50 protein-coding genes are annotated in these 55,420 nt (G+C 72.6%); 24 read left to right on the forward strand and 26 right to left on the reverse strand.

Annotated features, from left to right (window positions below; translation table 11 throughout):
- Positions 1-461, reverse strand: a 461-nt coding sequence (locus QJS33_RS17300) for a hypothetical protein (protein ID WP_306369029.1), incomplete at its 3' end; no start/stop codon positions are given.
- Positions 462-2,398: 1,937 nt separating this feature from the next.
- Here QJS33_RS17300 and QJS33_RS17305 point away from each other — a divergent pair.
- Positions 2,399-2,722 (forward strand): MerR family transcriptional regulator, encoded by a 324-nt coding sequence (locus tag QJS33_RS17305; protein WP_306369030.1) that lies wholly within the window; start codon positions 2,399-2,401, stop codon positions 2,720-2,722.
- 75 nt (positions 2,723-2,797) lie between these two features.
- Here QJS33_RS17305 and QJS33_RS17310 read toward each other — a convergent pair whose 3' ends face one another.
- Entirely contained in the window at positions 2,798-4,024 is a 1,227-nt protein-coding gene (locus QJS33_RS17310) for an acyltransferase family protein (RefSeq protein WP_306369031.1), read from the reverse strand.
- Between the two features lie 120 nt (positions 4,025-4,144).
- Here QJS33_RS17310 and QJS33_RS17315 point away from each other — a divergent pair, with 120 nt between their 5' ends.
- Both QJS33_RS17315 and QJS33_RS17320 read left to right on the forward strand, forming a co-directional pair.
- Positions 4,145-5,392: a sensor histidine kinase gene (locus QJS33_RS17315; protein WP_306369032.1), complete on the forward strand. Its 1,248-nt coding sequence runs from the start codon at positions 4,145-4,147 to the stop codon at positions 5,390-5,392.
- Positions 5,389-6,033 carry a response regulator transcription factor gene (locus QJS33_RS17320; RefSeq protein WP_306369033.1) on the forward strand — a complete coding sequence of 215 codons (645 nt, stop codon included), beginning with the start codon at positions 5,389-5,391 and terminating at the stop codon, positions 6,031-6,033. Before QJS33_RS17315 ends, QJS33_RS17320 begins: the two co-directional genes overlap by 4 nt.
- A 21-nt stretch (positions 6,034-6,054) precedes the next feature.
- Here the strand turns inward: QJS33_RS17320 and QJS33_RS17325 are convergent, their stop codons facing one another.
- The 3 genes from QJS33_RS17325 to QJS33_RS17335 all read right to left on the reverse strand — a co-directional run bounded on the left by QJS33_RS17325 (position 6,055) and on the right by QJS33_RS17335 (position 7,426).
- Positions 6,055-6,228: a helix-turn-helix domain-containing protein gene (locus tag QJS33_RS17325; RefSeq protein WP_306369034.1), complete on the reverse strand. Its 174-nt coding sequence runs from the start codon at positions 6,226-6,228 to the stop codon at positions 6,055-6,057.
- Positions 6,229-6,546: 318 nt separating this feature from the next.
- Positions 6,547-6,786, reverse strand: a complete 240-nt coding sequence (locus QJS33_RS17330; RefSeq protein WP_306369035.1) for a hypothetical protein — start codon at positions 6,784-6,786, stop codon at positions 6,547-6,549.
- Between the two features lie 331 nt (positions 6,787-7,117).
- Positions 7,118-7,426: a metalloregulator ArsR/SmtB family transcription factor gene (locus tag QJS33_RS17335; protein WP_306369036.1), complete on the reverse strand. Its 309-nt coding sequence runs from the start codon at positions 7,424-7,426 to the stop codon at positions 7,118-7,120.
- A 143-nt stretch (positions 7,427-7,569) separates the two neighbouring features.
- On the opposite strand from QJS33_RS17335, the gene QJS33_RS17340 reads away from it, so the two are divergent.
- The 3 genes from QJS33_RS17340 to QJS33_RS17350 all read left to right on the forward strand — a co-directional run bounded on the left by QJS33_RS17340 (position 7,570) and on the right by QJS33_RS17350 (position 9,831).
- Entirely contained in the window at positions 7,570-8,112 is a 543-nt protein-coding gene (locus QJS33_RS17340) for a GNAT family N-acetyltransferase (protein WP_306369037.1), read from the forward strand.
- Between the two features lie 44 nt (positions 8,113-8,156).
- Complete coding sequence (locus QJS33_RS17345; RefSeq protein WP_306369038.1) at positions 8,157-8,747, forward strand: YdcF family protein; 591 nt, start codon at positions 8,157-8,159, stop codon at positions 8,745-8,747.
- Positions 8,748-9,042: 295 nt separating this feature from the next.
- Entirely contained in the window at positions 9,043-9,831 is a 789-nt protein-coding gene (locus QJS33_RS17350) for a VOC family protein (RefSeq protein ID WP_306369039.1), read from the forward strand.
- A 625-nt stretch (positions 9,832-10,456) separates the two neighbouring features.
- On the opposite strand, the gene QJS33_RS17355 is transcribed toward QJS33_RS17350, so the two are convergent.
- Together QJS33_RS17355 and helR are read right to left on the reverse strand one after the other, a co-directional pair.
- On the reverse strand, positions 10,457-11,884 hold the full coding sequence (locus tag QJS33_RS17355) for an FAD-binding oxidoreductase (protein ID WP_306369040.1): 1,428 nt from the start codon (positions 11,882-11,884) through the stop codon (positions 10,457-10,459).
- Between the two features lie 399 nt (positions 11,885-12,283).
- Complete coding sequence (gene helR, locus QJS33_RS17360) at positions 12,284-14,455, reverse strand: RNA polymerase recycling motor ATPase HelR (protein WP_306369074.1); 2,172 nt, start codon at positions 14,453-14,455, stop codon at positions 12,284-12,286.
- Between the two features lie 242 nt (positions 14,456-14,697).
- On the opposite strand from helR, the gene QJS33_RS17365 reads away from it, so the two are divergent.
- Positions 14,698-15,498 carry a GNAT family N-acetyltransferase gene (locus QJS33_RS17365; protein WP_306369041.1) on the forward strand — a complete coding sequence of 267 codons (801 nt, stop codon included), beginning with the start codon at positions 14,698-14,700 and terminating at the stop codon, positions 15,496-15,498.
- Between the two features lie 181 nt (positions 15,499-15,679).
- On the opposite strand, the gene QJS33_RS17370 is transcribed toward QJS33_RS17365, so the two are convergent.
- Positions 15,680-16,345: a class I SAM-dependent methyltransferase gene (locus tag QJS33_RS17370; protein WP_306369042.1), complete on the reverse strand. Its 666-nt coding sequence runs from the start codon at positions 16,343-16,345 to the stop codon at positions 15,680-15,682.
- A 114-nt stretch (positions 16,346-16,459) separates the two neighbouring features.
- On the opposite strand from QJS33_RS17370, the gene QJS33_RS17375 reads away from it, so the two are divergent.
- Positions 16,460-17,104: a metalloregulator ArsR/SmtB family transcription factor gene (locus QJS33_RS17375; RefSeq protein WP_306369043.1), complete on the forward strand. Its 645-nt coding sequence runs from the start codon at positions 16,460-16,462 to the stop codon at positions 17,102-17,104.
- Between the two features lie 91 nt (positions 17,105-17,195).
- Here QJS33_RS17375 and QJS33_RS17380 read toward each other — a convergent pair whose 3' ends face one another.
- The gene (locus QJS33_RS17380; protein ID WP_306369044.1) at positions 17,196-17,885 is read right to left on the reverse strand and encodes a CPBP family intramembrane glutamic endopeptidase; all 690 of its coding nucleotides are present in this window, start codon (positions 17,883-17,885) and stop codon (positions 17,196-17,198) included.
- Positions 17,886-18,008: 123 nt separating this feature from the next.
- On the opposite strand from QJS33_RS17380, the gene QJS33_RS17385 reads away from it, so the two are divergent.
- The gene (locus QJS33_RS17385; protein ID WP_306369045.1) at positions 18,009-18,581 is read left to right on the forward strand and encodes a hypothetical protein; all 573 of its coding nucleotides are present in this window, start codon (positions 18,009-18,011) and stop codon (positions 18,579-18,581) included.
- Between the two features lie 84 nt (positions 18,582-18,665).
- Here QJS33_RS17385 and QJS33_RS17390 read toward each other — a convergent pair whose 3' ends face one another.
- The 12 genes from QJS33_RS17390 to QJS33_RS17445 form a co-directional block, all read right to left on the reverse strand.
- Positions 18,666-19,742, reverse strand: coding sequence for a lytic polysaccharide monooxygenase (locus QJS33_RS17390; RefSeq protein ID WP_306369046.1), 1,077 nt, complete (start codon positions 19,740-19,742; stop codon positions 18,666-18,668).
- Positions 19,743-19,926: 184 nt separating this feature from the next.
- On the reverse strand, positions 19,927-21,321 hold the full coding sequence (locus tag QJS33_RS17395) for an endo-1,4-beta-xylanase (RefSeq protein ID WP_306369047.1): 1,395 nt from the start codon (positions 21,319-21,321) through the stop codon (positions 19,927-19,929).
- 220 nt (positions 21,322-21,541) lie between these two features.
- Positions 21,542-24,202 carry a glycoside hydrolase family 48 protein gene (locus QJS33_RS17400; RefSeq protein ID WP_306369048.1) on the reverse strand — a complete coding sequence of 887 codons (2,661 nt, stop codon included), beginning with the start codon at positions 24,200-24,202 and terminating at the stop codon, positions 21,542-21,544.
- A gap of 277 nt (positions 24,203-24,479) precedes the next feature.
- Entirely contained in the window at positions 24,480-26,255 is a 1,776-nt protein-coding gene (locus QJS33_RS17405; RefSeq protein ID WP_306369049.1) for a glycoside hydrolase family 6 protein, read from the reverse strand.
- Between the two features lie 634 nt (positions 26,256-26,889).
- A complete protein-coding gene (locus QJS33_RS17410; RefSeq protein WP_306369050.1) occupies positions 26,890-27,549 on the reverse strand; it encodes a bifunctional DNA primase/polymerase in 660 nt (219 codons plus the stop codon).
- A 92-nt stretch (positions 27,550-27,641) separates the two neighbouring features.
- Positions 27,642-28,640, reverse strand: coding sequence for a porphobilinogen synthase (gene hemB / locus QJS33_RS17415; protein ID WP_306369051.1), 999 nt, complete (start codon positions 28,638-28,640; stop codon positions 27,642-27,644).
- Positions 28,641-28,681: 41 nt separating this feature from the next.
- Entirely contained in the window at positions 28,682-30,370 is a 1,689-nt protein-coding gene (locus QJS33_RS17420; protein ID WP_306369052.1) for a uroporphyrinogen-III synthase, read from the reverse strand.
- A gap of 104 nt (positions 30,371-30,474) precedes the next feature.
- Entirely contained in the window at positions 30,475-31,452 is a 978-nt protein-coding gene (gene hemC / locus QJS33_RS17425) for a hydroxymethylbilane synthase (RefSeq protein ID WP_306369053.1), read from the reverse strand.
- Entirely contained in the window at positions 31,449-32,921 is a 1,473-nt protein-coding gene (locus tag QJS33_RS17430; protein ID WP_306369054.1) for a glutamyl-tRNA reductase, read from the reverse strand. The genes hemC and QJS33_RS17430 overlap by 4 nt, the downstream gene beginning before the upstream one ends.
- A 163-nt stretch (positions 32,922-33,084) precedes the next feature.
- Positions 33,085-33,780, reverse strand: coding sequence for a redox-sensing transcriptional repressor Rex (locus tag QJS33_RS17435; protein WP_306369055.1), 696 nt, complete (start codon positions 33,778-33,780; stop codon positions 33,085-33,087).
- Between the two features lie 418 nt (positions 33,781-34,198).
- A complete protein-coding gene (locus QJS33_RS17440) occupies positions 34,199-34,465 on the reverse strand; it encodes a glutaredoxin family protein (protein ID WP_306369056.1) in 267 nt (88 codons plus the stop codon).
- Positions 34,466-34,499: 34 nt separating this feature from the next.
- Complete coding sequence (locus QJS33_RS17445; RefSeq protein WP_306369075.1) at positions 34,500-34,757, reverse strand: MoaD/ThiS family protein; 258 nt, start codon at positions 34,755-34,757, stop codon at positions 34,500-34,502.
- A 109-nt stretch (positions 34,758-34,866) separates the two neighbouring features.
- Here QJS33_RS17445 and QJS33_RS17450 point away from each other — a divergent pair, with 109 nt between their 5' ends.
- The 7 genes from QJS33_RS17450 (at position 34,867) to QJS33_RS17480 (ending at position 42,512) form a co-directional block, all read left to right on the forward strand.
- Positions 34,867-35,646 carry a response regulator transcription factor gene (locus QJS33_RS17450; protein WP_306369057.1) on the forward strand — a complete coding sequence of 260 codons (780 nt, stop codon included), beginning with the start codon at positions 34,867-34,869 and terminating at the stop codon, positions 35,644-35,646.
- A 362-nt stretch (positions 35,647-36,008) separates the two neighbouring features.
- Positions 36,009-37,079 carry a hypothetical protein gene (locus QJS33_RS17455; RefSeq protein WP_306369058.1) on the forward strand — a complete coding sequence of 357 codons (1,071 nt, stop codon included), beginning with the start codon at positions 36,009-36,011 and terminating at the stop codon, positions 37,077-37,079.
- A 145-nt stretch (positions 37,080-37,224) separates the two neighbouring features.
- Complete coding sequence (gene mshD / locus QJS33_RS17460) at positions 37,225-38,211, forward strand: mycothiol synthase (protein WP_306369059.1); 987 nt, start codon at positions 37,225-37,227, stop codon at positions 38,209-38,211.
- Positions 38,212-38,528: 317 nt separating this feature from the next.
- Positions 38,529-39,491, forward strand: a complete 963-nt coding sequence (gene pstC / locus QJS33_RS17465; RefSeq protein WP_306369060.1) for a phosphate ABC transporter permease subunit PstC — start codon at positions 38,529-38,531, stop codon at positions 39,489-39,491.
- Positions 39,491-40,576, forward strand: coding sequence for a phosphate ABC transporter permease PstA (gene pstA, locus QJS33_RS17470; protein WP_306369061.1), 1,086 nt, complete (start codon positions 39,491-39,493; stop codon positions 40,574-40,576). The genes pstC and pstA overlap by 1 nt, the downstream gene beginning before the upstream one ends.
- Positions 40,577-40,608: 32 nt before the next feature.
- Positions 40,609-41,388, forward strand: coding sequence for a phosphate ABC transporter ATP-binding protein PstB (gene pstB / locus QJS33_RS17475; protein ID WP_306369062.1), 780 nt, complete (start codon positions 40,609-40,611; stop codon positions 41,386-41,388).
- Positions 41,389-41,549: 161 nt separating this feature from the next.
- On the forward strand, positions 41,550-42,512 hold the full coding sequence (locus tag QJS33_RS17480) for a nucleoside hydrolase (RefSeq protein WP_306369063.1): 963 nt from the start codon (positions 41,550-41,552) through the stop codon (positions 42,510-42,512).
- On the opposite strand, the gene QJS33_RS17485 is transcribed toward QJS33_RS17480, so the two are convergent.
- Positions 42,499-42,960 carry a PaaI family thioesterase gene (locus QJS33_RS17485; RefSeq protein ID WP_306369064.1) on the reverse strand — a complete coding sequence of 154 codons (462 nt, stop codon included), beginning with the start codon at positions 42,958-42,960 and terminating at the stop codon, positions 42,499-42,501. The genes QJS33_RS17480 and QJS33_RS17485 overlap by 14 nt on opposite strands.
- A 124-nt stretch (positions 42,961-43,084) precedes the next feature.
- On the reverse strand, positions 43,085-43,702 hold the full coding sequence (locus QJS33_RS17490) for a DUF47 domain-containing protein (RefSeq protein WP_306369065.1): 618 nt from the start codon (positions 43,700-43,702) through the stop codon (positions 43,085-43,087).
- 433 nt (positions 43,703-44,135) lie between these two features.
- Between QJS33_RS17490 and QJS33_RS17495 the strand changes: the two genes are divergently transcribed.
- From QJS33_RS17495 to purM, 3 genes are all read left to right on the forward strand, one after another.
- Positions 44,136-44,597: a sterol carrier family protein gene (locus tag QJS33_RS17495; protein ID WP_306369066.1), complete on the forward strand. Its 462-nt coding sequence runs from the start codon at positions 44,136-44,138 to the stop codon at positions 44,595-44,597.
- A 2-nt stretch (positions 44,598-44,599) separates the two neighbouring features.
- Entirely contained in the window at positions 44,600-46,096 is a 1,497-nt protein-coding gene (purF, locus tag QJS33_RS17500) for an amidophosphoribosyltransferase (protein ID WP_306369067.1), read from the forward strand.
- A gap of 122 nt (positions 46,097-46,218) precedes the next feature.
- Positions 46,219-47,280 carry a phosphoribosylformylglycinamidine cyclo-ligase gene (gene purM, locus QJS33_RS17505; protein ID WP_306369068.1) on the forward strand — a complete coding sequence of 354 codons (1,062 nt, stop codon included), beginning with the start codon at positions 46,219-46,221 and terminating at the stop codon, positions 47,278-47,280.
- 147 nt (positions 47,281-47,427) lie between these two features.
- Here the strand turns inward: purM and QJS33_RS17510 are convergent, their stop codons facing one another.
- Positions 47,428-47,649 carry a DUF3073 domain-containing protein gene (locus QJS33_RS17510; protein ID WP_306369069.1) on the reverse strand — a complete coding sequence of 74 codons (222 nt, stop codon included), beginning with the start codon at positions 47,647-47,649 and terminating at the stop codon, positions 47,428-47,430.
- Positions 47,650-47,950: 301 nt separating this feature from the next.
- On the opposite strand from QJS33_RS17510, the gene QJS33_RS17515 reads away from it, so the two are divergent.
- Together QJS33_RS17515 and bldC are read left to right on the forward strand one after the other, a co-directional pair.
- A complete protein-coding gene (locus tag QJS33_RS17515) occupies positions 47,951-48,784 on the forward strand; it encodes a hypothetical protein (protein ID WP_306369076.1) in 834 nt (277 codons plus the stop codon).
- Between the two features lie 700 nt (positions 48,785-49,484).
- Positions 49,485-49,688, forward strand: coding sequence for a developmental transcriptional regulator BldC (bldC, locus tag QJS33_RS17520; RefSeq protein ID WP_013155387.1), 204 nt, complete (start codon positions 49,485-49,487; stop codon positions 49,686-49,688).
- Between the two features lie 430 nt (positions 49,689-50,118).
- Here bldC and QJS33_RS17525 read toward each other — a convergent pair whose 3' ends face one another.
- Entirely contained in the window at positions 50,119-51,417 is a 1,299-nt protein-coding gene (locus QJS33_RS17525) for a hypothetical protein (RefSeq protein WP_306369070.1), read from the reverse strand.
- 384 nt (positions 51,418-51,801) lie between these two features.
- Positions 51,802-53,100, reverse strand: coding sequence for a cell wall protein (locus QJS33_RS17530; protein WP_306369071.1), 1,299 nt, complete (start codon positions 53,098-53,100; stop codon positions 51,802-51,804).
- A 419-nt stretch (positions 53,101-53,519) separates the two neighbouring features.
- On the opposite strand from QJS33_RS17530, the gene QJS33_RS17535 reads away from it, so the two are divergent.
- The 3 genes from QJS33_RS17535 to QJS33_RS17545 form a co-directional block, all read left to right on the forward strand.
- Positions 53,520-54,413 (forward strand): N-acetylmuramoyl-L-alanine amidase, encoded by an 894-nt coding sequence (locus tag QJS33_RS17535; protein ID WP_306369072.1) that lies wholly within the window; start codon positions 53,520-53,522, stop codon positions 54,411-54,413.
- Positions 54,414-54,493: 80 nt separating this feature from the next.
- Positions 54,494-55,096, forward strand: coding sequence for a DivIVA domain-containing protein (locus tag QJS33_RS17540; protein WP_306369073.1), 603 nt, complete (start codon positions 54,494-54,496; stop codon positions 55,094-55,096).
- 28 nt (positions 55,097-55,124) lie between these two features.
- A partial coding sequence (locus QJS33_RS17545; RefSeq protein WP_306369077.1) for a DivIVA domain-containing protein occupies positions 55,125-55,420 on the forward strand: 296 nt, incomplete at its 3' end.

The raw sequence follows: 55,420 nt of genomic DNA on the forward strand, positions 1-55,420 counted from the left end.
GGAGGTCCGTAACCGCCCTGGCCGTGGGGCGGCCCGTAGCCGCCGTGCCCGGGCGGAGGTCCGTAACCGCCCTGGGCGGGCGGGGGTCCGGGGTGGCCGTGGCCGGTCTGCGGGCCGGGGGCACCCGGTCCGGGTGCCCGGCCGCCCTGGTGCCGGAGCATGTTGAGGAGGTGGTCGTGCAGGCTGGCGGCGATCTCGCGTCCCTCACCCCAGTCGGTGAGGCCGAACTTCAGTTTGGGCGAGACGCGCATGTGCGTGCCCTGGGGGTGGGGGAAAAGGTCGACGTACACGTTCTGCCCGTAGGTGAGCATGGTGAAGCCGGTGGAGAACGTGTAGCGGTAGCCGCCGGGCAGCGGGTTCCCCTGGTTCGAGGCCCCCCTGGTGCGCCGCACGGCATGGGGGAGCATGCTCCACACCTGGTTCATGTGGAACGGAAGCTGGTAGTCGTGACTGCCGGCCACGTTTCTCCGTCCTCGCTCGGGAAGTCGTCCGTACGGCGGGATCCGAGGGCGGGGTTCACGGCACTCTCCCGGTCCGCCGCATCCTATCCGCCCGGTGTTCCCTCTGACCGCCCCGGGGGAGCAGGGGCGGCGACGGCCGAAGGGCTCGTGTCCGGTGTGATCCGTGTCCGGGGACGGCGGTTCGCCGCGTCGCGGGAGTACCGCGAAAGCGCGGCGGTGGCCGCGGAGGCCGCACCCGGGACGGCTCCCGCGCGTGGGAGGGGCCGGGCCCGTCGGCCCCGGCCCCTCCGGCCCGGATTCCGCGTCCGGGCCACAGCCGCGGGTCATGCCCCCTGGAGTGGTGTGACTTTCGAGCGGGTGCGTCCTTGCCGATGATCGCGTCCTGTCGGCACGGTGACCGGAGCGCCGCCGGCGCGTATTCGTGGGAACGGGGCCGGAAGAGTCGCGCCGCCCGGCGGGGCGCCATCCGGGACCTGAGGGGAACACGTTGTCACCGTGTCCGTGGCCGGGGTTTCAAGCGAGCGTGGAGCGCCTTCCGGTTTGCAGGTGGGCCATTCCTCCCGCTCCGGGCGGTGCGGGTGTGCGCGCGTCGGATGGACCCGCCCCCGGAAAGCGCACCCCCACCGCTCGGGGTGTGCGCCCAACGATGCCGTCCGGTGGTCTGCCGGGCACCGACTGCGCGGGGGCGGATCCACGCTCCGCGGCCGTCCCTTCCCAAGCGGTCGAGCTCTTGGAAACCTACGATTACCGAGGAGCGGCCACAGACCGCCCTTCCCAACGGGTGACCCTCCTGGAAACCTCCACGTCCGTCTCACCCCCTGGGGCCGGGGCCGAGTGCCGCCCTGCCCACACCCCCGGGGCCGGGGCGGGAGGTCGGGACTGCGGCCTTCACCCCCTGCGGCGGGGGCCGTCGCGACGCCCTCCGGCCGGGGAGGGGGTGGGGCGGGACGCGGGGGGCTCGCCGCGGGAACGGGTGCGCAGGTGTTCTTCGAGTTGCTCCGGGGTGGGCTCGATCCCGGTGGGTGCGCCCCCAGGTGGCGCGGAGGCGTTCGAGGGCCGGGCCCGGGGGTTGCCGGCGCTCGCCGCGGGCGGCCTCGTGTTCGCCGTCGTGGCCGCGGTCCAGGGGGCGGGAGCGGTCGAGTCGGGTGCCGCCGCGGAGCGGGGTGAGGGGGCCATCGGGTGCCCCGTCGGGTTTCCATGGCGGGGTCGAGGAGTCGGAGGGCCTCGGGGACGTCTCGACCGCTCCCCGAGGGTCGGGGAACTTGGTCCGACAGGAACCGAAAACTTGTAGTGGCAACAGTAGACATGAGCATTCGGCGCTGCTACATTTCCTGTCGTAGCCACTGAGATACACGGCTGGACCACCGGATACGCCGGTGGAGAGCAGGACACGGCCCGACCGGCGTGCTTGGTAGTACGGCGCCGGGGGCCGGTAGGACCGCAGTAACCGCAGTACCGGCGTCCCGCCCGTAGAGGGGACGCCGAGCAGGACGGTTCGACGGTGTGCAAGTGCTTCACGACACCGCCGGACCGGCAGTACAGAAATCAGGAAGTACCGCAGGACCGGCCTCCTGCTCCCACAGAGGAGGCCACAGCAGGAAGAAGGACGCGGTAGGGCTCGACCGGCGCGCTCGGCAGTACGGCGCCGGGAGCCGGTAGGACCGCAGTCGAAAGTAGTGCACGAAGTGAGAAACGAGAGGAGTAGATGCCATCAGGATCGCCCGAGCGAGGGGAAGTTCCGCTCGGGTACCGCAGGGCCTTCGTTCGAAAGTAGGTGGTCCACGGTCACACAACCGCGATCCCCGCGATCCCGTACCGGCTTGACCTCGGGAAGCGGAAGACCGGCAGCGGCCGGTAGATGGTATTGAACTCTCGGGCCCCGGCGCCGTACGGCGCTGGGGCCCTCGACGTGCGTTCAGGAGAAGGAAGACACGCACTTGCCCCGTCCCGACACCGGTGAACGGTTCGATGATGACGACTATCCCGCCTACACCGTGGGCAGCGCCGCCGAGATGATCGGCACCACGCCCGCGTTCCTGCGCGCCCTGGGCCAGGCCAAGCTGATCGAGCCGCTGCGCTCGGAGGGCGGCCACCGCCGCTACTCCCGCTACCAGCTCAAGATCGCCGCCCGGGCACGCGAACTCGTGGACCAGGGCACGCCCATAGAGTCCGCGTGCCGGATCATCATCCTGGAGGACCAGTTGGAGGAGGCCCTGCGCATCAACGAGGAGCTGCGCGGCGCCAACCCGCCCCAGACCTGAGGTCCGGCGCGGGTTTCCGGCCCCGGGTCCTCACGGCAGGCCCCGCCCGACCTCCGGGCGGGGTCTTCCCGTTCCTCAGGGCACCTGCCGCCGCTCCGGTCCGGGGCGCTCGGGGAGGCCGCGGGGCGCGGCGGGGCTGTCGGCGGCCGGGCGTCGCGGGCCGTTGAGCCACCGTCCCAGGGCGGTGTGGCGGACGAGCAGCCGGTAGCCGCCGAGCAGCAGGGCGGTCGTCACCGTCCAGGTCAGCAGGAGCTTGACCGTGATCGGCCAGGCCAGGTCGGCCAGGGGGATCTCGATGGCGACCAGCAGCGGGAGGTGCATGAGGTACATCCAGTACGACGCGTCCGCGAGGTACCGGATCACCGGGTGCTCGCGGGAGAACACCCTGAGCATGAGCCCGGTGAGGCCGTAGGTCCACAGCAGTCCGGTGAGCGCGACGATCCCGGCCCCGGCCGCGAGCGGAAGGCCCGCCGCGACCGGCAACAGCATGAACACCGTGCCGAGGACCGCCAGGGACAGCAGCAGCGGCCAGCGCGGCGCCAGACGGCCGAGCGAGCCCGGTGCGGCGTGCAGGAACCAGCCGGTCAGGAAGGCGCCGAGGTATCCGAGCAGCGGCGCGGCCTCCGGCAGGATCGTCGCGGGCGCGATGATCGCCTGGGCCGGGTCGGAGCCCTGGACCAGCAGCGCGGCGGAGTACGGCAGCGCCGCCAGGAGCACACCTCCCGGAGCGGCCAGCACGGCACCGATACGGGCGGACCACCGCTCCGCGCGGTCCGGTCCCAGGACCCGCAGCAGCACGGCCCGTGCGGCGAGGACGATCAGGATGATCTCGAACAGGACCAGCAGGAACCACAGCTGTCCCGGCGTGAACATGAGCAGCACCAGCGGCACGTCGCCGGGCGGAGGCTCAGGGGCGTCGGTCCCGCGCAGGCTCGCGGCCACTCCGGCGAGGACGCCGAGGGGGATGACCGCGACCGGCCAGAAGACCGGCAGCGGAAGGAGGATGCGGACCACGCGGTCCCGGAGGTACGCCCGTGTCCCCCGGCGCACCAGCACCATCCTGCCGAGGTAGCCGGCCAACATCATGAACAGCGTCATGCGGAAGAGGTGGATCACGTACACGCCCACGAACGCGGCGGGCGAGGTGCGGGTGTCGCTGATCGGCCAGGGCGTCTCCGGCGCGAAGGGCAGGAGGGAGTGCAGCACGATGCCGAGCAGCAGCGCGAAGGCGCGCAGCGCGTCGAGGCCGTGGATGCGGACTCGCGCCGAGCCGGTCCCGGCGCCTGTGGTGTGAGGGGTCATGGACATGACGCTAGGAGCCGGAATCGCCGTGCGGCTCGACTGATCGGCGTTCGCGGCGTCCACCGATCGGTGGATGCCGGAACGCTTCCGGGCGAGGCCGGGAGCGGGAAGAATACCGCCATGAGCACCACGTCACGCGCCGCCGGCGTGGAGAACCCGATGGACCACGACGGCGGCACCGGGGCCGGGGCACCGGACCCGGCCCTGGCGTCGCTGGTGCGATTCGTGCCCCTGGCGCTACCGGTGGTGTCGGCGCTGTTCGGTGCCGCGGCCACCGGTCCGGTGGTCGGGCCGACGGCGTTCGCCTGGTCGCTGGCCCCCACCGCGGCGCTGTTCGCGGCCCGTCTCGCCGAACTCCGTTACGGGGACCGGATCGTCACCGGCGGGAATGCCGCGGTCGCGGCGGTGGCTGCGAACCTCGCCGTCGTTCTGGTGGCGTCCCTGCTCAACCCGTTCGTCTGCATCGCCGCGTTCGCCGGGTACCTGGACGCGGACCGGTATCTGCGCGGACGCCAGGTCATGGTCGCCGGGGTGGCCACCGGGCTCGTCACCGCGGTGGGCCAGGGCGGCGGCATTCCGGGGTCGTCCCACGTGCCGTGGCTGTACCCGGCGCTGGCCGCGGTCAACGTGGGCATCGGCATGGTCATGCTGCACTTCGCCCGGGAGCGGGAGCAGCAGGTGGCCGCGCGGGAACGCGTCGCGCTGGAACTCGCCGCGGTGCACGAGGAGAACCTGGCGCTGCACCACCGGCTCCTCGAACAGGCGCGGGAGACAGGGGTCGGGGAGGAGCGGGCGCGGCTGTCCCGCGAGATCCACGACACCGTCGCACAGGGGCTCATCGGGGTGATCAGCCAATTGGAGGCGATCGGCGCGGTGGACCCGCCGGTCCGGGAGCGGGTCGAACGGGCGGAGACCGCGGCCAGGGACTGCCTGGTGGAGGCGCGGCGGGCGGTGCGTGCGCTGGCACCGCGGCAACTCTCCGGGCACACGCTGACCGAGGCGCTGCACGACCTCACGAGGAACTGGGCCCGAACACACCAGATCGTCGCGGAGCTGGACGTGGACGGGGCGCCGGATTCGGCTCGCCACGGGGACGTGCTGCTGCGGGTGGCCCAGGAGTCGCTGGCGAACGCGGCCCGGCACAGCGGGGCCTCGACGGTGCGGCTGGTGCTGGGGGCACGGGAGGGTCGGGTGGAGCTGGCGGTGGCCGACGACGGGGCGGGGTTCGATCCGGCCGCGGCCGCCGCGCGCGGGGAGGGCCGGGGACTCGCGGGTATGGGGGACCGGGTCACCGCGGTCGGCGGGGCGTTCGAGGTCGAGAGCCGGGTGGGGCAGGGGTGCCGGGTGGTCGCGGCGGTGCCGGTGTGAGCGGCGCGGACGGCACGAGCGGTACGGATGCCGTGCGGGTCGTGGTGGTGGACGATCATCCGATCGTCCGCGACGGGCTCAGCGGCATCCTCGGCACCGAGGAGGGCATCGAGGTCGTCGGCGAGGCCGCGAACGGGCGGGAGGCCGTTGCGGTGGTGCGGGCGAACGACCCCGACGTGGTGCTCATGGACCTGCGGATGCCGGGCGGGGACGGGATCGACGCGATCGGCGCGCTGCGCACGGCCCATCCGACGCGGCCCCGGATCCTGGTGCTGACGACGTACGACACCGACCGGGACGTGCGGCGGGCGATGACGGCGGGGGCCGACGGGTTCCTGCTCAAGGACGCGCGCCGCGCCGAGTTGGTGCGCGCCGTGCACGACGTCGCGGCGGGGCGGCCGGTGCTCACCCCGGCGGCGCTCGCGGCGTTGGCGGGGCGCAGGTACGAGGCGGAGCCGACGGACCGGGAGGTGCATGTGCTGCGGCTGGTGTCGGAGGGGCTCACGAACGGTGCCGTCGCCCGGCACCTGGGGATCGGCGAGGCGACGGTGAAGACCCATCTGCTGCACGTCTACAAGAAGCTCGGGGTCGGCGACCGGGCCGCCGCCGTGCGGGTGGGCTGGGAGCGCGGGCTGATCTGAGCCGGGCCGGTTCTCCGGGGCTCACCGGTACAGCGACCCGGTGGTGCGACCGAAGGCCGACTGGAAGGCGGTGCTGAACGCGCTCGGGGAGGAGAATCCGCACGCGGCCGCGGCCTGGGTGACGGTCCTGCCCTCGGGCGGCAGCAGGCCGGTCCGGTGCAGGCGCAGCCGGGTCCGCCAGACGGTGCAGCCCATGCCGACGGTGTCGTGGAACGGCCGCGACAGGGTGCGCTCGCTCGCCCCGGCCCCGCGCCCGAGGTCGGCCGGGGTGGGCGAGGAGGTCGGGGCCGCCTCCAGCGCCGCCTGGACACCGTGCGGTACGGCAGCATCGTCGCGGGCTCGGGGGCCGACCGGACCTGGTCGGGGAGCACGCCCGGCATCCGCCGCCCGGCGGGTGAGACCGCGGGACCGGCCTGCGAGCAGGCGATCAGCGGTTCGCGGAACAACGGGTGCACCAGGACCGGCGACGGTGGCCGCCCCGGTGCCGTTCCCGATCCTGGAACGCGGGTACGACTACGCCGCTGCGGCGGGGATCGTGCTCGCCGGGTCGTCGGCGTCGTCGGTCGTGCAGCCGCTGTTCGGTGTCCTGGGCGACCGGTGGGCGATGCGCTGGTCGATCCCGGTCGGCGTTCTGCTGTTGCCGGCGGGGTCGGGGCTCGCGGCGATCGCCGTGCCGCTGTTCGTGTTCCGCTTCGGCGGGGCGTTCGGCACCGCCGTGGGCGGGCACCCGGCCCGCCGCCGGGCGCGCACCACGGTTCCGCGGTGGTCCTACGTGCTGGCGGTGCCGGTGGGGCTGCTGTTCACGCCGGGTCCGGCGGTGTTCGTGTTCGTCGCGCCGGCCTCCCCGGTGCTGTACGTGCCGTTCTCTCTGCACGTCACCCTGGGACAGGACTTCCTGCCCCGGCACATGGGCGCCGCCAACGGCGTCGCCCTGGGCCCGGCGGTCTCGGTCGGGGACCTGGCCGCTGTCGGGGCACGCCGTGGTGGAGCGGTAGGTGACGATCGCGGCGTCGAGGTCGGGGAGCACGGCGCACCGTCGGCGGAAATCGCACGACGACCAGCGACCGGCCGCCGGCACGGGACACTAACCGTCGAGCATGCGCCGCATGCTGTTCAGCGCGGCCGGCGCCACTCGGTGGTAGACCCAGGTGCCCCGTCGCTCGGCCGTCAGCAGTCCGGCGTCACGCAGTTTCTTCAGGTGGTGAGAGACGGTGGACTGGGAGACGCCGACGTCGGAGATGTCGCAGACGCAGGCCTCGCCGCTGGGGTGTGCGGCGATGCGGGAGAACAGCCGCAGCCGCACCGGGTCCGACAGCGCCTTGAACATGACCGCCCCTTGGAGCGCATCGGCCTCGGAGAAGGGGGCCGACGCCCGCGGGCTGCTCACCGCCATGGCGCAGTCCGCAGGCGAGCGCTACGGAGGCCGACCGGCCACGGCCTTCGAAGTCATCCTCTGCTGAGCCCGGCCGCCCCAAAAGGGACACGGGGTGCAAATAATGTTGCAGCCACCCAAAGCACTCCGATAGAAAGCTCCCCATGCTTACAGGCACAAAGGTCGGGCTACGGGCTCGGCACGAGGACGACGATCCGGTCCTTCAGGCCGAACTCTACGACGACGTGGTCATCCACTCGCGCGTCCAGGGCACGCCCTGGCGCCCCATCATGCCCGGCTCCAAGAGCTCGCTGGTCGTGGCGGACGACAGCGCGCAGGACCGTGCCACCTTCTCCGTCGTGGACCTGGCCGACGGCACCCTGCTGGGCACCGCGACGTTCTGGGGCATCGACGACCACAGCCGTTCCGCACACCTCGGCATGGGCCTGCTCCCCTCCGCCCGCGGCAAGGGCTACGGCACCGACGTGGTCGCGGTGCTCTGCCACTACGGCTTCGTCGTCCGCGGCCTGCACCGCCTCCAGGTCGAAACGCTCGCGGACAACTTCCCGATGATCCGCGCCGCCGAGAAGAACGGCTTCGTCCGCGAGGGCGTGCTGCGCTCCTCGTCCTGGGTGCTGGGCGAGTTCATGGACGAGGTGCTGTTCGGCCTCCTCGCGGAGGAATGGAAGGCGGCCTCGCAGAGCTGAGGCCGCGGGCGGGCCGGGCGGGCGGCGTCGGTAGGTTTCCGTGCATGAACCGCACACGCCTTCTGCTCGGCGCCGCCGCCGTCACCGGCGCCGTTCTCCTCTGGAGCGAGTGGACCCTCTGGCGGGCCTCCCGGGAGGACTACCCCGCACCCCTCCCACCGCTGGTCGATGACGCCGAGGAAGCGATCGTCGTGCTCGGCTACCCCAGCCGGCGCGGCGATCGCCCCGGCCTGGTCCAGCGCTACCGCACGCGCATCGCCGTGCGCTCGCGCGACCCCCGCGCCGGGCGCAGCGTTCTGATCTTCACCGGAACGAGCCCCCGCCGTCCCCGTGCCGAGCGCTCCGAGGCGGCGGTCATGGCCGACTATGCCGTCGAGCGCCTCGGCGTGGACCCCGACGACATCCTCCTGGAGGAGAAGGCCACCACCACCTGGGAGAACATCGCCCTCACCCTCCCCATGCTCGCCCCCTTCCCCGTCGTCAAGATCGCCTCCAACACCCTCCACGCCCGCAAGGGCCGCCGCTACCTCCGCAAGCAGGCCCCCGAGGTCGCCGCCCGGCTCCGCCCCGCACGGGACCACCGCCCCGGCGAGCTCCTGTGGCTGAAACCGCTTCTCGCCGCTTACCGGCGTTGAGCCCCGGTTCGCCGTCGGATGCGGCCACCGCCCGGGCGTTCGGTCGTCGGTGTGGCGGCGGATGATCGCGATGCGGGGAAGACCGGGTGGACGGCACGACCGGCCTGCCGGCGCTGGAGGGGTCCGCGGGCCCCGGGGCCGCCCCCGGTACCCGCCCTGGCCGGAGGCGTCCGGTGGCACGGGAGAGGACAGGACCCCCGATTGTGCGAACTTTGCCGCCGGCCTCCCCCACCTTGCCGCCGCTCCGGGTGAGACTCGCAGATGGCACCGCATCCGACCGTTGGAGGGCACCGCCATGATCACCACCGACTACCGCCCCGGCTCCCCCTGCTGGATCGAGCTCAGCGCCTCGGACCTGGACAGGTCCCTGGCCTTCTACCGCGGCCTGTTCGGCTGGGAGGCCGAGTCCGCGGGCCCCGACACCGGCGGCTACATGCTCCTGAAGTCCAAGGGGCGGGCCGTGGGCGGCGCCGGGCCGCTCATGGAGGAGGGCCAGCCGCCCTCCTGGACGCTCTACTTCCAGGCGCCGGACGCCGACGAGTACGTCCGGGGCGTCGCGGAGCTGGGCGGCACGGTCGTGGTCCCGCCCATGGACGTCATGGACATGGGCGTGATGGCGCACTGCACCGACCCGCAGGGGGTGCCGTTCGCCCTCTGGCAGCCGCTCTCCTTCCCCGGCATGGAGACCGTGGACGAGCCCGGGACCCTCGTGTGGGCCGAGCTGTGGACCCCCGACGCCGAGGGGGCCCGGAAGTTCTACGGCGCGCTCTTCCCCTGGGAGTTCAGCCCCTTCGAGCTGCCCGGCGGGGGCGCCTACCTGACCGCCAGGCCCAAGGGCCTGGCGGAGGACCGCGCGCACAGCGGTATCGCGCAGGTCGATCCCGGCACCGCGGAGTCCATGGGCGGCGGGGACTGGCACCCCGTGTTCGAGGTCGAGGACGTGGACGCCACCACCGCGCTGGTGCCCGAGACCGGCGGCCGGGTGACCATGCCGCCCGACGACGCCCCCGGGGTCGGCCGGCTGTCCGCCTGTGCCGACCCGGACGGGAACTCGTTCGTGCTGCTGCGCCCCTCCCCCGCCTAGGTGCACTGACCTGAGAGGTCAGGAACACGGGAAGCGGGAGGGCCTCTCGGCCTGTGCCAGGCGGGGCGGGTGTCACCGGCCTCCGTGGTCAGTACACCCGGGGCGTGTTCGACGGATCGTTCCGCCCGCCCGGCACCCACCGCCACCCTCGACGGACGCCTTCGGCGCGGTGCCTCCGCGAAGCCACCAGGCTGCCTCTCGGGTCACCTGGAGTGGTGTAACTTTCGCGCGGGTGCGTTCTTGCAGGTCATCGCGATAGTTGGCCGGCACCGGGCGGCCACCGGGTAGCGGCGGCCCGCTGACCGGGATGGCAGAGCCGCCGAGGGCGGCGGGACACCGGCCCGGCGGGCGCAGGTGGCACTCATCCGTGAGCACGGGGCCGGAAAAGTCACACCACTCGGCGGACACCACCGCCTCTCGTGTCTTTCGGCGCAAGCGCCGAGCCGCACGGAAGCGTCCGCCGAACACGCCCTAAGGGGATCTGCCGGGTCGGCGAGACTCGCCGCCGCAGCCGCCGGGTGGGCACCGCGCTCGCCGGAACCGCTGGGTTCGGCGGCCGGGTCGTCGCCCCCCGGGCAGCCCGCGCGGCCCTGTCGGGTGCGACCGGTGCGCCGCCCCGGGGCGGTCAGCCCCGGCGGGGCCGCGGAGCCGCGGGCATCGCCCGGGCGGGACGGATGTTGTGGTTGCGGTGGAAGACGTTGTCCGGGTCGTACCGGGTCTTGACCGCGCTGAGCCGGGCGTAGTTGTCCTCGCCGAAGCCGCGGACCACACGCTCCTCGCCCTCGTCACCGGTGAAGTTGAGGTACACGTCCCCCGTGGCCCACGGGCGCATGTCCGCGCGGATGTCCTTCACCCATCGGACGGCGCGCGCGTCGTCCTCGGGGTCCTCCCACATCGCGAGCGGGTGGACGGCCCACGGCGCGAAGCGCCAGGGCAGCGGGTAGTCGGTCTGCACCCGCCCGACGGCACCGCCGAGCGGCAGGATGGCATGGGCCGTCGGGGACGGGACGATCATGCCGTCGGCCCGCTCGCAGAACACGTCGATCGCCGTGTCGGGCAGCGACTCCAGGTGCTCCACCGTCCAGTAGTTGCGGTAGCCGGGCGGGTCGTCGAGCGCCTTCTGCACCTCGGCGTAGGGCATGTCGGTGACCATCTCCACCTCCGACCCCAGGCGGAGCAGCGGGGCGGCCAGGTCGCGCAGCATCGCCTCGCCGCCCACACAGGTGATGACCACCCCGCACACCATCCTGCCGACCAGTTCCTCGGGGATGAACGGCTCCGGTTGGGCGACGAGGTAGATCAGCCCGCCGCCGATCTCGTCGGGGGCCTGCGCCATGAAGTCCCGCCAGGCCCGCACGACCTCGGGTCCGGCCTCGGGCAGGAACAGCAGCAGTCCCAGGGAGAACTCCGGCATCGGGTGCAGCCGCAGCTCCAGGCGGGTGACGACGCCGAAGTTCCCGCCGCCGCCGTGCAGGGCCCAGAACAGCTCGGGGTTCTCGTCGGCGGACGCGCGCACGAGGTCCCCCTCGGCGGTGACCAGGTCGGCGCTCAACAGGTTGTCGCAGGCCAGGCCGAACCTGCGCTCGATCCACCCCGATCCGCCGCCGAGCACGAACCCGCCGACCCCGGTGGTCGACACCCGGCCCCCGGTCGTGGCCAGGCCGTGCCGCACGGTCGCCTCGTCCATCTGTCCCATCACCGTGCCGCCGCCGACGCCGACCTGCATCCTGTCGGTGTCCACCGCCACCGTGTGCATCCGGCGCAGGTCGAGGACCAGACCGCCGTGGGTGAGGCTCATCCCCGCGACGCTGTGCCCGCCGCCGCGCACGGCGATCTCCAGCTCCTCCTCGCGGGCGCACTCGATGCCGCGGCGCACGTCGTCGGTGGTCAGGCACTGGGCGATGACGCCGGGCCGAAGGTCGATCATGGAGTTGAAGAGCGCGCGCGCCTCCTCGTACCCGTCGTCGGTGTCGGAGAACACCCGCCCCGCGAACCCCGACCTCAGGCGTTCCAGAGCGGTGTCGGACACGGGTCGCACGTTGAGCCGGGCCATGATCGCCTCCCTGGGCGGGAAGGGGCCCTCCCGTACCGGACCGGGTGACGGCGCCGCTGTGGCAAGGACACCGCGGGTGGCCCCTTCTCGCAGCGTAGGACGGTGGAGCGGCACCGATCAGCCCGTTTTGGCGGTTCGTTGCCGGAAACTGTTCCGAACCTGTGCGCCCGGACCGGTTTCCCCTGCTGCGCACCGGTCGGCCGCGTCCGTACGCCAACACCGCCTTTGCCCGCCCGCGGGGCCGCCGTGGGGTGCGACGGGACCGCACGCCGCCGGGCCATGGCCCGGCGTGGCGATTGCGTCACACGGTGTCCGGAACCGGACGCCCGGCGGCCGGGTCCGGATCGACGCCGTCTCGCGCGCAGGCCCGCGGAGGAGTCCGGCGGGCCGCTCCCCGGGTCAGGTGCTCGTGAGGATCACCAGCCGTCGGGTCGTGCGGGTCATCGCCACGTAGCGGTCGACCGCGCCCTCGATCCCCTCCCCGAACCCGTCGGGGTCCACCAGCACCACCAGGTCGAACTCCAGCCCCTTGACCAGTTCCGGGGTCAGCGACCGCACCCGCGGCCGCTCCGGGAACGACTCCCGGAACCGCGCGTCGCCGATCACGCAGGCGACCCCCTCCGGGTTCTCCCGCTCCCACGCCTCCAGCAGCGCGTCCAGTTCCGCCGGGGCCCCGTACTCCACCGGGACGCCCGAGCCGCGGATGGACGTGGGAACGTTCGCGTCCGGCAGCGCCGCCCGGATGACCGGCTCCGCCTCCGCCATGACCTCCTCCGGTGTCCGGTAGTTGATGCTCAGCGAGGCCAGGTTCACCCGGTCCAGGCCGACGCGTTCCAGGCGTTCCCGCCACGACTCCGTGAAGCCGTGCCGGGCCTGGGCCCGGTCGCCCACGATGGTGAAGCTGCGCGAGGGGCAGCGCAGCAGCAGCATCCGCCACTGGGCGTCCGTCAGCTCCTGGGCCTCGTCCACCACGATGTGCGCGAACGGTCCGGCCAGGGCGTCCCGGTCCGCGGCCGGCAACCCGGACTCGTCCACCAGGCTGTTCTGCATGTCCCCCAGCAGCAGCATCGTCACCGCGCCCTCGCCGTCGTCGTCCGCGGCGACCAGGTCGTCGATGACGGTGGACATGCGCTCGCGCTGGGCGGCCTCCGCCGCCCGCCGGCCGCGCTGGATCCGGGACGACTCGGGGTCGCCCAGGCGCAGCCGGGCGGCGTCCAGGAACGGCAGGTCGGACACCGTCCAGGCCTGGGCGTCCGCGCGCTGAAGCGTTCGCACCTCGTCCGCCTCCAGCCACGGCGCGCACATGCGCAGGTAGGCGGGCACCGACCACAGGTCGCCGACGATGTCGGTGTACTCCAGCAGCGGCCACGCCCGGTACAGGGCCGTCATCAGCTCCCGGTCCCGCTGGAGCACGCGGCGCAGCATCTCCGGGGAGACGCCCTCCTCGTCCCGGTCGTGCTTGTCCAGCAGGATCGCCACCAGGGCGTCGAAGATCGGCTCGCGCCCCTCGTTGTGCGGGGTGCCGGGCTCGACGGCGTCGAAGGCCTCCGCCCAGTCCTGCGCGGTCAGGCGGACCTGCGCCCAGGGGGTCCTGATGTCCAGCCCCTGATCGGGCGGCCGCTCGTAGAACCGGACGGCGGGCTCGATCGCGTCCACGAGCCGCGCCGACTCCTTGAGCCGCGCCACCGCCGGGTCCTTCTCCTCGGCCACCGCGTCGCCCCCGGGGACGAGGTCGCGGACGGTGCAGGTCTGCACGCCCTCCTCGCCCAGGCTGGGCAGGACGTCGCCGACATAGGACAGGTAGGGCCGGTGCGGGCCGACCAGCAGCACGCCGCCGCGCCGGTGCCCCAGGCGCGGGTCGGAGTACAGCAGGTGGGCGGTGCGGTGCAGGGCGACGACGGTCTTGCCGGTGCCCGGTCCGCCGTCGACGACCAGGGCCCCGGCGGAACCGGCGCGGATGATGGCGTCCTGGTCGGCCTGGATGGTGCCCAGGACGTCGCGCATCCTGGAGGAGCGGGTGGCGCCCAGACTGGCGATGAACGCGGACTGGTCGTCCAGGGCGGCGTGGTGTCCCTCCAGTCCCTCCTCGGTGAACACCTCGTCCCAGTAGTCGGTGACCCGGCCGCGGGTCCAGCGGTAGCGGCGGCGGCTCTCCAGGCCCCGCGGGTCGGCGTGGGTGGCGGCGAAGAAGGGTTCGGCGGCGGGCGAGCGCCAGTCCAGCAGCAGCCGTCGGCCGTCCGGGTCGGACAGGCCCAGGCGGCCGATGTAGACGGGTTCGGTGCCGTCGGCGGGCACGACCTTGCCCAGGCACAGGTCCAGGCCGAAGCGGCGCAGGGTGCGCAGCCGGGTGGAGAGGCGGTGGACCTCCATGTCGCGGTCCATCACCATGCGGCCCCTGCCGCCGGGCGCCAGGCGCACGGCGTCCAGGCGGGCGGACAGGTCGGCGATGGTCTCGGCGAGACTGCGCGTGATGTCGGCGAAGTGGCGCTCGTCGTCTGCGATGAGCGCCGGATCGGCTTTGGCCGCCAGGTTTTCTGGCAGCTCGAAAAGGCTCGTGGCCTGCGGATTCACGTGGTCCCCCGGAACGTGGCGTGTCGTCACGAAGGTCGATTGTGGGGCATGAGGGGGGTCTTGCCGCAAGCCCGGGGGTGCGCTATAGATTGATAGTGGAGGGGAGCGACAGAGAACCCCTCCTTTTTTGATGCCTTCGGACCACGAATCGACGAGTCGGCGGAACCGGCCGGTGCCCCTCCCGCCCTGCGCGATCGTGTGCCGTTGACAGCGGGGTACCTCCGAAGTGGCAGGAGCCGGAGATGGCGAATCGGGCGGAGTCGGTCGAGTCGATGGAGCAGCTCGCCGCGGGCTGGCGGACACTGGTGCTCGACCGCGACCCGGATGCCGACGTGCGCGACCTGCCGGGTGTCCGCGTCCGCTGGGCCGACAGCCGGTTCGCGTTCTGGAACTGTGTGACGCTGACCGAGGTGGACGCGGACCCCGGCCTTCTCCAGGAGAGACTGCTCCAGGCGGCGGACGTCATGCGCTCGAAGGAGCGTCCGGGGTTCCTGTGGCTCTTCGAGGACCTGCTGTCCGAGGAGGCGCGAGCCGGGCTGGAGGCGGCCGCCGAGCACGCGGGGCTGGAGTTCGCGTTCACGGGGACCGGGATGGCCGGGGACCTGCTCCCCCTGCCCGCGCCCTCCCATCCGGAGTTGGAGTTCGTCCGGGTGAACACCGAGGAGCGGTTGCGGGCGTACGCGGACCTGAACTCGCGGGCCTACGGGTTCCCGCTGGAGGACGGCCGGGACGGCCTGCTGGGGTCGGCGCTCTGGAAGGACGGCGCGTACGCCTACCTGGGGTTGCGGGACGGCGTTCCGGTGACCTGCGCGGGGACGGTGGAGACGGACGGGCGGCTCTTCGTGGTGCTGGTCGCCACGGCTCCGGAGTGGGAGCGCCGGGGGTACGGGGAGGCCGTGACGCGCAAGGCCCTGTACGAGGGCGCGCGGGCCACGGGCCTGGTCCGCGCCACCCTGCACGCGACGGCGGCGGGGGCGCCGATGTACCCGCGGATCGGGTTCGTGCCGAACTCCCCGGTGCGCTTCTACGGGCTCAGGGGCTGAAGGGCCGCCTCGGGGCCGCCGCCCGATCAGGCCCGGACCGCTTCGCCCAGGACGTGGAAGGCCCGGGGCGTGGATCTCCGGGAAGAGGAACCGGTCGGGGGTGAACCCCGCTGCTTCGACCGCGGCGCCGCCGTGCGGGGTGTGATCGCCGCGGCTCGGGGTGCGACCCCCTGAACCGGCCTCAGTCGGACGGTCGGACCATGGTGACCCGCCACAGGCGCCGGGGCAGCTCCCCCTCCGTGAAGGGGTGCACCTGCGCCGGGTGCCAGCCCCGGGCGAGTTCGTCCACCAGGTCCCGGTCGAAGAAGTGCACCGCGAACCCGCCGTGTTCGAAGATCCCGTCGCCCCGGGGGATCCCGGTGCCGTGGTGGGCGTCGCCGGTGTGGCGGACGGTGTAGACGAAGGCGCCGCCGGGCCGCAGCACCCGGCGCACCTCGGCCGCCAGGGACCGGATCTGTTCGGTGGACAGGGCCATGCACAGCAGCATGTGCGCGAACACGCCGTCCACGGAGGCGTCGGGCAGCGGCAGGGGTTCGCGCGCGTCGTGCAGGCGGGTCGCGACGCGGTCGGCCAGACCGAGGTCGGCGGCGGAACGGTCCAGCTGTTCCAGCGCGGTGGCGCTGAAGTCCAGGGCCTGCACGCGCAGGCCCTGTCCGGCCAGCCACAGGGCGTCGCGGCCGTGTCCGGCGCCCAGTTCCAGCACCGTGCCCGCGTCGGCGAAGGCCTCCGCGGCGTGCCGGGCCGCGTCCGAGGGTTCGGCGCCGTACATGCCCGGATGGCGCCGGTAGGTCTCCTGCCAGTGCGCGCGCTGGTCCGCGGCCAGGTCCGCAGCCGGGTCCGTGCCCATCGTCCGCTCCCCTCCCGGCCCGGTGGCCGGCCGTGTTCTCCGCCGGGGCTCCTCCCCGCTCACCGATGTACGGTATTCCATGGAATGATGGAACATCAAGGTGAGGTGACCGGAGTGGACAAGGCCGATCTCTACGAGGCCATCGCGCGCACCGGCGGGGCCCTGGCCCACGGCAAGCGCCTGGAGATCCTGGAGCTGCTGGCCCAGGGCGAGCGCCCGGTCCAGGACCTGGCCACCGCCGCGGACCTGAAGCTGACCACCGCGTCCGCGCATCTCCAGACCCTGCGCCGGGCCGGGCTGGTGTCCGTGCGCGGCGAGGGCACCCGCAGCTACTACCGGCTGGCCGGGGACGACGTGGCCTCCCTGCTGTCGCTGCTGGGCACGGTCGCCGAGGCGCGCAGCGCGAACGTGGCGGCGGTCCGCCGTTCCTACCTGGACCACGACGGGATCCGGCTGGTGGGCCGCCGGGAGCTGCTGGCAGCGGCCGCGGACGGGTCCGCCCTCGTGCTGGACGTGCGCCCCGAGGCCGAGTACGCCGCGGGCCACATCCCCGGGGCCGTCTCCATCCCCCTGCGGGAGCTGGCCGACCGCCTGGCGGAGCTGCCCGCGGAGGTGGAGGTCGTCGCCTACTGCCGCGGCCGCCACTGCGTGCTCTCCTACGACGCCGTGCGCCTGCTCACCGCCCGCGGCCGCCGCGCCGCGCTGCTGGACGAGGGCATCGTGGAATGGCGCTCGGCGGGCCTGCCCCTCGCCCTCTGACCCCGGCCGCCCGTACCTCAGGGCCCGACCGCGAACACCCCGGCCGCCCCGGCACCCGGCCCGCGGGGGCGACCGCACCCGCGCACCGGGCTCACCCGTACACGGCGAGGACGGCGACCATCACCGAGGCGTTCCACAGCGCGTGGGCGATCACGGGCGCGGTCAGCCGCCCGGTGTACAGGAACAGGGCGGTGTAGACCGATCCCGCCAGGACGATGGCGATGACGTCGGGCGCCGAGGTGGGAAGGTGCAGCACGGCGAAGAGCACCACGGAGACGGCCGCCGCCGCGTACAGCGCGGTCCTGCGGCGGGCGAAGAAGCGGGGTACCACGCCCAGCAGGAACCCGCGGAAGTAGAGCTCCTCGGCGATCCCCCCTCCCACGACGCCGAGCACGAACGTGGCCGCGAGGGCCGCGACCCCCGCCGAGGCCATGGACAGCACCTCCTGGACTCCGGGGTTGAGGGCTCCCCCGGCGGCGGGGATGAGGACGCCGACCTCCAACAGCAGGCGCGGAGGCACCGTGGCCGCCCCGAGCAGGGCGTCACGCGCCCATGAGCGCGTCGTCAGTCCGAGCGCCTCCCGGCCCAGGCCGTTGCGCCGCAGCCACCAGAGGACCAGTGCTCCCGCGAGGGCGAGTTCGACGAGGGCGAGCAGGACGAGGGCGGATGGCGGCGGCGGGGTCGGAGCCAGCATCCCCACCGCCAGCGGTGGGGCGACGAAGCACAGCAGTGCTCCGGTGAGGAAGACGGCGGACGTGCGTACGGGGGCCGTGGTGCTCAAGCGTGACCTCGGGGAGTCGGGCGGAACGGCTGGACGCCTTCCCACGGATATCGATTATCGATACACTAAGCGCCAAGCTTATCGTTTGTCGATATGCGTGAGCCGAAAGTGGTGAGGTCTCCCGTGAACTTCGTACGCCGACACCTTCCCGAGTGGGTCGCCCTCGCGACGGCCGCCGCCGGGGTCCTCCTCGCGTGCTTCGCGGGGATCGGATCGCTGGTCGCCGACAATCTGCTCGTCCCTGTCACCGTCGCGGAGGCCGCCGGGGGTTCCTACGATCTCGTCGGCCCGGCCGAGACGACCCTGCGCATCGCGGCGCCGACCGCGGCGGAGCGGCTGTGGGCGTTCGCCCCCTCGCTGGTGCAGGCCGTCCAGGCGGCGGTGGTCGGGCTGCTGCTGTTCCGCGTGGCGAGAACGCTGCGCACCGGAGACCCCTTCGCCCCCGTCAACGCCGTGCGCGTCCTGGTGTGCGCGGTCGTGGTGCTGGCGGGCGGTCTGCTGGCGTCGGCACTGCGCGCGCTGGGGCACCGGGCGGTCGTGGAGGGCGCCGCCGGGGCCTCCCCGGGGACCCCTCCCCTGGAACCGGTGGTCGACCTGCCCGTGGTCGCCATGGTGCTCGGCATCGGGCTGGCGGCCGCAGGGGGGTTCCTCCGCCGCGGGGCGGTGCTGCGCGAGGACGTGCGGGGGCTGGTCTGACATCCCCGGCCGGAACCGCCCCGGAACGGAGGCGGGGCCCGGGCCGCGCGGGAGCGGTCCGGGCCCCGCTGTCGGGGTCGGGGGTCAGGCGTCGGGTCCGCACTCCGGGAGGGGTGCGATGTTCACGCCGCCCGGGTGGTCCGCCGTGAACCCGAAGCTCGTGCTCTCGCCCGGGTCCAGCAGGCTGTTGTGCGGCAGGTTGCGCACCTCGTAGTGCGCCCCGTGGTTCACGACCGCGCCGTTCCACAGGCTGGAGACGGTCTGGCCGTTGGCGAACACCCAGTCCACCATCCAGCCGTCGACGCCCTCCTCACCGGCGGTCAGCTCCACCTCGGCCTGGAAGCCGCCGGACCACTCGTTGACGATCCGGTACTCGGCCGTGCAGTACTCGCCCTCGGGCGGGTCCGTGGGGTCCGGGGTGGGGTCCGGCGGGTCGGTGGGGTCCGGCGGATCGGTCGGGTCCGGCGGATCGGTCGGGCCGCCGTCGCCTTCGAACACCACGTCGGAGCAGTTGTAGAACGCCTCCGGGCTGTCCGAGCGCTCCCACACCGAGTAGATGATGTGGCGTCCCGACCGGTCGGGCAGGTCCACGTCCCAGTAGTACTCGGCCCCCGCCTCTCCGCCGCTGCGCAGCGGCGGGTCGACGGCCGTGTCGATCAGCTCCAGGTCGTCCCAGGTCAGAGGCTGGTTCGGGTCCCAGCCAGGCTTGGTGACGTAGGTGAAGAACGACCCCGGGTGCGGGGCCCAGGCGTTGTGGAGGAACTCCACGGTGGTGCCGGCCTCCAGGGTCGTGGACGGCCAGTCGTCGCGGGCGGCGTTGAACGCGCTGAACTGCTCGGTGGGCCCGCACAGCTCGCCGTCGGCGACGAACTCGCGGTGCCGGCCGTCGGAGTCGGAGATGAGGTTGCCGAACCAGTTCCAGTAGGCGTAGTCGCCGCCCTCGGCGAGCGCGTCCACGCACGCCGGGTTGGTGGGTGCCAGCGCGCCGCCGGAGCTGCCGCCGGTGGCGTCCTGGAAGCAGGCGTAGGTGCGGGAGGCGGGGTAGGTGAACGCGCCGTGCGCCTGGGCGGGCTCGGGCGCGATCACCACCGAGTAGCCGACGGCGAGCGCGCCGAGCGCCACCCCGGCGGTCAGCAGGTTGCGGGTGCGGGTCCTTTCCATTGCGGTGTTCCTTCCTTTCGGGTGGGGGGAGTCCCGGCCGGGCGGGCGCCCGGCCGGTCAGGCCGCGGCGCACGCCGGGTCGGGTCGGAGGCCCCGGGGGCCGGGTGGAGGAGGCCCGGCCCCCGGGACGCCGGGCCCGGGGCACCCGTGGTGGGGAGCGGGGCCCCGGGGGTCTCGGGGCCGGTCAGTCGCAGGCGGTGCCGTTCAGCTCGAAGGCGTCGGGTGTGTCCACCTGTCCCTGGTGCGTGATCTGGAACCCGAACGTCGCGCTGCCGCCGGGCGGCAGCGTCCGGTTCCACGACACGCCCTCGGCGGTGACCGTGCTCCCCGTCCGGGTGACGGTGGCGTTCCAGGCCGAGGTGACCTGCTGGCCTGTGGGCGAGGTCCAGGCCAGGCTCCAGCCGTCGACGGTGGCGGACCCGGTGTTGCGGACGGTCACGTTGATGACGGCGCCCTGGTTCCACTGGTCGCTCACGGTGTAGGTCACCGCGCAGGACCCGTCGGGGTCGGGGTCCGGCCCGGGTCCGGGGTCCCCGTCGCCGCCCAGGGCCTCGTGCATCGCCCAGTAGGCGGGCTTGGTGTCGTACTGGTGGTCGTAGGGCAGCGCGTCGCCCTGTCCGGGGAACACGTCGGGGATCCAGGAGTTGGCGTCGCCCACGCCCCATACGGTGACCCCGCCGCAGCCGTCCACGGCCATGCACGCCTGGAACACGCGCGTGTAGTCGGCGGCCTGCGCCTGGAGCTGCTGCTCCGAGGCCGGGGTGGTGGTGCGGATGTCCAGCTCGGTGACGACCACCTCCAGGCCCAGGTCCGCGAACCGCTGGATGTTGGCCTGCATGCTGGACGGCACCTGGCCGACGATGAGGTGGGACTGGAGGCCGACGCCGTGCAGCGGCACGCCCCGGGCGACCAGCGAGGACGCGAGACGGTAGAGGCCGTCGCTCTTGGCGTTGATCCCCTCGACGTTGTAGTCGTTGATGAACAGGCGCGCGTCGGGGTCGGCCGCGTGCGCCATCTCCAGCGAGGTGGCGATGTAGTCCTCGCCCAGGGTCCGGTGGAAGACCGAGTCCCGGAAGGTCCCGTCCTCGTTGAACGCCTCGTTCACGACGTCCCAGTGGCTGATGTCGTCGGCGTAGCGGTTCACGACCGTGGAGATGTGGTCTTCCATCACCCCCTCCAGCTCGGGGGCGCTGAACCCGCCGTCGGCCACCCAGGACGGCAGCTGGCTGTGCCAGACCAGGGTGTGGCCGTAGACGTCCTGGCCGTTGGCCCGGGCGAAGTCCACCAGGCGGTCGGCGCCGCTCCAGTTGAACTGCCCGCGCTGGGGCTGGACGCTCTCCCACTTGAGCTCGTTCTCGTGGGTGACGGAGTTGTACTGCTCGGCGGCGATCTCGGCATAGCGGGCGTTGTCGAGCAGGTGGGCGGAGACCGCCACGCCCATGCGCAGGCCGTGCCGGTCCGCGAGGTCGCGCAGCGGCGGGTCCTCGGCCTGGGCCGGTGACCCGGCCGACAGGGCCAGGGCGAGGGCGAGCACCGGGGCGAGGAACCTCGCCGTGCGGCGCCGCGTGGTCGTCTTCATCGGTCGCTCCTTGGATCGGCGGGAACTCGGGTCGGAGGGAACCCGGGAGGGGTCGGACGGGTGGAGGGGAAGCGGACGGGAAGGGGCCCTGCGGCCCCGTGCCCCGGGAGGGGCGGGGAGGAACCGGGGACAGGCCCGGCCCCTCCCCCGCCCGGATCCCGCGGCGGCCGCGCTCGGGCGGCCGAGCGGCGACGGCCGCCGCGGGGGTCGGGAGGGCGGCTCAGCCGAACAGCTCCCCGTGGACCGCCAGCGCGGTCGCCACGTCCACCTGCGCCCAGAAGCGGTGGTAGGTGAACTCGGGGGCCGGACCGCCGTCCAGGTACGCCTGGACCTTCGGCCAGTCGGGGTCGTCCTCGTAGAAGGAGCGGATGGACGCGAACGTGGAGTCGGAGTCGATCACGTCGCCGTTGGGCATGGTCCCGGTCCAGCCGTCGGGGACGTACACGCCGCCGTCGGGCGACTCGTACGGGTCGTCGAACCGCTGGTAGTCGGCCCGCACCTCGGGCACCGCCACACCCAGGTCGTCCTGGTGGTGCAGCAGCGACTCCAGCAGGCCCTCGGCGACCTCCCGCACCTCCGCGTCGCCGGTGGCGGCGGCGTAGTGCAGGAGGGTCTTGGCCAGCCCGGCGGCGATGCCGACGTCCTGGTTGTGCGAGACGACCTCGACCCGCAGGTCGGGGTTGCCGGTGGGGGTGCCGGTCCAGGTGTCGGGGGCGCCGCTCCACTCCATGTCGGCGGGGACGGCGAACTCGCCGTCGGCGCCGACCGTGGTGTTGGCGACGGCCCAGGGCACCCACGCGTCGAGGATCTCCCCGGCGCGCTCGTCGCCGGTGATGCGGTGGTACTCGGCGACGCGTTCCATGTCCCACACCTGGAACCCGAACCACCGGTTGGACGGCGGGTCGTGCCAGACGGGCTTCTCGTCGTAGAACATCCCGTAGAAGGTCGGGGTCCCGGCGGGCGGCTGCCCGTAGTCGCCCTCCCAGCTGTTGGTGGCGCCGCCGGCGATGCCGCCGTCGGCGGACTGGAGCCACTGGAGGAACTCCAGCTGCCGGTCGAGGCTGGTGCCCCAGTCGTCGGCGCCGGTGGGCGACTCGGGGGTGAGGGCGTCGACCTCGGAGAGGGCGTAGGCGGCCATCACGTTCTGGTAGCCCTGGTGGGCGGAGGAGCCGCCGATGCGCCAGGCCCAGGGGAACTCGGCGCTCTCCAGGGCGCCGCCCCAGGCGTAGTACCAGGACATCAGGTAGTGCGCGGAGTCCCTGCCGCCGCCGGGGGCGCAGGTCTGGGGTCCGACGCAGTCGCCGATCTCCTTGAAGTACTTGTCGAACATGGCGTAGCGCAGGTAGTCGCCCATGCGGGCGGCGTCGGCGACGCTGTCGGCGATGGCGCCCTCGTTGCCCTGCTCGCTCGCCCAGGTGTGCGCCTGGTAGGCGACCTGGACGGCGCGCGCGTCGGCGTCGGGGGCGTTGGTGTAGCGCCACTGCTCCGAGTAGTTGGAGTCGTCGGTGAACAGGTCCAGGTACCCGTTGGCGCCGCCGTGCTCGAACGTGTCGCAGGAGGGGTGCGGGACGGTCTCCCACACCGACTCGTCGGAGCCGCGCTGGAACGTGTTGATGTAGCCGGGGGCGTCGTCGGTGCCGTCGCCGCAGAACCCGAACCCGTAGGTGTTGTCCACGTCCAGCAGCCAGTGCATGCCGTAGACCTCGTCGGTCCCGTAGGTGCTGCTCAGCTCGTTCGCCAGCGGGTCGGAGCCGACCTGCACGCCCTGGTCGAGCGGCATCGGGTAGTCCGCGGGGTCGGTGGACTCGGGGATGTAGGTGGCGGGCGAGGACGGGTCGTAGGAGGCGTTGGTGGGCTGGTCTTCGGTGCCCGGGATGATGAACGCCTCCATGGAGGCCCAGGCGGCGTTGAAGGGCTCCCAGTCTCCGGTGACGCGGCCGTAGGTGGCCTCCAGCCACAGGTAGTAGCTGTACGCCTCGGAGGTGGTGGCGTGCCCGTGGTCGGGCGCCTCCACGATCAGGGTCTCGACGGAGTGGTACGGGACCAGCAGGCCGTCGAACTCCCGGAAGTACCCGTTGGCGGGGTCCTTGATCTTGTCGTACTGCTCCAGGAACTCGGCCTCGTACTCGTTGGCGGCGCCGGAGCGCTCCCGCACGGTGACGGTCACGGGGTCGTAGCCGTCGGCGGCCACGGTGAACTCGGCCTGCGCGGGTTCGCCCCCGCCGTCCCCGGAGGAGGCGACGGTGACCTGCCGGGCCTCGTCCCAGTCGTCGGCGGTGAAGGTGAGTTCGCCCCCGGCGGTGACGGCGAGGGTGTCGGAGCCGGAGGTGCGCTCGACGGCCACCGCCACGTCGTCCTCGGGGGCGGCGGACAGGTGGACGTCGAAGGCGGCCGAGCCGCCCGGGTCCACGGCCAGGCTCGTCGGGGAGACGACGATCTCGCCGTCCTCCGGTCCGGGTTCCTCGCCGCCGTCCTCACAGGAGGTCCCGTTGAGGGTGAACGCGGTGGGGGCGGCCCCGGAGCCGGTGCCCTGGAAGCCGAAGGCGGCGCTCTGGCCGGTGCCGAGCCCGGGCGCCCAGGCGGGGGCGTCGGCGGTGACCGAGGCGCCGGACTGGGTGACGGTGGCGTTCCAGGCGTTGGTGATCTGCTGGCTGCCGGGGAAGTCCCAGCCCAGGCTCCAGGGGGAGACCTCGGGGCCGTGGTTGGTGAGGGTGACGTCGGCGGTGAAGCCGCTCCCCCAGTCGTTGGTGACGGTGTAGTCGACCGTGCAGAGCGGGTCGGCGTGGGCGGATGCGGTCGGCAGCAGGGCGGTGACCAGCGCGGTCGCCGCCAGCAGCGGAAGCGGTCTGCGCCATCGGCGGCGCGTGCGGGGGGTGGACACGTGCGTCTCTCCTGGGTGGGGTCCCCCTCGCCGGGCCCTGGTGCGGGAGCGCGAGCGGGCATGGCGGAGCCACGCCACCCGCAGGGGCGGGACGGGGGTTCGGGTGGTGTGGTGGCCGGGCGGGGGCCTGACAGGGTCCCCGCCCGGCGGCCGGTCCCCGAGAGGCGGGGGGACCGGTCGGGTCCGGCGGCCCCGGGCGGTGTGCGTCCGCTCGGTGTGCCCGGGGGCGCCGGGGTCTGGGGCGGTCACCGGCCGCGGGGCCGGTGACCGCGTCCGGTCAGTCGAGCGGCGGGTAGGCGTTGTCCAGCAGCTCCTGGAACTGGGCGGAGAACCAGTGCCCGGCGACCGGGGCGTCGGGCAGCGCCCCGCTCATGCTGTTGCCGTTGCGGACGTTGCCCTCGTAGGTGGGGTCGCACATCCGGTCGAAGCCCTTGCCCTCGTCGTTGTCGATGAACTCGCTGGACCCGTCGGACTCGCCCGGGGGCTTCATCCACACGTAGGCGTCGATTCCGGGTTCGGGGGCGGTCTGCGGGCGCTCGCCCAGCCCGGCCCCGGCCTGGTTGCACCAGTTGCCCGGGTTGACGCGCCGGTCGTAGCGGCCGCCGTCGACGTAGGCGTTCACGTCGGTCTCGGGTCCCGGGCCGGTGGGCCGGTCGGGACCGCCCCAGCCGTTTCGGGAGGTGTCGATGAGCATCCCGATGTCGGACGAGAAGCCCTGGGAGACCAGTTCCTGCCGCAGTGCCTGGGCGAAGCCCAGTTCGTCGACGTAGCGGTTCCAGTCCACCCAGTCGGACTGGCGGACCGGGACGCCGCCGATGGTCTGGTCAACGGAGAAGTGGTCCTCCTTCAGCGCCGAGTAGTTGGCGGTGTTGGCGATGAAGCCGTGCACGTCGTCGGGGGTGGCCCCGGCGGCGTTGGCGGCCTGGTAGAAGAGCTGGGCGGACGGGCCGAAGTTGTCGTCCCAGCCGATCCAGCCGTGGTGGCCGGCGTCCACGTAGTTGTAGACGTTGTCGACGGCGCCCAGGGTCGCCAGGGCATAGCCGACGCCCTCGATGTAGTTGCCGTTGGCCAGCATCTCGTCGCACTCGGGGGTGGCGGTGGGCCGCCCGGAGACGTTGGTGACCAGGTTGGGCAGCGAGTCGATCTCGATGGTCGCCACGATGCGCAGCTCGGTGTCCTCGTAGTCGGCGAGGATGTCGGCGATCGGGTCGATGTACTCGTTCTTGTAGCGGTCGATCTCGTCGGGGCCGAGCTCGCCGTTGGAGGCCAGGGCGGCGCAGTCGCGGCCGGGCAGGTTGTAGATGACGACCTGGAACACCAGGGGGTCGCCGCCCGCCTGCTCCAGGGCCTCGTCCAGGTGGTCGCGCAGGCCCATGTCACCGGTGGTGGGGCTGTCGTTGCCCTCGATGGCACCGATGCGGTCGAGCCACACGCCGGTGGGCTCGTCCGCCACCGCGTCGCCGCCCGGCTCGGCGGCGGCGTTCGCCGACCAGACCGGGTTCACGTAGACGTCGGCCCCGACGTAGGGGTTGTCCACGCGGCCGGAGGGATCGGGATCGGGATCGGGATCCGGGTCGGGGTCCGGATCGGGGTCGGGGTCCGGGTCCGGGTCGACCGCGCCGTCGCACAGGACGCCGTTGAGCTCGAACGCGAGCGGGGCCGCATTGGAGCCGCTGTAGGAGGCGTTGAACCCGAAGCTCACCGAGCCGTCGGTGGCGATGGCGGCGTTGTACCCGGCGTCGGAGACGGAGACGTCGGCGCCGCTCTGGGTGTGGGTGCCGTTCCAGAGGTTGGTGACCTGCTGGTTCCCGGGGAAGGACCAGTCCAGGGTCCAGCCGTCGACGGCGTCTCCGAGGTTGGTGATCTCGACGTTCGCGGTGAAACCCGAGCCCCAGTCGTCGACCGTGTAGTCCACGGCACAGCCTGCGTCGGCGTTGGCGGGGGCGGCGGGGACGACGGCCAGGGCGGTGCCCACCACCAGGGCGGACAGGGCGGCCGGTCCTCTGCGTGCCCGCGACGGTCCGGATGTCGCGGGACGGGGGATTCTGCTCATCTTCTGCTTCTTCCTTGCGGAGGGGGGTGATCCGTAGGGAAAGGAAAGATGGTGTCGCGCGGGGCGCAACGACTACGGGGAATCCGAGGGCATGGCCGTGGGAACGGGGGCGATCGGGGCATGGCTTTTCTCCGGCGGGAACGACCCGATCCGGGAGCGCTCCCATATAACGGCGGGAATCCCGGGCGGGCGACGGAGCGGTCGGGGGAGGGCGGGCCGTGAAGGCCTGGAGGCGCGGTAGCGCTGCGTTCGGGAGCGCTCCCATGAGAGTAACCACGCAATGGTGATATGTAAACAGCGAATGAAAAAGATATTTCGTGCCAGATGGAACCGCAGCCCGCGAAGAAAACACAGGTGAACAAACATTAAGCTTGTCGATCACCGCGATAATGGTGTGAATCCTGAGGCGCAAGCGAACAACTGCCCGAACAATGGTGTTACCGATTGGGATTTCACACCCATTGTCAAGACCCCGAAAACGCCGAAAAACTCCGAAAGTCCGCTCCTGCGCGGACTCCCCCGGGTCCGCGCGCGGCCGTCGTCCGCAGCCGGAAACCCGTCCTTCACCGGGACGGCACACGGACACCGCCACGGCGCACGGGGCCGGGAGCGCGCCTCTCCCGCCCGCCGGCCGTCAGCGACCGGTGTCGCCGAACTCCTCACTGGCGTCGGCCAGGATGCCCAGGACCGCGATCGGGTCCGGCAGCACCACCGAACCGCCGGAGTCGCGCGGGGTACGGATCCAGCTCACCTGATCCCCGCCGGGCAGCCGGGACGGGGCGCCCAGGACGAAGCTGTCCCGGCAGTGCCAGCGCAGGCCCGGCATCTCCTCGATCGCCTCCGGGACGCAGTCCAGGTGGCAGGACCACCACTCGTCCTCGTCCACCGGCGACCGGGTCGCCACGAAGAACAGGTACCGCGACCCCAGCGCCGCCACCGGGCCCGCGGGCACACCCGCCCGACCCATCCGCGCCAGCGCCATCACACCGGCCTCGCGCGGCACGTCGAAGACGTCGAAGACCCGCCCCGTCGGCAGGATCACGTTGGCCTCGGGGTCGGCCGCCCACCACCGGCGGATCGTGTCGGTGTCGGTGCTGGCCTCCACCCCCCAGGCCATCGTCGCCGGATGGGCCGCCGGATCCGGACAGCCCAGCCGCTCGCAGTTGCAGGCGCGGTCCTCGCCCGGTGCGGCACCCCGCACCACGGGCCAGCCCAGCGCCGCGTAACCCAGTGCGGCGTCGACCATGCCGTCCATCGCCGGACGCCGCTTCCGTCGGTACAACACATCGGCCATGGAGCCCTCCCCGGTGTTCCCGATGTTCCAGGTGCGGTCCTGCTACGCCGGACCCGCACCCGGCGACCGCGACCGGGGGCGGGCCGGTCGCGCTACCGGAGCAGCCGTGCCGCCTCGGTCGCCCAGTACGTGAGCACCTGCTCGGCCCCCGCCCGCCGGTAGGAGGTGAGGGTCTCCAGGATCGCCCGCTCGCGGTCGATCCACCCGCGCTCCGCCGCCGCCTCGATCATCGCGTACTCGCCGCTGACCTGATAGGCCGACACGGGCACCGGGGAGGCCTCGGCCACCTTGGCGACGATGTCGAGGTAGGCCAGGCCGGGTTTGACCATCACCATGTCCGCGCCCTCGGCGACGTCCAGGGCCACCTCGCGCAGCGCCTCCCGGGCGTTGGCCGGGTCCTGCTGGTAGCCCGACCGGTCCCCGAACCGCGGAGCGCCCTCGGCGGCCTCCCGGAACGGGCCGTAGAACGAGGACGCGTACTTGGCCGCGTAGGCCAGGATCGGCACCTGCGCGAACCCGGCCCGGTCCAGCCCGGTGCGGATCGCCGCGACCTGGCCGTCCATCATGCCGCTGGGGGCCACCACGGCGGCCCCCGCACCGGCCTGGGCGACGGCGATGGACGCGTACCGGTCCAGGGTGAGGTCGTTGTCCACGTGGCCGTCGTTCTCCAGCGGGCCGCAATGGCCGTGCGAGGTGTACTCGCACAGGCACAGGTCGGCCATGACCACCAGGCTGTCGCCCACGTCCTTGGCCAGGTCGCGCAGCGCCTCCTGCACGATCCCGTGCGGATCGTCGGCGGCGGAGCCGCGCTCGTCCTTGTGCGCGGGGATGCCGAACAGCATGATCCCGCCGACCCCGGCCTCGGCCGCCTCGTGGGCGGCCCGGCGCAGGCTGTCGCGGGTGTGCTGGAACTGGCCCGGCATGGAGGAGATGGCGACCGGCCCGTCGATCCCCTCCTTGACGAACATGGGCAGGATCAGGTTCTCCGGCAGTACCCGGGTCTCGGCGACCAGGCGGCGCAGCGCCGGCCCCCGGCGCAGGCGGCGCGGCCGGGCCGCGGGGTAGGCCGCTTCGCGACCGGTGGTGTCCATGGGTACTCCTGAGGAAGGTGTGTCGTTGCTGGAGTGTCGGCTCAGAGCTTGCGGCGGCGTCCCCGGCGCTTCTGGCTCGGCTTGAGAACGGGCTTGCCCGCCTCGATCGCCTCGCGGCGCTTGGCCGCACCGTACTCCGAAAGTGCGTCCACGAGGGCCGAAACGGAGGCTTTGGGTGCCACGACGTCGACGCGCAGGCCGAACTCGACGGCGGTCTTCTCGGTCTCGGGTCCGATCACGGCGATGACGGTGGTGTTGTGCGGCTTGCCCGCGATCCCCACCAGGTTGCGCACCGTGGAGGAGGACGTGAACAGCACCGCGTCGAAACCGCCGCCCTTGATCGCCTCTCGGACGGGGGCGGGCGGCGGCGCCGCCCGGACGGTCCGGTAGGCGGTGACGTCGTCGATCTCCCAGCCCAGGTCGGTGAGGCCGGCGGCCAGGGTCTCGGTGGCGATGTCGGCGCGCGGCAGCAGCACCCGCTCGATGGGGTCGATCTCGGCGTCGTAGGGCGGCCACACCGACACCAGTCCGGCGCTGGACTGGGCGTCCCCGGGCGGGGCGAGGTCGGGCTGGATGCCGAACTCGCGGACGGCGCGGGCGGTGGCCTCGCCGACGACGGCGACCTTGACCCCGGCGAACGCGCGCGCGTCCAGGCCGTAGGACTCCAGCCGCTCGCGGATCGCCCTGACCGCGTTGACGGAGGTGAAGGCCACCCACTGGTAGCGGCCGGTGACCAGGCCGCGGACGGCGCGCTCCATCTGCTGCGGGGTGCGCGGCGGCTCCACCGAGATGGTGGGCACCTCCTCGGGCACCGCGCCGTGGTCGCGCAGCTGCTCGGAGAGCGCGGCGGCCTGCTCCTTGGTGCGGGGCACCAGCACCCGCCAGCCGAACAGCGGGCGGCCCTCGTACCAGGACGGCTCGGAGCGGCGGCCGACCGGGGCGCCGACGATCATCATCGCCGGGGCGGTGAGGTGGTGGCCCTTGGCGTCCTTGGCCTTGAGCTCGGCGACCAGGCGGCCCAGGGTGGAGGCGACGGTGGTCTGGCGGGTGGTGCCCCCGGCGCGGACGACGGCGACCGGGGTGGAGGCGGGCCGCCCCCCGGCGATGAGGGTCTTGCACAGCACGTCGAACCCGGGGCCCTGGAACTCGTCGGGTTCCTCGGCGGGTGCGTCGCCGCCCAGGATCAGCAGGGGCGCGTCGCAGGCGGCGGCCTCGTGCCAGTCCACCTCGGCGCCGCGGACGCGGGCGTTGAGGATGCGCACCTCGGGGGTGCCGTGGCCCATCAGGGGGATGCCGGCGAAGGTCGGGACGGCGGTCACGGAGGAGACGCCGGGGGCGACCTCCACCTCGATGCCCGCCTCCTGGCAGGCGCGGACCAGGTCGGCGCCGCGGCAGCCGAAGAACGGGTCGCCGGAGAAGAGCCGTACCACCCGCAGGCCCTCGCGGGCGCGGGCCAGGGCGAAGGCGTCGACGTCGCCGATGTCCTCGGCGCGGGCGGTGGTGACGTCCTCGCGGCAGTGGGCGAGGAGTTCCTCGCGAAAACCCGCCAGGTCCTCGGCGGCGGGCTCGCGCGGTGTGATGACCACGTCGGCGTCGCGCAGCAGCTCGGCACCGCGCAGGGTCAGCAGCCCGGCCCCGCCAGGCCCGGCGCCGACCAGGGCGACGTGCCCGGACCGGCCGGGTGCGCGCTGCTCCTCCGGCAAAGGAGAAGGATTGGCGTTGGCGTTCACGTGACTCCTCTGTGTTGCCGGCGGTCTGGGTCGCCGTGTCCCGGGGCGCGGTCGCCGGGACGTGGACGGGGCCGGCGGGGCGTGCCCCGCCGGTGGGCTCTGGCTCAGGGTGCGGGCGGGGCGTCCCTCTCGGCGAAGGCGTCCGCGACGATGCGGTCGGCACCGTCCGAGATCATGGTGCGGGCCAGCTCACGGCCTAGGGCGGCGGCGCCGTCCACGTCGGCGGGGCCCGCGACGGCGGCGGTCCGCTCGCCGCGCACCGACTCGGAGCCGTCGGTGGACACCACGGCGGCGCGCAGCCGCAGCTCGCCGCGGTCGGCGTCGTAGAGGGCGTGGGCGCCCACCGGCGCCGCACAGCCCGCTTCGAGTTCGGCCAGGACGGTGCGCTCGGCGACGACCGCGAGGCGGGTGGCCGGGTGGTCCACGGCGGACAGGTAGGCGAGGTCGCCCGCGGCGCGGTCGGCGCGGCACTCCACGGCCAGGGCGCCCTGGCCGGGGGCGGGCAGCACCTGCTCGGGGTCGAAGACGTCGGTGACGTCGGCCGTGCGGCCCACCCGGACCAGTCCGGCGTAGGCCAGGACGACGGCGTCGAGTTCGCCGGAGGCGACCTTGCCCAGGCGCGTCTCGGCGTTGCCGCGGATCGGCACGTACACCAGGTCGGAGCGCAGGGCGGCGAGCTGGGCGACGCGGCGGGGCGATCCGGTGCCGATCCTGGACCCGGCGGGCAGGTCGGCGAACTTGAGGCCGTCGCGGGCGCACAGGGCGTCGCGGGGGTCGTCGCGTTCGGGGATGGCGGCCAGGACCAGGCCGTCGGCGGGCGCGGTGGGCAGGTCCTTGAGCGAGTGGACCGCGAAGTCCACGGTGTCGGCCGTCAGTTCGTCGCGCAGCGCGTTGACGAACACGCCGGTGCCGCCGAGCTGGGTGAGGTGGGCCTTGGTGACGTCGCCGAAGCTGGTGACGAGCACCAGCTCGACGGCCCGCCCCGTCCGTTCGGTGATGGCGTCGGCGACCAGCTGCGACTGGCTGGTGGCCATGTTGCTGCGACGGGTGGCGAGCCTGGCGGGCCCCGTGGTGCCGGTCATGCCTTCTCCTGGGCGGTACGGGCCGCCGTGGTCGTGGTGTCGAGGTCGAACAGTTCGCGCAGGGCCGCCTCGTAGGACTCCCCGTCCGGGGCGGCGGCCAGTTCCTTGACGCGCACGGTGGGTCTGTGCAGGAGCTTGTCGGCGACGCGGCGCATCGCGCGGGTGATCTCCTCGCGGGTGCGGTCGTCCAGGTCCTCGGGCAGTCGGCCGTGCAGGCGGTCCAGCTCGGCCTCCACCACGTCGCGGGCCTGGGCGCGCAGGGCGACGACGGTGGGGGCGACCTGGGCGGCCCGGCGGACGGTGCGGAACTCGGCGACCTCCTCGTCCACGATCCCGCGGACGAGTTCGAGGGCGCCGCCGCGGCCGGCGTCGGTACCGCCGCCGTGGGAGGCGGCCCGGCGCAGGTCCTCGATGTCGACGAGGTGGACGTACGGCAGGTCGCGTACGGCGTGGTCGATGTCGTGGGGCAGCGCGAGGTCGAGGAGGACCAGCGGGCGGGTGCGGCCCGCGGTGACGGCGGCGACGGTGTCGGCGGTCAGCACCAGGCCCTGGGCGCCGGTGCAGGAGACGACCAGGTCGACCCCGGGCAGGACGGCGGCGGCGTCCGCGAAGGGGACGGAGCGGGCGGTGACGCCGTCGTAGGCCTCGGTGAGGCACTCGGCGAGGCGGTCGGCGCGCTCACGGGTGCGGTTGGCCACGATGACGGTGGCCGCGCCCTGGCGGGCGACGGTGTTGGCGGACAGGGCGCTCATGGAGCCCGCGCCCAGGATCAGGACGCGCATCCCGGCCAGGGGCCCGGAGGTGGCGCGGGCGATGCCCGGGGCATCGGCGGTGTCGCCCTCGGCCGCGGACATGGGGCAGCCGACCGGGGGCGTGGCGCCGATCTCCTGGACGGTGCGGTCGGCGGTGATCTCACCGCCGCCGGTAGGACCGGCGCCCAGGCGGCGCAGGGCGACGGTGAGGCCGAAGCTCACCATGTCGGCCCCGGCGTGGTCCAGGTGGGTCTCGGTGTGGGCGCGCTTGCCCACGCGCAGGGCGCGCTGGCCCAGGTCGTTGAGGATGCGGCCGACCGAGCCGGTCTCCTGCCCGGACTTGAGGGCGTCGCGGACCTGGCCGAGGATCTGGCCCTCGCCGAGCACCATGGAGTCCAGGCCGCAGGTGACGGAGAAAAGGTGCTGGACCGCGCGGTCCTCGTAATGCACGTACATGTGCTCGGACAGCTCGGCCAGGGGGACGCCGGTGTGCCAGGACAGCATCTCGGTCACGGCGGCGACACCGCCGTGGAAGGCCTCGACGTCGGCGTAGACCTCCGTCCGGTTGCAGGTGGAGACCACCATGACCTCGTTGACGGACTCGGTGCCGAGCATCTCCTCGACGGCCTTGGCCCGTGTCTCCCCGTTCAGCGCGACGCGCTCCAGGAGCGCCACCGGCGAACTCCGGTGGCTCAATCCCACGGCCAGGACACTCATCCGCATTCTCCTATGCAGGCACTACATCAGCGTCTCTTCATGCTCCGCCAGGGTCTCCGCACACTGCGGGCGGCCCCCCGACAAGCGCGGCGCACGCTCGCTCACCGCCGCCGCTCATGCAGGCCTCGCGACCCGGTCCGCGGGGCACGGCCCCGCGGTGTGTTCATGTCAGCTCCAGTCCCGCCGGTTCCGCGCCGTGGCCCTCGTCGCCGTTGCGGCGCTGCGCGTGGAAGGCGAGGATCTGGAGTTCGATGGACAAGTCGACCTTACGCACATCGACCCCGTCCGGCACATTCAGCACCACCGGTGCGAAGTTGAGGATGCTGCTCACCCCCGCCCCGACGAAGCGGGTCGCGACCGCCTGCGCGGATGCGGCCGGCGTGGTGATCACCCCGATGGAGACGCCCTTGTCGCGGACAACCGCTTCCAGGGTGTCAATATGCCCGACGTCCAGTGAGGCGACGCGCCGCCCCACCATGGCGGGGTCGGCGTCGAGCAGGGCCGCGATGCGGAACCCGCGGGTCCCGAACCCCCCGTAGTTGGCCAGAGCGCGACCGAGGTTGCCGATGCCGACGATGGCCACGGCCCAGTCCTGGGTGAGACCAAGTTCACGTGAGATCTGGTAGACGAGGTACCGGACCTCATAGCCGACCCCGCGCGTTCCGTAGGACCCCAGGTGGGAGAGATCCTTGCGGAGCTTGGCGGAGTTCACCCCGGCGGCCGACGCCAGGTCCTCCGACGACACGGTGAGGGTGCCCCGGTCCTGGAGCGCCTGCAGGGTGCGCAGGTAGACGGGGAGCCGGGCGACGGTGGCCTCCGGGATTCCCCTCTCCCGGGGCCTGGGCGGACGACTTGTCACGGGCGGCTGCTCCTGAGGGCGGGTCGTGCGGGCACGGGGCCGGGGGCACGCCCCCGGAGGGCTGTCTGGTGGGCCGAGGCCGTATTCGGTTCTCCGGGTCGCGACCGCCGGTCCGCGCGAGCGCCGACCGGACGGAGGCGTCCGCCGAACAGGCCTTAGGTTACGCGCTTGTGAAAGCACGCACAAAGTGGGGTCGCTTGTGAGACCGCGCTCATAAGTTCCCAGCCGCGACCCCGGCCCGCGGGTCCCGTGGACCGGCGGGCCGGGGATGATCCGACGATCCCGTGCCCGAAACGGGTCCGATGGGATGTGGTGTCATCCCCGTCCCCTCACGACCGTTCCTGCGGTGAAAGCGTGTGAATGGGAAACCCGTTCACACACCGGCCCCGCTTTCGCAACGGAACACTTTCGGCCCCGTTCAGCCCTTGAGCGCGGCGCGCAGACGGCCCTCGTCCACCCGCCAGAAATCATGCCGGGCGCCGTCGACGAAAGTGACCGGGATCTTGTCCCAGTAATCCTCGCGGTCGGCCTCCCCCACCTCGGCCAGGGACACCTCGGCCCGGCTCGCGCCGGCCTCGGCGGCGACCGCGTCGATCACCTTCCAGGCGTCCTCGCACAGATGGCACCCGTCCCTGCCGAGCATCACCACGCGCGCACGCCCCGCCCACTCAGGGGTTTCTTTCATGTTTCCTCCGGATTCCGCAGCCTTTTCGAGTGCCTCACCCACCCGCGAAGGGCGGTAGGACCTCGATCACAGTCCCATCCGTGACCGGAACGTCACCATGGGCCCGCCGGCCGACCGGCTTCTCGTCGACCAGGAACGAGGAAACCCCGAGAACACGCTGGAAGCGGTCGTCGGAATGCAGTCGGCGCGCCGCTTCGAGCGCCTCACCGAGAGTCGCCGCCAGGACCGTGTCCTCGGCGATTCCCGCCGCTTCCTTGGCCGCGGCCCAGTACCTGATAGTGCACTTCGCCATCTGTTGATTATCCTTGGTGTTGCTCGGAGGCGACGTATTAAACAAATCTTCACCGGGGGCAACGGCGCCTTCGATCGTCCGCATAGCGCGGGGTGACGGGAAGAGACGCATGAGCCATCTGCTTCTGTTGACGAACTCCAACGAACCGTCTGATCACGTGCTGCCCGCTCTCGGCCTCCTCCTGCACTCTGTGCGGGTGGCGCCGGCCGAAGCCGGCGCACTCCTGGCGTCCGGCGCCGGGACCGGCTCCAGCGCCCCGGTCGACGCCATTCTGGTCGACGCCCGTACCGACCTGGCGGCCGCCCGGAACTTCTGCCGTCTGCTGGACACCACGGGCCTGGACTGCCCGCTGCTCGTGATCCTCACCGAGGGCGGCGTCGCCGCTCTCACCCCGGACTGGCAGGTGAACGACTTCATCCTCACCGCCGCCGGCCCCGCCGAGGTGGAGGCCCGGTTGCGGCTGGCCATCGGGTCCGCCGACGCGGGCACCGACGACCCCGACGAGATCCGCCGCGGCGACCTGGTCATCGACGAGGCCACCTACATCGCCCGGCTGCGCGGGCGCATCCTCGACCTCACCTTCAAGGAGTTCGAGCTGCTCAAGTTCCTGGCCCAGCACCCCGGCCGGGTGTTCACCCGGGCGCAGCTGCTCCAGGAGGTGTGGGGCTACGACTACTTCGGCGGCACCCGCACCATCGACGTCCACGTCCGGCGGCTGCGCGCCAAGCTGGGCTCGGAGTACGAGTCCCTGATCGGGACCGTGCGCAACGTCGGCTACCGCTTCGTGCCCGACCCCGTCGGCAAGGGGACGCAGCCGTCCGGGACCGCCCCCTCCGGCGAGAGCGGCGAGGGGCTGCCCTCCGCCCGCAGCGAGGCCACCGCCGGCTGACCGGACACCCGCACGGATTCTCTGCGCCGGGCCGCCTCCGGGCGGCCCGGCGCCGTGCGTTCGGGGCGGTCGGGGAACACACGGTCGCGACCTGCGCCGATCCGCGGCCGCGGGCCGTCCGTACGCGGGAGGCGCCCCGGGCCGCCGGAGGCGGTGACGGGTGACGGGTGGACAACGGTGAGTTGTGGGGCCTCGTGTTCGGGGCGGTGACGCCCTAAGATCTGTGGGGCACCCCGAGGCCAGGCCAGGCGCGGCATGTCTCCCCCGACGGGTGCGCACCGTTGCATGGCGCATCGCCCCTGAGGAGTGAACCCGCCCCGATGTCCACCAGCGCCGCGAACACCCCACTCACCCTCCGTCAAATGGGCATCGCCCTCGGTGCCGCGTTCGTCGGATCCACCCTGATCGCGGCGGCGGTCCCCGCCGTCGCGCAGCCGACGGCCCCGGGGGAACCGTCGGCGTCACCCTCCGCCTCCCCGTCGGCGTCCGCCTCTCCGTCGGCGTCCCCGTCGGCGTCCCCGTCGGCGTCCCCGTCGGCCTCCCCTTCCCCTTCCCCGTCCGAGCCCGCGACCCCGGCCGCCGCGATCGCCTTCGCGCGCGACGCGGACAACGTCGTACTGGGCGAACCGGCACCGCCCAACACCCTCACCCTGAGCAACACCGGCCCCCTCGACATCTGTGTGATCGGTCTGGAGATCAGCGGCGGGTTCCGGGAGCGCGGCCTCGACGACGACCTGATCGCCGCCGGCGCCTCGGACACCCTCTCGGTGTCCGGCCTCCCGCGGCGGTCGACCGACGTGATCGCCACCCTGACGTTCGCCGCCGCCGACCCGGAGACGGGCTGCACCACGACCCCGAACGAGGTCCACAGCATCTCCTCCGGGGTGTGGGCGGTCACCGTCACCGAACCCGGCCTGTCGCCCTCGCCGACCCCGACCCCCTCCCCCACGGAGTCGCCCGGCGAAAGCCCCTCCCCGACCCCGAGCGGTCGGCCCACCCCGTCGGCCACCCCCACCGCCCCGGCCTCCGACACGAGCGACCGGCCCTCGCCGCGGCCCTCCGCCGACGACACGCCCAGGCCCGCGAACGGCAACACGTCCCGCCCCTCCACGCCCGACCGTCCGCGCGGCGGTGTGAGCGACGTGCCCACCGGTGACTCGGACATCCCCACCCTGCCGCGGAACGAGGCGGACCTGCCCGACGTGCTGCCCGGCGAGGACCTGGCGACGCTGCCGCTGGCCACCCCGACCGGGACCGACGACGCGGCCGGGACCGAGGTGGCGGCCGAGCACACCGACATGGGACCGAACATGGCCCCCGCGGTGCTCCTGGCCGCCTTCCTGCTCACCCTGCTGCTGGCCGCCCCGCTGGCCCCCACCCGCCGGGTCCGCCCCGGCCCGGGCGGCTACCAGGGACGGCGCCGCAAGGGCTGACGTCCGAACCGGCCGTCGTGCCCCGGCCCCCCGCACCCGGGGACCGGGGCACGACCGTGTCCGGACCGCCCCCGACCACACGCGGATCGCCCACAGGCGAGGCCAACGGAATCTTTGCGGCCCGCTCGTCGTAGGCTTTCCGTCCATGAGCACCCCGCTGGTCACCGACGACCTGGCGGCCGGAACGGCCGACCAGGTGCTGACGCTCGCCGAGGCCGCCCGCAGAGTCGACGGCGTGGCACCCCTGTCCGAACACACCCTGCTGCGCGTCCGCCACGGCGCACCCTCCGGCAGCGCGCGCTTCCACGTGATCTCCGAGGAGGGCCGCGTCGCGGGCTTCGCGTTCATCGAACGCGGCGAGGACGAGCCCGACTCCGGCGAGGTCGTCGTCGACCCCGCCCACCGGGGACGCGGACACGGCACCGCCCTGCTGCACTCCGTCCACCGGGACGCCGGCGCGAACGGGGTCCGGGTGTGGGCGCACGGCCGCACCCCGCAGGCGGTGGCGGTGGCCGAGGAGGACGGCTGGCGGGCCGTCCGCGAACTCCACAAGATGCGCATGCCGCTGCGCGACATCGCCGCCGACGAGAGGGGCGGTCCGCGGACCGCGCCGGAGCTGCCCGCCCCCGTGCTGCGGCCCCAGGTCGCCGACCGGGTCGAGGTGCGGGCGTTCGTGGTGGGACAGGACGAGCAGGCCTGGCTCGACGCCAACGCCCGCGCCTTCGCCCACCACCCCGAACAGGGCAGGCTGACCCTGGACGACCTGCTCCAGCGGGAGGTCGAGGACTGGTTCGACCCGCACGGGTTCTTCCTGGCCGTCGGCAAGGACGGGCGGGTCGCCGCGTACCACTGGACCAAGGTGCACGCCGACGGCGCCGGGCTGACCGACGGCGAACCCGTCGGCGAGGTGTACGTGGTGGGTGTGGACCCCCGGTGGCAGGGCACCGGCCTGGGCCGGGCGCTCACCCTGGAGGGGCTGCGGTACCTGCGCGACGCCGGGCTGCCCTGGGTGCACCTGTACGTCGACGGGGACAACGAGGCGGCCGTGCGGTTGTACGCCTCGCTGGGCTTCGAGGTCTGGGACACCGACGTGATGTACGCGCCGCCGGAGGGGCCGCCGGGCGGCGCGTGAGGCGGCGCGCGGTGGGCAGGGTCCCCGGCAGGGCGAACCGCCCGCACGTGCCGCTTCTCACATTAACCGGCCAAACCCTTGGCAGCCACGGGAGTGCGACACCCCGTTCATTTCCCGTTCATCTTCTCTGGGACAACTGGTCACCTAGTGGGCCTACCTTCGCACTCGGCGCATCGCGGCCTCTCGGCGTTCGGCGGTCGCGGCGACCTCCCGCGGGGCGATCTCCCAGGGAGGACAACCGAACCCGACAAGGGTCCGGAGCCCACCCGCAGGGGGCTGGTGGGCAGCACTGAACCCTTCCTAACCGGAGCCGATACATGACGACGACGGACGCGCCCACGGTGGCACCACCGCCCAAGGGCAGGCGCCGGATCGGCGATGTCGTATTCGCCGGGCTCGCCCGAGGCTCGGGCCTCCTGATCCTCGTGATCCTCGCGGGTGTCGCCGCCTTCCTGATCGTTCAGGCCTGGCCGTCGCTGGCCGCGAACACGGCGAACTTCATCACCGACCGGTCCTGGGACGCCAACGTCCGCGAGAACCCCGCGTTCGGCGTGGGGTCCCTGGCGTTCGGCACCGTCCTGGCCGCCGCCATCGCGCTGCTGCTGGCCACCCCGGTCGCCATCGGCATCGCGCTGTTCATCGTCTACTACGCGCCGCGCCGGCTCGCCGCCCTGCTGGGCTACCTGGTGGACCTGCTCGCCGCGATCCCCAGCGTCGTCTACGGACTCTGGGGCATCGGGTTCCTCGCCCCCCAGCTCGTCCCCGTCTACGAGGGGCTGGCCCGCAACCTCGGCTGGATCCCGCTCTTCGCCGGGCCCGCCTCCACCTCGGCCCGCACCATCCTCACCGCGGGCATCGTGCTCGCCGTGATGATCCTGCCGATCATCACCGCCATGTCCCGCGACGTGTTCCACCAGGTCCCGCAGGGGCACCGGGAGGCCGCCCTGGCCATGGGCGCCACCCGCTGGGAGATGATCCGCCTGGCCGTCCTGCCCTTCGGCAAGTCCGGCATCGTCGGCGGCGCCATGCTCGGCATGGGCCGCGCCCTGGGCGAGACCATGGCCGTCGCCATGATCCTGTCGCCCTCCCTGGCCATCTCCTGGAACCTGCTCCAGAGCGGCAACCAGACCATCGCCGGGCACATCGCGCTCCAGTACCCCGAGGCCACCGGATACGGCGTGTCCGCGCTGATCGCCGCCGGCCTGGTGCTGTTCGCGATCACCCTGGTCGTCAACATGGGCGCCCGCTACATCGTGGCGCGCGGCAACAAGGAGTCCTGATGAGCCTGACGACCGCTCAGCCCACCGACCCCGGCCCGGGCCCCGGCAACCCCCGGCGCGAACTGCGCAGCGGCTCCCTGCCCCGCTACTTCCCGCCCGCCCTGCTGGCCTCCTCGGCCGCTGTGATCGCGGGTGTCCTGCTGGCCTTCTCGTCCTTCGGGTTCGTCCTGTGGGGCGTGCTCACCGCGCTCGCCTACACGGTGATCGCAGTGGCCGCCTCCACCCGCATCGAAGGCGGCCGCAAGGCCAAGGACCGCCTGGTCACCGCGCTCGTCTACCTGTGCTTCACCCTGGCGATGCTGCCGCTGGTGTCGGTGCTGTGGACGGTGCTCGGCAACGGCCTGGCCCGGTTCGACGGGTACTTCCTGTCGGTCTCCATGAACGGCGTGCTGCCGGGCATGGACGCCGGCGGCGCCTACCACGCGATCGTCGGCACCCTGGCCATCACCGGCCTGGCCACGCTCATCTCGGTACCGGTCGGCGTGATGACCGCCGTGTACCTGGTGGAGTACGCGCGGGGCCGGATGAAGCGCGCCATCATGTTCTTCGTCGACGTCATGACGGGCATCCCGTCCATCGTCGCCGGGCTGTTCGTGGTGGCCCTGTGGATCCTGCTGTTCGGCCCCGGCGCGACCAACGGCGCCGCCGGTGCGATCTCGCTGGCCGTGCTGATGATCCCGGTCGTGGTGCGCTCCGGCGAGGAGATGCTCCGACTGGTCCCGCAGGACCTGCGCGAGGCCTCCTACGCGCTGGGCGTGCCCAAGTGGCGGACCATCACCAAGGTGGTGCTCCCCACGTCCGCAGCCGGGCTGACCACCGGAATCATGCTCGCCATCGCGCGCGTTATCGGAGAGACCGCGCCGCTGATCCTCACCGCGGGATCGTCGGCGGTGTCGATCAACTGGCACCTGTTCGACGGGCAGATGATGAGCCTCCCCGTGTTCATCTACTCGCAGGTCCGCATGGGCGGCGCGGTCAACTACGAGAGGGCCTGGGCCGCCGCGCTGACGCTCATCCTCGTGGTGATGCTGCTCTTCTTCCTGGCCCGCATGATCGGCCGCCTGTTCGCGCCGAAGTCCCGCTAGCCCACCGACCCGGTAATCACGAGGAACATCCAGTGGCGAAACGAATCGACGTCTCCGGACTCCACGTCTACTACGGCGATTTCCTCGCCGTCGAGGACGTGTCAATGACCATCGAGCCGCGTTCGGTGACGGCGTTCATCGGGTCCTCCGGCTGCGGGAAGTCCACCTTCCTGCGCACCCTCAACCGGATGCACGAGGTCACCCCGGGCGCCCGCGCCGAGGGCAAGGTCCTCCTGGACGACATGGACATCTACGCGCCCGACGTGGACCCGGTGCTGGTCCGCAGCGAGGTCGGGATGGTGTTCCAGAAGGCCAACCCGTTCCCGACGATGTCGATCTACGACAACGTGCTCGCGGGGGCGCGCCTCAACAACAGGCGGATGAGCAGGTCCGCCGCCGACGACCTGGTCGAGGAGTCGCTGCGCGGCGCCAACCTGTGGGAAGAGGTCAAGGACCGGCTGAACAAGCCCGGTTCGGGCCTGTCCGGCGGCCAGCAGCAGCGCCTGTGCATCGCGCGCGCCACGGCGGTCAGGCCGTCGGTGCTGCTCATGGACGAGCCGTGCTCGGCGCTGGACCCGATCTCGACGCTGGCGATCGAGGACCTCATTCACAAGCTGAAGGAGGAGTACACGATCGTGATCGTCACCCACAACATGCAGCAGGCGGCCCGGGTGTCGGACCGCACGGCCTTCTTCAACCTGTCGGCCCCGGGCAAGCCGGGGAAGCTGATCGAGATGGGGGAGACGAACAAGATCTTCACCCGTCCCGACAAGAAGGAGACCGAGAACTACATCACCGGCCGCTTCGGGTGACCGGCGCCTGATGTCCTCGCGGAGGGGGTCCGCACCCGCGGACCCCCTCCGCGTTCTCCCACGTCGGCGCGGGGGCCGGGTCCGACGTGGCCCGCGCGCGGGGTTGAATGGGACGTGAGGGGGCCCGGAGCGGGCTCCCGTCGTTCGTCTGGGGGAACCGCATGACCGTGCCGTTGGTGATCGATACCGATACCGCTCAGGACGACTGCGTCGCCCTGCTGGTCGGCCTGCTGGACCCGGCGGCCGACCTGCGGGCGATCACGATGGTCGCCGGGAACGTGGGCTTCGACCAGCAGGTCCGCAACGCGTTCATGACGCTGAACGTCGCCGGGGCGCCCGCGGTGCCCGTGTACCTGGGCTGTCGGCGGCCGCTGGTGCGCGAATGGGTGAGCGCCGAGGACGTGCACGGGGACGGCTCCGGCGGGCTGTCCATGGCGCAGGAGGGCCTGGAGCCGGAGGCCGAGCACGCGGTGGACGCCCTGGTGCGGATGGCCGCCGAGGCCCCCGGCGAGCTGTCGGTCGTGGCGATCGGCCCGCTCACCAACATCGCCGCCGCCGTGGTCAAGGACCCCGGCTTCGCGCGCAACGTGAAGTCGCTGTTCATCATGGGCGGCTCCAACAACGGCCGCGGCAACATCACCGCCGCCGCCGAGTTCAACTTCTACGTGGACCCCGAGGCGGCCAAGGCCGTGTTCGCCGCCGGGTTCGACATCACCGTGGTGCCGTGGGACCCGCTCACGCTGCGCCAGGCCGTGTTCGGGCAGGAGCGCCTGGACGAGATCGCCGCGCTGGACACCCCCCTGTCACGGTTCTTCACCCGCATCTGCGCGGCGACGCTGGAGTTCGACCGCAGGGTCGGCATCGACGGCACCACGCACCCCGACTCGCTGACCGCCGCGGTGCTGCTCCACCCCGAGCTGGTGCGCAGGGCATCGCCCTACCACGTGGACGTGGAGACCGCCGGGGAGCTGACCCGGGGCTACTCGGCCATGTCGTGGGGCGTGCACGGCCTGGCGCCCAACGCCCGGGTGGTCGAGGAGGTCGACGCCGAGGCGTTCTACGCGCTGATCAAGGGCGTGCTGGCCCGGGAGACCGCGCCGGAGCGCGAGATCACCGGCCTGTGAACGTGATGACGCCCTGGGCGGCGGCGACGGTCGTCTCGCCGCCCTCGGCGTCGGCCATCACCAGGTCGCAGCGGCACAGGGCGCGGCGGCGGGTGTGCTCGACCACGTGCGCGCGGGCGCTCAGGCGGACGCCGCGGGCCGGGCGCAGGTATTCGATGGTGAAGCCGCCGGTGAGCACCGACGGGCCCAGCACGGTGCCGCCGGCGAAGGTGAGCGCGTTGTCGGCGGCGTAGGAGAGCACACCGCCGTGCAGGAACCCGTTCTGCTGGCGCAGCTCGTCGCGCACGTCCAGCTCCAGGACGGCGCTGCCGGGGGTGAAGCGGGTGACCCGGGCGCCGATCAGCCTGCTGAAGGGCTGGGCGTCCAGGACCGATGCCGCCAGGGCGAGGCCGTCGGCCTCGGAGAGCGGCGCGGCCTCGGTCTCGGGTTCGGGGTTCTCGGCGGGCATGCGGTCCTGCTTTCGTCTGCGCGCGGCGGCCCCGGTGCGGGCCCCACCGTGCAGGCTCGCACACACGGCCGCGCCCCCGGGAGGCGGCCCCGCACCCACCACCGGTGGCCGGCCCCGCCCCGGCTCAGACGTTCTTGACGACGATGCTCTCCACCGTGTTGGCCACGTGCTCGAACGCGTCGGCGGCCGTCTCCAGCTCCTCGATGACGTCCTTGAGCTTGAGCACCGTCAGCGCGTCGTACTCACCGCTGAACAGCTTGGCCAGGAGCTTGCGGTAGATCCGGTCCGCCTGGTTCTCCAGCTGGTTGATCTCGATCCAGTACCGGGTGAGGTCCTGCATGCTGCGCAGCCGCGGCATGGCCTCGGCGGTCAGCTCGGCGGCGCGCTCCAGCACCTCGATCTGGTCGATGATGCCCTTGGGGAGGCGCTCCAGGCCGTACAGGCCGATGAGGTCGACCGCCGCCTCCATCGAGTCCATGACGTCGTCGAGGTTGGAGGCCAACCGGTAGATGTCCTCCCGGTGCATGGGGGGTGCCGAGCTCTTGTTGAGGCGGCGCATGATCGCGTGCGTGGCGTCGTCGCCCGCGTGCTCACAGGCGCGCATCTTCTCGGTGATGGCCTCGCGGTCGGCACCGTCGCTCATCAGCTCCACCAACAGGCGGGCGGCGATGACCAAATTGTTCGCCGAATCGGTGAACATCTCGTAGTAGCTGTCATCACGCGGGCGCAAACGCAGGCGCACGTCGTCTCTCCCGATGGTGCGGTGGGTGTTCCTTGGTGGATGTTAAGCGGGTCCGCCGAGCGGCTCGTCTCGACGCGGGGGCCGTCGCGTCGATCGCGTGCGCGGTCATCCCTCGTTCACGCGGCGGTACCGGTGCGTGGAACTCCCTGGGGGACGGGGCCCATCGCATTCCTCCCAATCTCAACAACACCGGGACGGTTCGGGACGCTACCGTGTTCCGAGCCCACTGACCAGCGGTGCGCTGAGACACGAATCACCCGATCGGTGAGAGATCGGTAAACGCCGATCCCTCGGTTCTCCGATGTCCACTTTCGGGCCATTGGGCGGCAATGGCAAGTATCCCAGCCGTTCACTCATGCGTTGCCCCCCGCCGGTTCGCCCACCCTCCCGGACCTCCGGCCGTCATGTCCCCGACCCGATCTAGGCTCGGACCATGCCGTCCAAGCTCAATCCCGCACTGGTGCGCCGGGTCCGGCTGGCCCTGGCCGAGGCGGGCGCCACCACCTCCGCGAACCTGGGCGCCGAAGACGCCGTGGCCCTGCTCGTGCGTACGGCGCTGGACCCCGGAGCCGCCCCGAAGCTGGTGAAGCTCGCCGTGCGGGCCTCCCTGGCGCTGCTCGCCGCCCGGGCCCCCGGCAACTCCCTGGAGGTCCGCGTCCCCCCGTTCGGAGCCGTACAGGCGATCGAGGGCCCACGTCACACCCGGGGCACCCCGCCCGGTGTGGTGGAGACCTCCCCGGACGTCTGGCTGCGCCTGGCGACGGGCGGAACCGCCTGGGGGCAGGCGGTCTCGGACGGGGACGTCCAGGCCAGCGGCACCCGCGCCGACCTGTCCGAACACCTACCGCTGTGGCCCCGGGTGGTCCCTCCCCCATCCCCAGGTACTAAGCTGTGAGCGTGTCGTACTCCGACGGCCGGCTCTCCATGGACCTCGATCCGCTCGAACGCGGCCCGCAGGACGCCTGCGGTGTATTCGGGGTCTGGGCTCCCGGCGAAGAAGTCAGCAAGCTCACCTACTTCGGTCTCTACGCATTGCAGCACCGCGGACAGGAATCCGCGGGCATCGCTTTGAGCGACGGGGAACGGATCGTCGTCTACAAGGACATGGGACTGGTCTCCCAGGTCTTCAACGAGGCGACCCTGGACTCCCTGCGCGGTCACCTCGCCATCGGCCACTGCCGCTACTCCACCACCGGTTCACCGGTGTGGGAGAACGCACAGCCGACCTTCTACACGGCGCGTGAGGGGGGTCTGGCGCTCGGCCACAACGGCAACCTGATCAACACCCCGGAACTGGCCGCGATGCTGCCCGACGCCCGGCGCAACGCGACGACGGACACCGAGGTCCTCACCAACCTGCTGGCCTCCCGGGCCCGCGACGGCAGCACCGTCGAAGAGGCCGCGATGGAGCTGCTCCCGCAGGTCCAGGGCGCCTTCTCCCTGGTGTTCATGGACGAGAACACCCTGTACGCGGCCCGCGACCCGCAGGGCATCCGCCCGTTCGTGCTGGGCCGGCTGGGCGAGACCTCGGGTGCGGGCGGCTGGGTGGTCGCCAGCGAGACCGCAGCCCTGGACATCGTGGGCGCCGAGGTGGTCCGCGAGATCGAGCCTGGCGAGCTGCTCACCATCGACGAGCGCGGCGTCCGGTCCCGCCGGTTCGCGCCCGCCCGCCGCAAGGGCTGCCTGTTCGAGTACGTCTACCTGGCCCGTCCCGACACCACCATCGCCGGGCGCAACGTCAACTCCACGCGCGTGGAGGTGGGCCGCCGCCTGGCCAGGCAGCACCCGGTGGACGCCGACCTGGTCATCCCGGTGCCCGAGTCCGGCACCCCCGCCGCGGTCGGCTACGCCGAGGAGAGCGGCATCCCGTTCGCCCAGGGCCTGGTCAAGAACTCCTACGTGGGCCGGACCTTCATCCAGCCCAGCCAGACCCTGCGCCAGCTGGGCATCCGGCTCAAGCTCAACCCGCTGCGCGAGGTCATCGAGGGCCGCCGGCTGGTGGTCGTGGACGACTCGATCGTGCGCGGCAACACCCAGCGCGCCCTGGTCCGGATGCTGCGCGACGCGGGCGCCGCCGAGGTGCACGTGCGCATCTCCAGCCCGCCCGTGCTGTGGCCCTGCTACTACGGCATCGACTTCGCCACCCGCGCCGAGCTCATCGCCGCGAACCTCTCGGTGGACGAGATCGCCGCGTCCGTGAACGCCGACAGCCTGGCCTACGTCGAGTTGGACGAGCTGATCGCCGCCACCACGGTGCCCGAGAACGACCTGTGCCGGGCCTGCTTCGACGGCGTCTACCCGATCGAGGTGGACCCCGCCGCCCGCGGCAAGTACCTGCTGGAGAAGTCCTGCGGGACTCCCGAGGGATCCACCCTGGCCACCAGCACCAAGTAGCCGTTCGCACGGCGGTCCCGCCGTGCGTTCGGTCCGCCCTGCCCGGAGATCCCGATCACGGGGCGCGGCGGGCCGTCCGGCACCAACGAGCACCAACCCATCACAGCACGAGGAGAACTCGCGTGGCAGCCGACAGCAAGGCGACGGGGGCGTACGCCGCCGCGGGCGTCGACATCGCCGCCGGGGAGCGCGCCGTCGACCTGATGAAGCGCCATGTCGCGCGGACGCGGCGCCCCGAGCAGGTCACCGACGCCAGCGGATTCGCGGGCCTGTTCCGCCTGGACACCGCCAAGTACAAGGACCCGGTGCTGGCCACCTCCACCGACGGCGTGGGCACCAAGGTCCTGCTCGCCCAGAAGCTGGACCGCCACGACACCATCGGCATCGACCTGGTGGGCATGGTCGTCGACGACCTGGTCGTCAGCGGCGCCGAGCCGCTGTTCATGACCGACTACATCGCCTGCGGGTCCGTGGTCCCCGAGCGGATCGCCGAGATCGTCGGCGGCATCGCCGAGGGCTGCCACCAGGCCGGGTGCTCCCTGATCGGCGGGGAGACCGCCGAGCACCCCGGGGCGATGGGCCCCGAGGAGTACGACCTGGCCGGCGCCGGGACCGGTGTGGTGGAGGGCGACGCGATCCTGGGTCCGGACCGGGTCCGCGAGGGCGACGCCGTCATCGCGATGGCGTCGTCGGGTCCGCACTCCAACGGCTACTCGCTGATCCGCCACATCGTGGACACCGCCGGGCTGGACCTGACGGCGCACGTGCCGGAGCTGGGCGGGGAGCTGGGCGAGGCGCTGCTCACCCCGACCCGGATCTACGCCAAGGACTGCGTGGCGCTGACCGGCGCCGTGGAGGTGCACGCGTACTCGCACATCACCGGCGGCGGGCTGGCCGCCAACCTGGCGCGGTCGCTGCCCGGTCACCTGGACGCCGTGCTGGACCGCTCCACCTGGACGCCCGCCCCCGTGTTCGGCCTGCTGGCCGAGCGGGGAGGTGTGCCGCGGGAGGACATGGAGGCCACGTTCAACATGGGCGTGGGCATGGTGGCGGTCGTCGCGGCGCAGGACGAAGGACGCGCCCTGGAGGTGCTCTCCGAGCGCGGTGTCCCCGCCTGGCGCCTGGGCACGGTCGTGCCCGGTTCCGGGCTGGCCCGCCTGGACGGCGAGCACCCCGGCGCGTGAAGGACGCGAACATAGCCGGTGCGAACCACCGCAGTGGTTCGCACCGGCTATATCCACCTGTCCGGCCCGGCCCCTGGTGGGGGACCGGTGGTGCCCGCAGGTCTGCTGTGTTGTCCGAGCGACCTGGAAGGCCCGCCCGACGTACTGCTACTTGTCGGACTCCGTGTACTTCTCGGCGAGATCCGCGTAGCGGTCGATCAGGTCATCGTGAGAATCCGCGTAGGAATCGTCCGGACCCGGTCCGGTCGGTCCTTCATCCTCAGCGACACCCAGCTCCGACCGCAGCCGATCAAGGTCGGTCCCACCGGAGCTGTACTTGAGCTTCCGGGCGACCTTCTGCTGCTTGGCCTTGGCTCGGCCGCGCCCCATTGGCTCGACCCCCTCAACGATGGGGTTCCGACGGAACCCCGGATCACTTAACTAACCCGCACTAACGGGCTGACGGCCGTCAAACGCGACTGACGACAGGCGTCAGCTTACGTACACGTACAACCGTACCTGGTCGGGCCCCGCCGTGCCTACGCCACCCGGGTGTGACGGATGTGGTGCGGGTGCGCCGTACACCCCCGGGCACCGCCGGTCGGCCCCCTGCAAACCCTCTCCGACAGGCGGATACGGGGTTCGGGCGTGGCGAGTGCCACACGGCGGGATGTGTGCCACGATGCGTTCCGTGCTGCCCTACACCGCCTATCTCCGCGTCTATCAGCCGATCGAGTCGTTCGCACCGGACGAGCGGAGACGATGGGAGGAGTACGCGCGGTCCGCCGACCGGCCGCGCCGCGCGCAGGCCCTGGCGGCCGAGCAGGCCGAGATCCTGGGCCGCCTGATGGCGACCCCGCCGCTGGTGGCACCGCGCGAGGAGAGCCGGAACGCGTACCTGCGCCGGGTGGAGGGGCGGCTGTACGTGTGCCCCTGGGAGACCCGGCTGCGGTCGTGGCGGGCGTTCACGGAGTTCACCGAACGGGTCCCGCCGGCGCTGAGCGAGGTGTTCGTGCCGGACCGGGAGGCGGAGCGGGCCGAGGAGGGGTACCGGGAGTGGCGGGCGTCGGGCGCGCACATCCGGCCGGGGATCCTGTCGAGCAACTGGGTGGTCCCGGTGGCGTGGTTCGTGCCCTTCGCGGACGGGGAGCGGCGCCTGGTGCCGTCCGCGGGGCCGACCCGGGCCCTGCTGTACCTGACGCGGACCGCGACGGGCCTGGAGCGGCTGGAGCGCACCGCGGCGGTGCTGACCGAGCACGTCGGGCGGCACGCCGTGTCGGCGGCCACGGAGGGCCTGGTGGACTGGCTGCGAGCGGTGGCCCATCCGGGTTCGCTGCTGGAGCTGGACTACGGCGGCCTGGTGCACCTGCTGGACGACGAGCGGCTGACCGGGGAGCGGTCGGTGGCGGAGGTCGCCGACGCGGTGGAGGCGCTGGCGGCCGGCGACGCGGAGCGCGTGGTGGAGCTGAGGGACCGGCTGCTGCGCAGGTGGAGGTCGATCCGCGCCCTGGAGCACGCCAACTGAGGGTGATGAGATGCCCAGATTTTCATGGACACCTCTCTCGGAACGTCGTGAAATTCCGGTGCCGACGCCCCCGCGACGCGCCGTCCGCGAACCTGGTACACCAGGTTTCTTTCCGCCGGCCGGACCTGTTTGCGCACGTGACAACGGTGCGAGCCCGGACGTCGTCCGCGCACGACATCAAGCGTGGTGAAACTGGGCATAACGCCCGTTAGGGATCGACGTACACTGTAGTCGCCCGATCACTGAAAGCACCGTCATCCATCGGAGAACCCCTACGGCGCGGGCGATCCCGCGCGACCCGACCACCCCGGGGCGGTCCGCGGAGGGGGATCCCGCCCCCGACGGCCCCGCCCTCCCCCGGCGGGTCGACCGGAGGCGCGATCCAGCGGACAGGAGGCCCGGCACCGGGGTTTCGGTCAGACCCCCGTAGCACTTCGTGACCTCCGGATCGAGAAAAACAAGGCCCGAGAACGAAGTTTTGACCGAATACGCCACATGCCACTAAACGTGTCGCTAGAATCACTTAGCGTGACGCAGCCACGGGCGGCTTTCTGGGGCCTCCCACGAGCAAAGTTGCTGAAAGTGGCTGCGACATCACCTCGGGTGATGCCAATATGGACCCATATTGGACATCCGGGCGAAGCGCCAGGATCACAGGCTCAAGGATCGGCACACAGATCCAGGAGGAGAGGCCGTACACATGTCAACTCGCACGCCCGAGGCGGAGCCCCTGTTGACCCCCGCCGAGGTTGCCACCATGTTCCGCGTGGACCCCAAGACCGTGACGCGCTGGGCCAAGGCGGGCAAGCTGACCTCGATCCGCACCCTGGGCGGACACCGTCGCTACCGTGAGACGGAGGTCCGTGCCCTGCTGGCCGGCATCCCCAGCCAGCGTACGGAGTGATCTCCCCGGTCTGAGCCGCTGATTCCGGGGGGAACCGGCCGGACGGGCTCCGGCCGTGCAGGCAGGCTGACAAGACCCGAGGGCGGGCCTTCACCGAGAAGGCCCGCCCCCTTGTGCGTCCGAGGTGGCCGGGGCCGGTGAGCGGGTGGGGCGGCCGGGCCGCATCCGCCGCTCGTTCGAGATCGGGGCCGTGTCCTTCGCCCCGGTCGGTGTGGTGTCCGTGGCGGGCCCGGCGGCCGGACCGGGCCGCGCACCGCGGGCTCCGACGGGGCCGCGCACGCCCTGAGCGCCCTGGCCCGGGTGCGCGCCCCGGGGGGCCGCCACCGCGAACCCGCAGGACGCCTTCACCGGCATCACCCCCGCGCGAGGCAGGAGGGCCGCCCGCCGCCCCGCCTACGGGAGGGGTCGGCCCCGGCGCCCGGTCCGGGGGTCAGTCGCCGATGCGGTCGTCCATGGCGGAGGTGCGCTTGCGGGCCAGGAAGGTGGCGGTGGAACCGCCGCCGATGGCCACCAGCGCCGCGGTGACCAGGGCCGCCAGGGAGCTGCCCGTCATCGCCAGGTCGTTGTTGGAGCGCTGCTGCGCCTGCGGGGCGGTGTCGGTCCGCTCGTCCGGGGTGGGAGAGGTCCCCGGGCCCGCCGCGTAGGTGGAGCCCAGCGCCCAGGAGTCGGCGAAGTCGACGGCGAACCCGTTGCCGTCCTCGGCGTCCCCGACGTTCACGGTCACACTGAGCCGGGAGCGGGCGCCCCGGCCCCGCCAGTCCGGGTCCTCGTCGTCGAAACTGTCCTGGACACGCGCGAAGTGGACGGCCACCGGGACCTCCAGGACCGTCTCCCCCTCCTCGTCCATGACCTCCAGGACGTCCTCCACGACCTGGGCGCGGCCGGGCCGCAGCGGGTCCACGGGCACCCCGAAGGCGCTGAGGGTCCCGTGCTCGAACCCGGTGCCGGTGTGCCCGTCGTACCCGGCCGTGGCCGTGGTGGTGACGTCGGCGACGGAGATCTCCAGGGTGTTGTCGGCCGCGACCCGGCGTGTGGAGGCGTCGTCCAGGGCGATCACGTCGTCCGTCGGGCTCTCGCTCGGGGAGGGGCCCGCGGGGTCGCTGCCCTCCGGCGAGGGGCTCGCGGGGTCGGTGCCCTCCGACTCGCCCTCGAAGCGCGGCCGGTCCTCGTCGGCGGGCGGCTGCTGGGGCCGGGGCGCCTCCTCGTCCTTCGGGGTGGGCGTGTCCCAGTACGGGGCGAGGGGGTCCTCGCCGTCCCCGGCGGACGGGGACGCCTCCGGAGAAGCGTCCGGGGAGGCGTCCGGGGAGGCCGGAGCGGTCGGGACGATGTCGACGTCGGTGGGCACGTCGACCATGCCGAGGGCGACCAGGTCCGCGACGGTGAGGCGCAGGACGGCCGAGTCCACGACGGCGGTGGCGGCCGCGCCCCCGGAGTCGATGACGGTGTGGCTGGAGCCCTCGATGTCGATGTAGGGGGCGAGCGGGCCGTACACGTCGGCGGTGTCGCCGTGCTCCTCGTTGTCGCCGCCGAAGCTGACGGCGGCGGAGTAGCCGGAGACGGCATCGCCGTTGGCGGCCCAGGCCTGTGCGTTCCCCCAGACGAGCGGCTCCACCGCGGTGGCCGCCGTGGCGGCCGGGGGCGCGGACAGGGTCAGGCCGAGCGCGGCCGCGAGCACGGCCACGGCGGTGCCGCCGAGGAGGCGGCGCGCTGTCGTTATGGCGGGGGTCACCACGGCACTCCTGTAGCTGCTGGGGGATTCCCGGCCGTACGGCCGGTCCCGTGCCCCGGCCGGGGGCACGGTTCACGGGGAGCGCCGCGTACGGGGTCGCGGCATGCGGGGCGGTGGGGACGGCGGCCTTCCCGCCCCGGGGAAGGGTCCGTGCGAGGCGGGGCGCTCGGGGCGCCCACAGGGCCGAGCCTAACCGCTCGATCACGAATCGGAAACCATTCTCCGGAGCGTGATCGCTCGCCGTCAGGAGTCGGATACCGAGTTAACGGCCCGTGGTGCGGAAGAGTTCCGGTGACCGAAAACGCGAACGGCCCCGGGGAGGAGTCCCCGGGGCCGTGTCGGTCACCGTGCCACCGGCAGGGCCGGTGGCGTGGTGTCCGTCGCCTAGTTGTCGTTCTCCTCGGCGGGAGCCTCGACGGCGGTCTTCTTGCGACGGGCCAGGTAGGCGGCGGCGCCACCGCCGGCGGCGATCGCGGCACCGGCGGCGATCAGGCCGCCGACCGGGCTACCGGTCGTGGCCAGGGCCTCGGTGGGCTTCACGACGGGCTTCTTCAGCTCTTCGGTGTCGCGGCTCTGCTGGGGCTTCTCGTCGTTGCCGCCGCCACCACCGTTGCCGCCGTTGCCATCGTCTTCGGAGGCAATGCCGTAGCTGGCGTAGGAGACGCCCAGGACGAAGTTTCCGGAGATGCCCTGCTGGTCGTCGGTCGGCGGAACGGTGATGTCCAGCAGCAGGGCGGTGAAGGCGCTGTCCCAGTCGTAGCCCTCCTCCTCGCTGTCCCACAGGCCCTTGTCCTGGGACTGGACCATCTCGCCCTCCGCGGTGTTGACCGCGTAGGAGACGGTGCCCGGGTTGAAGTCGTGGGAGACTTCGCCGTTCCAACCGTAGGTGGTGGTGACGCTGGCCCCGGAGAGGGTGGCGTCGAAGACGATCTCCTCGCCGTTGGCGGAGAGCTCGGTGTCCTCCTCGGTCAGTTCGATCGACGTCGACCCGGCGGCCTCGCCGCCGTCCTGGTTTTCCGAGGCAGAGGGGGAGGGAGACGGCTCGGTGCCGCCCGCCTCGTCATCGCCCTCGGTGTCGTCGTCCTCGACCCCGGAATCGGTGTCGTCACCGTCGGTGTCGTCGCCCTTGGTGTCGTCGCCCTTGGTGTCGTCACCGTCGGTGCCATCACCGTCGGTGTCGTCGTCCTCGGTGCCGGAATCGGTGTCGTCACCGTCGGTGTCGTCGCCCGCGCCCGGGGAGGGGGAGGGCTCCGGGCTCTCCTCGATCGGCGACTCGGAGGGGGAGGGCTCCGGAGAGGGCTTCGGCTCCTCCTCGATGTCTTCGAGGATCCGGTCGATGTCGGCAGCGGTCAGCTGGACCTGGGCGCTGTTCACCGTGACGGTGGAGCTGACACCGTTGCCGTTGACGCTCGCGCTGGTGCTGGCGTCGATGACCAGGTGGTCGTCCAGGTTCCCGGAGAAGGCGTTGGAGGCGCTGTCGCTCTGGCCCTGCGGGGTGATGTAGGTGATGGAGTCGCCCAGTTCGCCCTCGCCGACGGTGGCGTAGGCCCAACCGGCGGCCGTGGTGTCGGCGGCAGCGGGGAGGGCCGTCGCGATGCTCAGCGCGCCGAGGGCCGCGAAAGCGGCACCGCCCTGAATGACACGGCGAGCGGCGATCTTGGTGTTCTTCAAATCAATCCTCATAGGGGATCCCGACCCGTGCTCTTAGGGTCGGCCCGGCTCAGTGCAACGCTCGCGGGCGGGGGCTGCCACGCGATGCGGAAGGACTGGTCACCAGGGTTCGGATGGGGATGAGGAAGCACTGAAAAGCGGCTTCCATCAGGGAGAATCGACAGCGGCCTCGGACGGAGGGGCCAGCAGAGCCGATGCGGGAGACTTCCCGTTTCCTCACGGAAACCTTACACCGTTCGAATGCCCCAAAACATCCGAAAATAGATAACAAGAAGATTACGAGGGAAACTCGCGCTACGCTGCGCACGAGATCGGATTCGCTCGAAAAATTTTCTTCGTATCGTGTAAACCGACCAAGCGATCAAGCGTCTTAATAAGAAGTGCCCGTGCGGGCGGGGCGTTCTGCCCGGTTCGCCCGGTAGGTTGTGGGCATGCCCGTCTCCGCACCGCCAGGGCCCCGGAGCCGCGCCACCCGCGCCCTGTACCTCGTCCCGCTCCTCGCACTCCTCGCCACCGGCTGCGCGTCGGCGTCCGGGGCCGCACCCGACGCCGACCCCACCGCCGCGATCCCGCTGCCGGGCCCCGACGACGGGTCCTCGGAGGAGGGCTCCCCGGGCACCGCGGACGGGCACGACCGCGATTCGGAGCCCGTCGGCGACGGCCCGCTGCACGACCGGGTGGTGGTCATCGACCCCGGGCACAACGGCGGCAACGCCGAGGCCTCCTCCGAGATCAACCGCCTCGTCCCCGCCGGCCCCCAGCAGAAGGCCTGCGACACCGTCGGCGCGGAGACGGACTCCGGCTACCCCGAGCACGTCTTCAACTGGGAGCTCTCCCTCCTCGTCAAGGAGCGCCTGGAGGCCGACGGCGCCACCGTGATCCTCACCCGCGAGGACGACGAGGGCGTGGGCCCCTGCATCAACGAGCGCGCCGAGATCGGCAACGAGGCCGGGGCCGACGCCGCCCTGTCCATCCACGCCGACGGCGGCCCCGAGTCCGGGCGCGGCTTCCACGTGATCGTTCCGGGCGAGGTCGAGGGCTACACCGAGGAGATCGTGGAGCCCTCCCTGGAGCTGGCCGAGGACCTGCGCCGCGAATACCGCGAGGGCACCGACATCCCCTACGCCGACTACCTGGCCCAGGACGGCCTGGACGAGCGCACCGACCTGGGCGGGCTCAACATGTCCACCGTGCCCAAGGTGTTCCTGGAGGCCGGGAACATGCGCAACCCCGAGGACGCCGCACTGCTGGAGGACCCCGAATGGCAGGGGCGGGCCGCGAACGCGATCGCGCGCGCCCTCGCCGTCTACCTCATGCGGGGGTGAGCCCGGTACGTGCGTCCGCTGTCGGCCACGGGGCCGCTCCGCTATGGCGCGGGCCGCGGGGCCCTCGGCATAATGCGGGCATGCACTCCCCCTCGGCGATCCCGGAATTCGACGTGATCCTGCGCGGCTACGACCGCGTCCAGGTCACCGACCTGGTGCACCGCGTGTCCGCCGCGCTGGCCGCGGGGGCCGGGGCCGCGCCCCCGGCCGGGGTCCCCGGGGGCACGCTCCCGATCACCTCGGCAGAGCTCTCCTCCGCGCGGCTCGACGTGGTCCTGCGCGGGTTCGACCGCGTCCAGGTCACCGACTGGATCGACGGCGCCGCAGGGGAACTCGCCCGGCTGGAGTCGCGGAACGGGGGTGTTCCCGCGCCTTCCGCCCCCGGGCCGGCGGCCGCGGAGGCCCCGCCGCCGCAGCCGGCGTTCGACGTCGTGCTGCGCGGGTACGAGCGCACGCAGGTCTCGGACCTCCTGGACCGGGCGTACGCCACCCTGACCGCCCGTACCGGGGTCGCCGCCCCCGTCGCGGTCCCGCCCGGGACCGCGACGGTCACCGCGGACGAACTCGCCTCCGCGCGGTTCGACGTGGTCCTGCGCGGCTACGACCGCGCCCAGGTCGCCGATGCGCTGAACGACCTCGCACGGCGCATCGCGCGGGCGGAGGCGCGGAGCGGGCCGGAATGACCACCCTGAGAACCTCCTGAACTGCACAATAGGGACCATGCCTCTGACACCGGCGGACATCCGCAAGAAGAAGTTCCACACGGTGCGTCTGCGCCCGGGATACAACGAGGAGGACGTCGACGCGCTGCTCGACCGCATCGAGAGCACGCTCGTCGCGCTGGAGGGCGGGCCGCGCAAGGGTCCGCTCATCACGGCCGAGGAAGTGCGCAACTCGCGCTTCCGGACCACCCGGCTGAGCCCGGGGTACCGGGAGGAGGAGGTGGACGACTTCCTCGACGTCGTGGTCGCCGACCTGGCCGGGCGCGGCCTGGGCCGTCCGGGTCC

The sequence above is a fragment of the Nocardiopsis sp. CC223A genome, from assembly GCF_030766825.1.
Taxonomy (GTDB): Bacteria; Actinomycetota; Actinomycetes; order Streptosporangiales; family Streptosporangiaceae; genus Nocardiopsis.

Excerpts from the sequence above, each read along its gene's own strand:
- QJS33_RS17530 (WP_306369071.1), bottom strand. The coding sequence starts at position 53,100 with ATGAGGATTGATTTGAAGAACACCAAGATCGCCGCTCGCCGTGTCATT.
- QJS33_RS17335 (WP_306369036.1), bottom strand. The coding sequence starts at position 7,426 with ATGGCGGTGAGCAGCCCGCGGGCGTCGGCCCCCTTCTCCGAGGCCGAT.
- QJS33_RS17345 (WP_306369038.1), top strand. The coding sequence starts at position 8,157 with ATGAACCGCACACGCCTTCTGCTCGGCGCCGCCGCCGTCACCGGCGCC.
- QJS33_RS17395 (WP_306369047.1), bottom strand. The coding sequence starts at position 21,321 with ATGAAGACGACCACGCGGCGCCGCACGGCGAGGTTCCTCGCCCCGGTG.
- QJS33_RS17370 (WP_306369042.1), bottom strand. The coding sequence starts at position 16,345 with ATGGGCACGGACCCGGCTGCGGACCTGGCCGCGGACCAGCGCGCGCAC.
- QJS33_RS17510 (WP_306369069.1), bottom strand. The coding sequence starts at position 47,649 with ATGGGGCGCGGCCGAGCCAAGGCCAAGCAGCAGAAGGTCGCCCGGAAG.
- QJS33_RS17355 (WP_306369040.1), bottom strand. The coding sequence starts at position 11,884 with ATGGCCCGGCTCAACGTGCGACCCGTGTCCGACACCGCTCTGGAACGC.
- QJS33_RS17365 (WP_306369041.1), top strand. The coding sequence starts at position 14,698 with ATGGCGAATCGGGCGGAGTCGGTCGAGTCGATGGAGCAGCTCGCCGCG.
- mshD (WP_306369059.1), top strand. The coding sequence starts at position 37,225 with ATGAGCACCCCGCTGGTCACCGACGACCTGGCGGCCGGAACGGCCGAC.
- hemC (WP_306369053.1), bottom strand. The coding sequence starts at position 31,452 with ATGACCGGCACCACGGGGCCCGCCAGGCTCGCCACCCGTCGCAGCAAC.
- pstC (WP_306369060.1), top strand. The coding sequence starts at position 38,529 with ATGACGACGACGGACGCGCCCACGGTGGCACCACCGCCCAAGGGCAGG.
- QJS33_RS17480 (WP_306369063.1), top strand. The coding sequence starts at position 41,550 with ATGACCGTGCCGTTGGTGATCGATACCGATACCGCTCAGGACGACTGC.
- QJS33_RS17390 (WP_306369046.1), bottom strand. The coding sequence starts at position 19,742 with ATGGAAAGGACCCGCACCCGCAACCTGCTGACCGCCGGGGTGGCGCTC.
- QJS33_RS17540 (WP_306369073.1), top strand. The coding sequence starts at position 54,494 with ATGCACTCCCCCTCGGCGATCCCGGAATTCGACGTGATCCTGCGCGGC.
- pstA (WP_306369061.1), top strand. The coding sequence starts at position 39,491 with ATGAGCCTGACGACCGCTCAGCCCACCGACCCCGGCCCGGGCCCCGGC.
- QJS33_RS17405 (WP_306369049.1), bottom strand. The coding sequence starts at position 26,255 with ATGAGCAGAATCCCCCGTCCCGCGACATCCGGACCGTCGCGGGCACGC.
- QJS33_RS17495 (WP_306369066.1), top strand. The coding sequence starts at position 44,136 with ATGCCGTCCAAGCTCAATCCCGCACTGGTGCGCCGGGTCCGGCTGGCC.
- QJS33_RS17450 (WP_306369057.1), top strand. The coding sequence starts at position 34,867 with ATGAGCCATCTGCTTCTGTTGACGAACTCCAACGAACCGTCTGATCAC.
- QJS33_RS17445 (WP_306369075.1), bottom strand. The coding sequence starts at position 34,757 with ATGGCGAAGTGCACTATCAGGTACTGGGCCGCGGCCAAGGAAGCGGCG.
- QJS33_RS17430 (WP_306369054.1), bottom strand. The coding sequence starts at position 32,921 with ATGAGTGTCCTGGCCGTGGGATTGAGCCACCGGAGTTCGCCGGTGGCG.
- QJS33_RS17350 (WP_306369039.1), top strand. The coding sequence starts at position 9,043 with ATGATCACCACCGACTACCGCCCCGGCTCCCCCTGCTGGATCGAGCTC.
- QJS33_RS17325 (WP_306369034.1), bottom strand. The coding sequence starts at position 6,228 with ATGGGCTGCACCGTCTGGCGGACCCGGCTGCGCCTGCACCGGACCGGC.
- QJS33_RS17410 (WP_306369050.1), bottom strand. The coding sequence starts at position 27,549 with ATGGCCGATGTGTTGTACCGACGGAAGCGGCGTCCGGCGATGGACGGC.
- QJS33_RS17535 (WP_306369072.1), top strand. The coding sequence starts at position 53,520 with ATGCCCGTCTCCGCACCGCCAGGGCCCCGGAGCCGCGCCACCCGCGCC.
- QJS33_RS17485 (WP_306369064.1), bottom strand. The coding sequence starts at position 42,960 with ATGCCCGCCGAGAACCCCGAACCCGAGACCGAGGCCGCGCCGCTCTCC.
- QJS33_RS17310 (WP_306369031.1), bottom strand. The coding sequence starts at position 4,024 with ATGACCCCTCACACCACAGGCGCCGGGACCGGCTCGGCGCGAGTCCGC.
- bldC (WP_013155387.1), top strand. The coding sequence starts at position 49,485 with ATGTCAACTCGCACGCCCGAGGCGGAGCCCCTGTTGACCCCCGCCGAG.
- QJS33_RS17315 (WP_306369032.1), top strand. The coding sequence starts at position 4,145 with ATGAGCACCACGTCACGCGCCGCCGGCGTGGAGAACCCGATGGACCAC.
- QJS33_RS17455 (WP_306369058.1), top strand. The coding sequence starts at position 36,009 with ATGGGCATCGCCCTCGGTGCCGCGTTCGTCGGATCCACCCTGATCGCG.
- QJS33_RS17340 (WP_306369037.1), top strand. The coding sequence starts at position 7,570 with ATGCTTACAGGCACAAAGGTCGGGCTACGGGCTCGGCACGAGGACGAC.
- QJS33_RS17440 (WP_306369056.1), bottom strand. The coding sequence starts at position 34,465 with ATGAAAGAAACCCCTGAGTGGGCGGGGCGTGCGCGCGTGGTGATGCTC.
- hemB (WP_306369051.1), bottom strand. The coding sequence starts at position 28,640 with ATGGACACCACCGGTCGCGAAGCGGCCTACCCCGCGGCCCGGCCGCGC.